This window comes from Pseudomonas sp. GNP014 (assembly GCF_054344005.1).
The window spans coordinates 705,515-762,062 of sequence record NZ_JBTGUS010000001.1 but is presented as its reverse complement, the minus strand read 5'-3'; the positions used below and the strand labels follow the sequence as shown (position 1 = coordinate 762,062).

Annotated in this window: 50 protein-coding genes and 1 riboswitch (2 of these 51 cut by a window edge); of the genes, 25 read left to right on the top strand and 25 right to left on the bottom strand. The window is 60.3% G+C overall.

Features of this window, described 5'->3' with window-relative positions:
* The 6 genes from ACXX9E_RS03550 to madM form a co-directional block, all read left to right on the top strand.
* Positions 1-521: the 3' portion of a biotin-independent malonate decarboxylase subunit beta gene (locus ACXX9E_RS03550; protein WP_458555038.1), read on the top strand. The gene continues 331 nt to the left of window position 1, outside the view; 521 of the gene's 852 nt are visible here — the last part of the coding sequence; its start codon lies off the left edge, out of view; the stop codon is at positions 519-521.
* Complete coding sequence (mdcE, locus tag ACXX9E_RS03545) at positions 518-1,303, top strand: biotin-independent malonate decarboxylase subunit gamma (RefSeq protein WP_267796750.1); 786 nt, start codon at positions 518-520, stop codon at positions 1,301-1,303. Before ACXX9E_RS03550 ends, mdcE begins: the two co-directional genes overlap by 4 nt.
* A complete protein-coding gene (locus tag ACXX9E_RS03540) occupies positions 1,297-1,917 on the top strand; it encodes a malonate decarboxylase holo-ACP synthase (protein ID WP_458555037.1) in 621 nt (206 codons plus the stop codon). Before mdcE ends, ACXX9E_RS03540 begins: the two co-directional genes overlap by 7 nt.
* Entirely contained in the window at positions 1,914-2,834 is a 921-nt protein-coding gene (gene mdcH / locus ACXX9E_RS03535) for a malonate decarboxylase subunit epsilon (RefSeq protein ID WP_128616108.1), read from the top strand. Before ACXX9E_RS03540 ends, mdcH begins: the two co-directional genes overlap by 4 nt.
* Before the next feature lie 65 nt (positions 2,835-2,899).
* Complete coding sequence (gene madL / locus ACXX9E_RS03530; protein WP_016984760.1) at positions 2,900-3,292, top strand: malonate transporter subunit MadL; 393 nt, start codon at positions 2,900-2,902, stop codon at positions 3,290-3,292.
* Positions 3,293-3,297: 5 nt separating this feature from the next.
* Positions 3,298-4,062, top strand: coding sequence for a malonate transporter subunit MadM (madM, locus tag ACXX9E_RS03525; RefSeq protein WP_038861195.1), 765 nt, complete (start codon positions 3,298-3,300; stop codon positions 4,060-4,062).
* 86 nt (positions 4,063-4,148) lie between these two features.
* On the opposite strand, the gene ACXX9E_RS03520 is transcribed toward madM, so the two are convergent.
* Both ACXX9E_RS03520 and ACXX9E_RS03515 read right to left on the bottom strand, forming a co-directional pair.
* Positions 4,149-5,291 (bottom strand): IS481 family transposase, encoded by a 1,143-nt coding sequence (locus ACXX9E_RS03520; RefSeq protein ID WP_409202038.1) that lies wholly within the window; start codon positions 5,289-5,291, stop codon positions 4,149-4,151.
* A 257-nt stretch (positions 5,292-5,548) separates the two neighbouring features.
* The gene (locus ACXX9E_RS03515; protein WP_186747163.1) at positions 5,549-6,469 is read right to left on the bottom strand and encodes a LysR family transcriptional regulator; all 921 of its coding nucleotides are present in this window, start codon (positions 6,467-6,469) and stop codon (positions 5,549-5,551) included.
* Positions 6,470-6,611: 142 nt separating this feature from the next.
* Between ACXX9E_RS03515 and trhA the strand changes: the two genes are divergently transcribed.
* Positions 6,612-7,229, top strand: a complete 618-nt coding sequence (gene trhA / locus ACXX9E_RS03510) for a PAQR family membrane homeostasis protein TrhA (protein ID WP_025109169.1) — start codon at positions 6,612-6,614, stop codon at positions 7,227-7,229.
* 111 nt (positions 7,230-7,340) lie between these two features.
* Here the strand turns inward: trhA and ACXX9E_RS03505 are convergent, their stop codons facing one another.
* Entirely contained in the window at positions 7,341-8,060 is a 720-nt protein-coding gene (locus ACXX9E_RS03505; RefSeq protein ID WP_458555036.1) for a 16S rRNA (uracil(1498)-N(3))-methyltransferase, read from the bottom strand.
* Positions 8,061-8,264: 204 nt separating this feature from the next.
* On the bottom strand, positions 8,265-9,671 hold the full coding sequence (locus ACXX9E_RS03500; protein ID WP_458555035.1) for an adenosylmethionine--8-amino-7-oxononanoate transaminase: 1,407 nt from the start codon (positions 9,669-9,671) through the stop codon (positions 8,265-8,267).
* A 223-nt stretch (positions 9,672-9,894) separates the two neighbouring features.
* On the opposite strand from ACXX9E_RS03500, the gene ACXX9E_RS03495 reads away from it, so the two are divergent.
* From ACXX9E_RS03495 to ACXX9E_RS03485, 3 genes are all read left to right on the top strand, one after another.
* A complete protein-coding gene (locus ACXX9E_RS03495) occupies positions 9,895-11,685 on the top strand; it encodes a flavin monoamine oxidase family protein (protein WP_458555034.1) in 1,791 nt (596 codons plus the stop codon).
* A 349-nt stretch (positions 11,686-12,034) separates the two neighbouring features.
* A complete protein-coding gene (locus ACXX9E_RS03490; RefSeq protein WP_123469503.1) occupies positions 12,035-12,586 on the top strand; it encodes a cytochrome b in 552 nt (183 codons plus the stop codon).
* A gap of 31 nt (positions 12,587-12,617) precedes the next feature.
* Positions 12,618-13,196 carry a YceI family protein gene (locus ACXX9E_RS03485; protein ID WP_083367682.1) on the top strand — a complete coding sequence of 193 codons (579 nt, stop codon included), beginning with the start codon at positions 12,618-12,620 and terminating at the stop codon, positions 13,194-13,196.
* A 274-nt stretch (positions 13,197-13,470) separates the two neighbouring features.
* Here ACXX9E_RS03485 and rhlE2 read toward each other — a convergent pair whose 3' ends face one another.
* The 4 genes from rhlE2 to ahcY all read right to left on the bottom strand — a co-directional run bounded on the left by rhlE2 (position 13,471) and on the right by ahcY (position 19,008).
* Complete coding sequence (rhlE2, locus tag ACXX9E_RS03480; protein WP_458555033.1) at positions 13,471-15,363, bottom strand: RNA helicase RhlE2; 1,893 nt, start codon at positions 15,361-15,363, stop codon at positions 13,471-13,473.
* A 222-nt stretch (positions 15,364-15,585) separates the two neighbouring features.
* Positions 15,586-16,398, bottom strand: coding sequence for a substrate-binding periplasmic protein (locus ACXX9E_RS03475; protein WP_458555032.1), 813 nt, complete (start codon positions 16,396-16,398; stop codon positions 15,586-15,588).
* 169 nt (positions 16,399-16,567) lie between these two features.
* Positions 16,568-17,413 (bottom strand): methylenetetrahydrofolate reductase [NAD(P)H], encoded by an 846-nt coding sequence (gene metF, locus ACXX9E_RS03470; RefSeq protein ID WP_123469496.1) that lies wholly within the window; start codon positions 17,411-17,413, stop codon positions 16,568-16,570.
* A 185-nt stretch (positions 17,414-17,598) separates the two neighbouring features.
* The gene (gene ahcY, locus ACXX9E_RS03465; protein WP_007959684.1) at positions 17,599-19,008 is read right to left on the bottom strand and encodes an adenosylhomocysteinase; all 1,410 of its coding nucleotides are present in this window, start codon (positions 19,006-19,008) and stop codon (positions 17,599-17,601) included.
* A gap of 23 nt (positions 19,009-19,031) precedes the next feature.
* A riboswitch (S-adenosyl-L-homocysteine riboswitch) is annotated at positions 19,032-19,130 on the bottom strand.
* A gap of 190 nt (positions 19,131-19,320) precedes the next feature.
* On the opposite strand from ahcY, the gene ACXX9E_RS03460 reads away from it, so the two are divergent.
* Entirely contained in the window at positions 19,321-19,728 is a 408-nt protein-coding gene (locus ACXX9E_RS03460; RefSeq protein WP_003229043.1) for an acyl-CoA thioesterase, read from the top strand.
* Positions 19,729-19,904: 176 nt separating this feature from the next.
* On the top strand, positions 19,905-20,810 hold the full coding sequence (locus ACXX9E_RS03455; protein WP_458555031.1) for a formate/nitrite transporter family protein: 906 nt from the start codon (positions 19,905-19,907) through the stop codon (positions 20,808-20,810).
* Here ACXX9E_RS03455 and ACXX9E_RS03450 read toward each other — a convergent pair whose 3' ends face one another.
* Both ACXX9E_RS03450 and ACXX9E_RS03445 read right to left on the bottom strand, forming a co-directional pair.
* Positions 20,811-22,076 carry a cation:proton antiporter gene (locus ACXX9E_RS03450; RefSeq protein ID WP_123469492.1) on the bottom strand — a complete coding sequence of 422 codons (1,266 nt, stop codon included), beginning with the start codon at positions 22,074-22,076 and terminating at the stop codon, positions 20,811-20,813.
* A 787-nt stretch (positions 22,077-22,863) separates the two neighbouring features.
* On the bottom strand, positions 22,864-24,033 hold the full coding sequence (locus tag ACXX9E_RS03445) for an MFS transporter (RefSeq protein ID WP_123469490.1): 1,170 nt from the start codon (positions 24,031-24,033) through the stop codon (positions 22,864-22,866).
* Positions 24,034-24,245: 212 nt separating this feature from the next.
* Here ACXX9E_RS03445 and ACXX9E_RS03440 point away from each other — a divergent pair, with 212 nt between their 5' ends.
* Both ACXX9E_RS03440 and ACXX9E_RS03435 read left to right on the top strand, forming a co-directional pair.
* Entirely contained in the window at positions 24,246-25,079 is an 834-nt protein-coding gene (locus ACXX9E_RS03440) for an EamA family transporter (protein ID WP_123469488.1), read from the top strand.
* 39 nt (positions 25,080-25,118) lie between these two features.
* Positions 25,119-25,502, top strand: a complete 384-nt coding sequence (locus ACXX9E_RS03435) for an MAPEG family protein (protein WP_123469486.1) — start codon at positions 25,119-25,121, stop codon at positions 25,500-25,502.
* A 139-nt stretch (positions 25,503-25,641) separates the two neighbouring features.
* On the opposite strand, the gene mltA is transcribed toward ACXX9E_RS03435, so the two are convergent.
* On the bottom strand, positions 25,642-26,826 hold the full coding sequence (mltA, locus tag ACXX9E_RS03430) for a murein transglycosylase A (protein ID WP_447806955.1): 1,185 nt from the start codon (positions 26,824-26,826) through the stop codon (positions 25,642-25,644).
* Positions 26,827-26,954: 128 nt separating this feature from the next.
* Between mltA and ACXX9E_RS03425 the strand changes: the two genes are divergently transcribed.
* A complete protein-coding gene (locus ACXX9E_RS03425; RefSeq protein WP_123469481.1) occupies positions 26,955-27,404 on the top strand; it encodes a c-type cytochrome in 450 nt (149 codons plus the stop codon).
* Between the two features lie 71 nt (positions 27,405-27,475).
* On the opposite strand, the gene ACXX9E_RS03420 is transcribed toward ACXX9E_RS03425, so the two are convergent.
* The 4 genes from ACXX9E_RS03420 to ACXX9E_RS03405 all read right to left on the bottom strand — a co-directional run bounded on the left by ACXX9E_RS03420 (position 27,476) and on the right by ACXX9E_RS03405 (position 32,061).
* Complete coding sequence (locus ACXX9E_RS03420; RefSeq protein WP_123469479.1) at positions 27,476-27,871, bottom strand: DUF1090 domain-containing protein; 396 nt, start codon at positions 27,869-27,871, stop codon at positions 27,476-27,478.
* 95 nt (positions 27,872-27,966) lie between these two features.
* Complete coding sequence (ligB, locus tag ACXX9E_RS03415) at positions 27,967-29,643, bottom strand: NAD-dependent DNA ligase LigB (RefSeq protein WP_458555030.1); 1,677 nt, start codon at positions 29,641-29,643, stop codon at positions 27,967-27,969.
* A 213-nt stretch (positions 29,644-29,856) separates the two neighbouring features.
* Complete coding sequence (gene metK / locus ACXX9E_RS03410) at positions 29,857-31,047, bottom strand: methionine adenosyltransferase (RefSeq protein WP_123469475.1); 1,191 nt, start codon at positions 31,045-31,047, stop codon at positions 29,857-29,859.
* 18 nt (positions 31,048-31,065) lie between these two features.
* Positions 31,066-32,061, bottom strand: coding sequence for an ArsR/SmtB family transcription factor (locus ACXX9E_RS03405; RefSeq protein ID WP_123469473.1), 996 nt, complete (start codon positions 32,059-32,061; stop codon positions 31,066-31,068).
* 258 nt (positions 32,062-32,319) lie between these two features.
* Here ACXX9E_RS03405 and tkt point away from each other — a divergent pair, with 258 nt between their 5' ends.
* From tkt to fba, 6 genes are all read left to right on the top strand, one after another.
* Positions 32,320-34,317, top strand: a complete 1,998-nt coding sequence (gene tkt / locus ACXX9E_RS03400) for a transketolase (protein WP_123469471.1) — start codon at positions 32,320-32,322, stop codon at positions 34,315-34,317.
* 180 nt (positions 34,318-34,497) lie between these two features.
* Entirely contained in the window at positions 34,498-35,550 is a 1,053-nt protein-coding gene (gene epd, locus ACXX9E_RS03395; RefSeq protein WP_123469467.1) for an erythrose-4-phosphate dehydrogenase, read from the top strand.
* Between the two features lie 12 nt (positions 35,551-35,562).
* Positions 35,563-36,726 (top strand): phosphoglycerate kinase, encoded by a 1,164-nt coding sequence (locus tag ACXX9E_RS03390; protein WP_123469465.1) that lies wholly within the window; start codon positions 35,563-35,565, stop codon positions 36,724-36,726.
* A 34-nt stretch (positions 36,727-36,760) separates the two neighbouring features.
* Positions 36,761-36,982 carry a hypothetical protein gene (locus ACXX9E_RS03385; protein ID WP_025109191.1) on the top strand — a complete coding sequence of 74 codons (222 nt, stop codon included), beginning with the start codon at positions 36,761-36,763 and terminating at the stop codon, positions 36,980-36,982.
* A gap of 57 nt (positions 36,983-37,039) precedes the next feature.
* On the top strand, positions 37,040-37,372 hold the full coding sequence (locus tag ACXX9E_RS03380; RefSeq protein WP_458555029.1) for an MliC family protein: 333 nt from the start codon (positions 37,040-37,042) through the stop codon (positions 37,370-37,372).
* A 272-nt stretch (positions 37,373-37,644) separates the two neighbouring features.
* Complete coding sequence (gene fba / locus ACXX9E_RS03375) at positions 37,645-38,709, top strand: class II fructose-bisphosphate aldolase (protein WP_007913760.1); 1,065 nt, start codon at positions 37,645-37,647, stop codon at positions 38,707-38,709.
* A 62-nt stretch (positions 38,710-38,771) separates the two neighbouring features.
* Here fba and ACXX9E_RS03370 read toward each other — a convergent pair whose 3' ends face one another.
* The 3 genes from ACXX9E_RS03370 to ACXX9E_RS03360 all read right to left on the bottom strand — a co-directional run bounded on the left by ACXX9E_RS03370 (position 38,772) and on the right by ACXX9E_RS03360 (position 41,745).
* Positions 38,772-39,122, bottom strand: a complete 351-nt coding sequence (locus ACXX9E_RS03370; protein ID WP_123469461.1) for a hypothetical protein — start codon at positions 39,120-39,122, stop codon at positions 38,772-38,774.
* Positions 39,123-40,189: 1,067 nt separating this feature from the next.
* Complete coding sequence (locus ACXX9E_RS03365) at positions 40,190-40,552, bottom strand: DUF6124 family protein (protein WP_128614837.1); 363 nt, start codon at positions 40,550-40,552, stop codon at positions 40,190-40,192.
* 524 nt (positions 40,553-41,076) lie between these two features.
* Complete coding sequence (locus ACXX9E_RS03360) at positions 41,077-41,745, bottom strand: polysaccharide lyase family 7 protein (RefSeq protein WP_123469457.1); 669 nt, start codon at positions 41,743-41,745, stop codon at positions 41,077-41,079.
* A gap of 319 nt (positions 41,746-42,064) precedes the next feature.
* Between ACXX9E_RS03360 and ACXX9E_RS03355 the strand changes: the two genes are divergently transcribed.
* The 3 genes from ACXX9E_RS03355 to ACXX9E_RS03345 are packed head-to-tail and all read left to right on the top strand — an operon-like array spanning position 42,065 to position 45,048.
* On the top strand, positions 42,065-44,188 hold the full coding sequence (locus ACXX9E_RS03355) for a putative bifunctional diguanylate cyclase/phosphodiesterase (protein WP_123469455.1): 2,124 nt from the start codon (positions 42,065-42,067) through the stop codon (positions 44,186-44,188).
* A 44-nt stretch (positions 44,189-44,232) separates the two neighbouring features.
* Positions 44,233-44,727 (top strand): M48 metallopeptidase family protein, encoded by a 495-nt coding sequence (locus ACXX9E_RS03350; RefSeq protein WP_267796804.1) that lies wholly within the window; start codon positions 44,233-44,235, stop codon positions 44,725-44,727.
* 24 nt (positions 44,728-44,751) lie between these two features.
* Positions 44,752-45,048 carry a winged helix-turn-helix domain-containing protein gene (locus ACXX9E_RS03345; RefSeq protein ID WP_008081019.1) on the top strand — a complete coding sequence of 99 codons (297 nt, stop codon included), beginning with the start codon at positions 44,752-44,754 and terminating at the stop codon, positions 45,046-45,048.
* Positions 45,049-45,235: 187 nt separating this feature from the next.
* On the opposite strand, the gene ACXX9E_RS03340 is transcribed toward ACXX9E_RS03345, so the two are convergent.
* Positions 45,236-45,688 carry a GNAT family N-acetyltransferase gene (locus tag ACXX9E_RS03340; RefSeq protein ID WP_340134823.1) on the bottom strand — a complete coding sequence of 151 codons (453 nt, stop codon included), beginning with the start codon at positions 45,686-45,688 and terminating at the stop codon, positions 45,236-45,238.
* Between the two features lie 256 nt (positions 45,689-45,944).
* On the opposite strand from ACXX9E_RS03340, the gene ACXX9E_RS03335 reads away from it, so the two are divergent.
* Complete coding sequence (locus ACXX9E_RS03335) at positions 45,945-46,682, top strand: substrate-binding periplasmic protein (protein WP_458555028.1); 738 nt, start codon at positions 45,945-45,947, stop codon at positions 46,680-46,682.
* 126 nt (positions 46,683-46,808) lie between these two features.
* Here the strand turns inward: ACXX9E_RS03335 and yccS are convergent, their stop codons facing one another.
* From yccS to ACXX9E_RS03305, 6 genes are all read right to left on the bottom strand, one after another.
* A complete protein-coding gene (gene yccS, locus ACXX9E_RS03330; RefSeq protein ID WP_267805903.1) occupies positions 46,809-48,992 on the bottom strand; it encodes a YccS family putative transporter in 2,184 nt (727 codons plus the stop codon).
* Positions 48,993-49,215: 223 nt separating this feature from the next.
* Complete coding sequence (locus ACXX9E_RS03325) at positions 49,216-50,394, bottom strand: BaiN/RdsA family NAD(P)/FAD-dependent oxidoreductase (protein ID WP_128616481.1); 1,179 nt, start codon at positions 50,392-50,394, stop codon at positions 49,216-49,218.
* A gap of 157 nt (positions 50,395-50,551) precedes the next feature.
* Positions 50,552-51,889, bottom strand: coding sequence for an ATP-dependent RNA helicase DbpA (gene dbpA / locus ACXX9E_RS03320; RefSeq protein WP_256591983.1), 1,338 nt, complete (start codon positions 51,887-51,889; stop codon positions 50,552-50,554).
* A gap of 316 nt (positions 51,890-52,205) precedes the next feature.
* Entirely contained in the window at positions 52,206-53,633 is a 1,428-nt protein-coding gene (gene mdtD, locus ACXX9E_RS03315; RefSeq protein ID WP_123469443.1) for a multidrug transporter subunit MdtD, read from the bottom strand.
* Between the two features lie 223 nt (positions 53,634-53,856).
* Positions 53,857-55,194: a TldD/PmbA family protein gene (locus ACXX9E_RS03310; protein WP_322375867.1), complete on the bottom strand. Its 1,338-nt coding sequence runs from the start codon at positions 55,192-55,194 to the stop codon at positions 53,857-53,859.
* Positions 55,194-56,548 carry the 3' portion of a TldD/PmbA family protein gene (locus ACXX9E_RS03305; RefSeq protein ID WP_267805905.1) on the bottom strand. 88 nt of this gene lie beyond the right edge of the window, so the window shows 1,355 of its 1,443 coding nt (coding positions 89-1,443); its start codon lies off the right edge, out of view; the stop codon is at positions 55,194-55,196. The genes ACXX9E_RS03310 and ACXX9E_RS03305 overlap by 1 nt, the downstream gene beginning before the upstream one ends.

The window sequence follows — 56,548 nt, the reverse complement described above, 5'->3', positions numbered from 1 at the left end:
GCGCCTTATTGCTGCTGGAAACCGGCGGCGTGCGGTTGCAGGAAGCCAACCTCGGGCTGGCGGCGATTGCTGATATTCATGCGGCGATTGTCGATTTGCAGCAGTACCAACCGGTGGTCGGTGTGGTGGCGGGCAGCGTCGGTTGTTTCGGCGGCATGTCGATTGCCGCTGCGCTGTGCAGCTATCTGTTGGTGACCCAGGAAGCGCGTCTCGGTTTGAACGGCCCGCAAGTGATCGAGCAGGAAGCCGGGATCGAAGAATACGACTCCCGCGACCGGCCCTTCATCTGGAGCCTGACCGGTGGCGAGCAGCGTTTCGCCAGCGGCTTGGTGGATCGTTATGTCGCCGATGACGTGACGCAGATTCGGCAGCAGGTTGGCCAATTGCTTCAGCAGGGTTTGCCGACTCAGCCGCGCAGCCGACGTGCCGAATGGTTTCTGCAACGTCTGACGAGCCTGAACACTGACAAGCAAATCGAACCGTCGGTGGTTCGCGATCTGTATCAAGGAGAGCGCTCATGAGCGGTTATTCACTGCGCGGTTTGAACTGGTTTAACGCCTTGAGCGCGGGTGCTGTGGTGGTTGAAGGGCTGCCGGCCTCGTTGAAGGTGGCGGATGGCGAACTCGGACGGTTTATCGCCGTGGTCGCTGACCCGGACAACCGTTATCCACGTGCTCGCAACGGCGAGGTTGGTTTGCTCGAAGGCTGGGGCCTGGCCAAGGCTGTGGATGACGCGATCACTGCCGACCGCGACAAAACACAGAAACGCCCGATCATCGCCATCGTCGATGTGCCGAGCCAGGCTTACGGTCGGCGCGAAGAAGCGCTTGGTATTCATCAAGCCCTGGCCGGTGCGGCGGACAGTTATGCACGCGCACGTCTGGCCGGGCATCCGGTGATTGCGCTGCTGGTAGGCAAGGCGATGTCCGGGGCGTTTCTGGCGCATGGTTATCAGGCCAACCGTTTGATTGCTCTGCGCGATCCCGGGGTGATGGTGCACGCGATGGGCAAGGCCTCGGCGGCGCGGGTGACCTTGCGCAGTGTCGAGGAACTGGAAGCGCTGGCCGCCAGCGTGCCGCCAATGGCGTATGACATCGACAGCTATGCGAGTCTCGGACTGCTCTGGGAAACCCTGTCGGTTGAGCAGATTGAACAGCCGACCGTTGAGGATCTGGCACGGGTGAACGAATGCCTGAAGCAAGCCATCGGCGATATCTCCAGCGCTGACTTGAGCAACCGTCTCGGCGCAAAAAATCGTGCTGCTTCCAGCCGTGTACGCGAACTGCTGAGGGCGCAGTGGTGAACACGCCTCTGGCCCACGACCTGCTGTGGGGCATGAGCCCGGCGCAGTTGCCGGCGGATGCGCCGTTGTGGGCGGTTGAGTCGCTGGCGGCCGGGCAACCAGTGGTGGTGCGACGCGCCTCGAGCGCTGAAGGTTACGTCGCGGTCGGCGTGCGCGGTGTGTTGCGCGAGCAGCGGTTGGCGGCGTTTATGGCGGTCGAGTCAATTGCTTGTCGGGTCAGCCCTGAGGCGCTTTGTCATGTTGAGTGCGAGCGCGATCTACCGGTGATGCAGGCACTCCAGCAACTGCGGCCAATGCTCGATGATTGCGGTTGGGTCTGGGGAATCAGCGGCAGCGTCGGGTTTGAATTGGCCAGCGGTTTTAAAGCGATGCACGCGGCCAGTGATCTCGATCTGATTTTGCGTACGCCGCAGTTGATCACGCGTAATCAGGCCCGCAAATTCGTGGAGGTTTTCGATCAGGCTGCGTGCCGGATCGACCTGCAATTGCAAACGCCGTTCGGTGCGGTCGCCTTGCGCGAATGGGCCAGCGGATTGGCCCGTGTGCTGCTGAAAAACCAGCATCAGGCGTGTCTGGTGACTGACCCGTGGAACCCGCAGGAGCAGGCAGCGTGAGCAGCTTGCTGGTGTTCCCCGGCCAGGGCGCGCAGCAAGCGGGCATGCTGCAGCGATTGCCACGGGAAACCTTGATCGAGGCCAGCGATGTGCTCGGTGAAGATGTTTTGCTGCTCGATTCCAGCGAAGCGTTACGCACCACGAGGGCGGTTCAGTTGTGCCTGCTGATCGCCGGCGTTGCAGCATCGCGGCAGTTGTTGCAGGACGGACTCACGGCGGATTACGTTGCTGGCCTGTCCATCGGCGCCTACCCGGCAGCGGTGGTCGCTGGAGCCTTGAGTTTCAGCGATGCGTTGCACTTGGTCAGCCTGCGCGGTGAGTTGATGCAGCAAGCTTATCCACAGGGCTATGGCATGACCGCGATCATCGGCCTGCAATTATCCACAGTCGAAACGCTGTTGGCGCAGGTGCACAGTGAGGATTCACCGGTGTACCTGGCCAACATCAATGCCGATAACCAGGTGGTGATTGCCGGCAGTGACGAAGCCATGCAAGCGGTGGCCGAACTGGCGCGCAGTCGTGGCGCTGGTCTGGCAAAACGTTTGGCAGTGAGCGTGCCGTCGCACTGTCCGCTGCTGGAGGCACCTGCACAAACCCTCGCCGAGGCCTTTGCCAAAGTTGAATTGAAGAACCCGAAAATCGCTTACCTGAGTGGCAGTCGCGCGCGTCCGGTGATCAAGCCTGATGCCCTGCGTGACGACCTCGCTTTCAACATGTGCCGCGTGGTGGATTGGCGCGGCACCGTACAAAGCGCCTACGAGCGCGGCGTGCGTTTACAAATCGAACTGCCGCCCGGTGCGGTGCTGACCGGGCTGGCGCGCCGGGTGTTCGAGCAGGGCACGGTCACTGCCTTCGACAGTGCTCGTCTCGACACCTTGCAGGCGCTGTTGCGAGAGGAGGGTGGCCGCCAACTCTAAAACCGCCGACTCAAGCTTCGAACAACAAAAACAACATTCGACGATGCACTTTGAGGACTACAACAATGATTATTTACGGTGTGGCGTTTCTCGCCTTTTGTACGCTGGTGGGTATTTGGGTCGGTGAACTGCTCGGCAAGCTGATCGGTGTGCCGGCCAACGTCGGCGGTGTCGGTATCGCAATGCTGCTGTTGATCGGTCTGGGCAGTTATCTCAATAAAAGCGGCTGGCTCAAGGGCAAGACCGAGCAGGGTGTCGAGTTCTGGAGCGCTATCTACATTCCAATCGTGGTCGCCATGGCCGCACAGCAAAACGTCTATGGTGCGTTGAAGGGCGGGCCGATGGCGATTCTCGCCGGCACACTCGCAGTGGTGATCGCTTTTGCCCTGGTGCCTGTGCTGACGCGCATGGGTAACAAGGAGCAGACCCCGATCGCTCCAGCCAAGACTGCGGGGTAATCGCCATGTACGAATCGATGATGAAAGTGATCACCGGCTACGGTTTGATCAGCGGGTTCCTGATTGTCGGGCTGACCATGTGGGTGTCCTACTGGATGTCCAACACCTTCACCAAGGGCCGTTTGCACGGCTCGGCCATCGCCATTCTGCTGGGGCTGGTGTTGTCATATGTCGGCGGTGCACTGACCGGTGGGCAGAAAGGCGTGGTGGATATTCCGTTGTTGTCGGGCATCGGTTTGCTCGGCGGTGCGATGCTGCGCGATTTCGCGATTGTCGCCACGGCCTTCGGCGTGAGTGTCGATGAGCTGAAGCGTGCAGGGTTCGTCGGGGTACTGGCGCTGTTTGTCGGTGTAGGTACATCGTTCGTGGCGGGTGTTGGCGTGGCGATGGCATTCGGTTACACCGATGCCGTGAGCCTGACCACTATTGGTGCCGGCGCGGTGACTTACATCGTCGGCCCGGTGACCGGCGCGGCAATTGGCGCGAGCTCCGAGGTGATGGCGCTGTCGATTGCGGCGGGGCTGATCAAGGCGATTCTGGTGATGGTGATGACGCCGTTCGTGGCGCCGATGATTGGCCTGAACAATCCGCGCAGTGCGGTGATTTTCGGCGGCTTGATGGGCACGTCCAGCGGTGTGGCCGGCGGGTTGGCGGCGACCGATCCGAAGCTGGTGCCTTACGGGTGTCTGACGGCGGCGTTTTATACCGCGCTTGGGTGTTTGCTTGGGCCTTCGCTGTTGTTTCTGGCGATGCGCGGGTTGATGGGTTAGTCGCTAAAAGCTGCCCTCACCCTAGCCCTCTCCCTGTATGTACCGGAGACATGGTGGACACATGTTCGGAGACATGGTGGACGGTTTTAGATCTTCTTACCTGCTGTAACGATCTGCAAGTTCAAGTCGATTCGGGCGATGCGATGTCTACTCCAGTAGACATCGTGGATGCCGTCCTCCGTCGTTTCCCGGATAGCTACTGACTTCCCGTAAAAAGCTTTCCCGACTGTGTATTCACGGTTCCTCCAGTAGATCTCGCCCTTTACCTGAACCTTCCTGACCACATCACCATCGTCGTACTCCGGCGCTGCGGGTTGCTCCTGATATTCCCTTGAGCTGCTGCTGTACCGAGTAGCAGGAACCTGCATGTCCAGCGCTTGATGCGGGCGCTTCTGGTTGTAAATATCACGCCAGATATCAAACGCCCGTTGCGCGCTGTTGAGATCGTTAAAGTGCTGACCCTGGAGGACTTCATTTTTCAGACTGCGGTGGAAGCGTTCCAGCTTTCCTTGGGTTTGCGGATGATAAGGTCGTGAGTGGCCGACCTTGATGCCTTGACTCATCAGCCAGACCTCCAGCGCGGTATAAACGCCTGTCTGATCACCCCATGGAGAGCCGTTGTCCATCGTCATGCGCAAAGGCAGGCCATAGCGCCGAAAGGCCCGGACCAGATGCTCCTGGACGGTGTCGCGCTGCTCATTGATACACGCCGCGATGCACAGTGAAAACCGCGAATGATCGTCCAGCATCGTCAACGGATGGCAACGCCCCTGACCCAGACTGATATGCCCCTTGAAGTCCATCTGCCAAAGATCGTTGGGCGCTTCATGCTCAAAACGGATAAACGGTTTGATCTCGGCGGCCTTTGGATCAACGCGTGAATGACGCTGTAAAACCGCATGCACGGTACTGACCGAAGGCATCACTAAGCCGTTGTCTTCCAACACACGTTTGAGCTTGCGAGCGCCCCAGGCCGCGTACTCCTGACTCACGGTCAGAATCTGCTGTTCAACCTCATCAGCACATCGCTTGGGTGATGTCTTCGGTCGTCGAGACTGATCGTTCAGTCCTTCTGCACCCAGGTTTTCAAACCTGTTAAGCCATTTATAGGCGGTGCTTGGGCTGATATTAAATCGACGGCAAAGCTGCCGGACATTGGCCCCTTCTTGCCGAGCCAAAAGCACGAATTCTGAACGAAGCTGCACAGTGGACACCTCTTCCCAAGACACAGGTCATCTCCTTAGTGATGAGCAATGTGCCTATTAAAAAGTGTCCACCATGTCTCCGAACACCTGTCCACCATGTGTCCGGTACATACACTCCCGGAGGGAGAGGGGACCGACCGAGTTGTTTTCGCGTTATCCACCGACCTGAAATGCCTGAGTCGAACTCAGGCCTTGAAAAGTCCCCGATCTGCTCCCTTTCCCCTCTACCCCTTGGGGGAGAGGGCTGGGGTGAGGGGGTAGCTCTTGATCTAGATTTTGCTCTAAATCCCAGCCTGTCGATTGGCATACATCCGACACTCCGCCAGCAACGCCAGCAAATTCGGATCCCGCTCCTTGGCCTTCAAAAACACCACGCCAATGTGCTGCTGCAACCGGTACTTCTCTTGCAACGGAATCAGCTTGACCCGATTCTCATATACCGCCGCAATCCGCCCCGGCAGCAATGCATAACCCACCCCCGAACTGACCATGCTCAGCAGCGTGAAGATGTCATTCACCTGCATCGCCACCTTCGGCTCGAACCCCGCCTGTTTGAACACCCGGTTGCCGTCCTGATGGGTGGCGAAGCCCTGGGTCAAGGTGATAAATGTTTCATCGCGGACCTCGGCCAGATCGACTTCACTGCGTTGTGCGAACTTCGAATCTGCTGGCGTGGCGAGGAATATATCGTCGGAGAACAGCGGGATCTGCTCGCAGTCCGGGTCGTTGATGCTGTCGTCCAGCGACACCAGGATCGCGTCGACTTCCATGTTTTTCAGCTTGTAGAGCAGGTCGATGTTCGAGCCGAGAATCAGGTCGATGTTGAGTTCGCTGCGGCGGATCTTCAGGCCCATGATCAGTTGCGGTACGGTCTTCACCGTCAGCGAATACAGCGAGCCGAGCTTGAAGCGTTCAGCGGAGAACCCGGCGGCTTCGCGGGTCAGGCGCACGCTTTCGACCACGTCATTGATCAACTTCTGCGCGCGCTCTTCGAGCACGTAGGCGCTTTCCAGTGGCGTCAGGTTGCGGCCTTCGTGCTTGAACAGCGGACAACGCAGGGCGCTTTCCAGCGAATGGATCGCCCGGTGCACGCTGACATTGCTGGTCTGCAACTCGGCAGCGGCGCGGGCGAGGTTGCCGGTGCGCATGAAGGCGAGGAACACCTCGAGTTTTTTCAGGGTCAATTCTTCGTCGATCAGCATGGCGCGGACTCTTTTTGGTATCGACCGATTGTGCCCAATTACCGTGGCGTGCGCAGGTCCGCGTTGAACAGAAACATTGCGCTTTTACGCTCAAGGCCCGAGCCTTGCGCGCTGCGGCAACGAATATTGAGGTGAGTGACACATGTATCACGGGGAAAGACTCAACGCCTGGACGCATCTGGTCGGGGCAGTGGCAGCGTTTATCGGCGGCGTGTGGATGCTGGTGATTGCCAGCCTCGACGGCAGTCCGTGGAAAATTGTCAGCGTGGCGATCTACGCGTTTACCTTGCTGGTGCTCTACAGCGCTTCGACCGTGTACCACAGCGTGCGCGGGCGCAAGAAAGCGATCATGAAGAAGGTCGATCACTTTTCGATCTACCTGCTGATCGCCGGCAGCTATACACCGTTCTGCCTGGTGACCCTGCGCGGACCTTGGGGCTGGACGTTGTTCGGGATTGTCTGGGGGCTGGCGCTGATCGGTATTCTGCAGGAGATCAAGCCACGCTCGGAGGCGCGGATCCTGTCGATCGTGATTTACGCGGTGATGGGCTGGATCGTGCTGGTGGCGGTGAAGCCGTTGATTGCGGCGCTGGGTACGACAGGGTTTGCCTGGCTGGCGTCGGGCGGGGTGTTGTACACCGTGGGGATCATCTTTTTTGCCCTCGATCACCGGTTGCGGCATGCGCACGGGATCTGGCATTTGTTCGTGATTGCCGGGAGTTTGCTGCACTTTGTGGCGATTCTGTTTTATGTCCTCTAGACCGAGTTGCTGCCAATCGCTGGCAAGCCAGCTCCCACAGGGCTCAGAGTTGTTCACAAATTGTGTGATTAACACAGCACCTGTGGGAGCTGGCTTGCCAGCGATGGCGCTTTAGAAGTCCCCCCACAGTTGCTGGGCCACCGCCAGTGCAACCACTGGCGCAGTTTCGGTACGCAATACTCGCGGGCCGAGGCGGGCGGCATGGAAGCCATTACCCTTGGCCTGCTCGACTTCAGCCTCCGACAAGCCACCCTCCGGCCCGATCAGGAATGCCAAAGTCGCCGGTTTCGCATGGCTCACCAGCGGCTCCGCCACCGGGTGCAGCACCAGCTTCAATTCGGCCTGGGTCTGCTTCAGCCAGTCGGCCAGCAGCAGCGGCGGATGAATCACCGGCACCCGCGAGCGCCCACACTGCTCACAGGCGCTGATTGCCACCTGACGCCAGTGCAGCAGGCGTTTGTCGGCGCGTTCGTCCTTGAGCCGGACTTCGCAGCGGTCGCTGAAGATCGGGGTGATTTCGCTCACGCCCAGCTCGGTGGCTTTCTGAATCGCCCAGTCCATCCGTTCGCCACGGGACAGGCCCTGGCCGAGGTGGATGTGCAGCGGCGATTCGACCTGGCCGGCGAATTGCTCGTCGATCTGCACGGTCACGCGCTTCTTGCCGACTTCCAGCAGTGTGCCGCGAAACTCATGGCCGGAGCCGTCGAACAACTGCACCGCATCGCCCTCGGCCATGCGCAGCACGCGGCTGATGTAATGCGCCTGGGCTTCCGGCAGTTCGTGTTCGCCGGTGCTCAGTGGGGCGTCGATAAAGAAGCGGGACAGTCTCATTTCGGGTCTCTAAAAAATGGGCGCGTACTTGCTGTAATGCAGAGCTTTTGTGGCGAGGGGATTTATCCCCGTTGGGTGGCGAAGCCGCCCCAAAATCTGCAATCGCGGTGAGTCAGGAGTAGTGCATGGGCTGATTTTACGGCTGCCGCGCAGCCGAACGGGGATAAATCCCCTCGCCACAGGGTTGGTCTGAATCCTCAGGAATCAGCCCGGATCGCGGAAGCCGGGGTGGAAGTCTTTCGGCACCGCCACGCTGACGCTGTCACGCGTAGCAATGTCGATGCCTTCGCTGGCGACGTCGGCGAGGAAGTCGATCTGCTCCGGGGTGATCACGTACGGCGGCAGGAAATACACCACGCTGCCCAGCGGACGCAGTAACGCGCCACGCTCCAGCGCATGCTGGAACACCTTCAGGCCACGGCGTTCCTGCCAAGGGTAGGCCTCTTTGGTGGCCTTATCCTTGACCATCTCGATCGCCAGGACCATGCCGGTCTGGCGCACTTCGCTGACATTCGGGTGATCGACCAGATGCGCAGTGGCCGAGGCCATGCGCTGGGCCAACGCCTGGTTGTTTTCGATGACGTTGTCCTGCTCGAAGATATCCAGCGTCGCCAGCGCCGCCGCACACGCCAGCGGGTTGCCGGTGTAGCTGTGCGAGTGGAGGAAGGCGCGCAGGGTCGGGTAGTCGTCGTAGAACGCGCTGTAGACCTCGTCGGTGGTCAGGCAGGCTGCCAGCGGCAGGTAACCGCCGGTCAGGGCTTTCGACAGGCAGAGGAAGTCCGGGCGGATGTCGGCCTGTTCACAGGCAAACATGGTTCCGGTGCGGCCGAAGCCGACGGCGATTTCGTCGTGAATCAGGTGCACGCCATAGCGGTCGCAGGCCTCGCGCAGCAGCTTGAGGTACACCGGGTGATACATGCGCATGCCGCCGGCGCCCTGAATCAGCGGCTCGACGATGACGGCTGCGACGCTGTCATGATGCTCTGCCAGGGTCTGTTCCATGGCGGCGAACATGTTGCGCGAGTGCTCTTCCCAGCTCATGCCTTCGGGACGCCCGTAGCAATCCGGGCTCGGCACCTTGATGGTGTCCATCAGCAGCGCTTTGTAGGTTTCGGTGAACAGCGGCACGTCGCCGACCGCCATCGCCGCCATGGTTTCGCCGTGGTAGCTGTTGGTCAGGGTGACGAAGCGCTTTTTGTTTGGCTGGCCGCGGTTGAGCCAGTAGTGAAAGCTCATTTTCAGCGCGACTTCGATGCAGGACGAACCGTTATCGGCGTAGAACACCCGGTTCAGGCCTTCCGGGGTCATCTTCACCAGACGCTCGGACAGCTCGATCACTGGCTGATGGCTGAAGCCGGCAAGGATCACGTGTTCCAACTGATCGACCTGATCCTTGATGCGCTGATTGATGCGCGGGTTGGCGTGGCCGAACACGTTGACCCACCACGAGCTGACGGCGTCGAGGTAGCGCTTGCCTTCGAAGTCTTCGAGCCAGACGCCTTCACCGCGCTTGATCGGGATCAGCGGCAGCTGTTCGTGGTCTTTCATCTGGGTGCAGGGATGCCACAACACCGCGAGGTCGCGTTGCATCCACTGGTTATTCAGGCCCATTTACAGTCTCCTCGAGGCGGCTCGCGTCAGGCGCGGGCAAACAATCGCGCAAGCCTATGCAATGCGTCGCGTGGGGACAACCCATTGTGTCGATTGAGCTACTTTGTATGAGCCGATAGACGTCGCTGGCGGCGTTTTGATGGCTAACGTATTCTTCGCGGTTCTTTGGGTCGTCTGACCCGCAAAACTGCTTTTTCCTACGTGTATTTCCGGAGTTCGCTGAATGTCTGTCGGTTGGCTGCGCGCCTGTGCGCTGGTGATGTTGGGGCTGTTCAGCGTTACGGCGCTGGCCAAGGATAAAACCGCGATCGTGATTGGCGGCGGCCTGTCGGGCCTGACTGCCGCTTATGAACTGCAAAACAAAGGCTGGCAGGTCACGCTGCTGGAAGCCAAACCGAGCCTGGGCGGTCGCTCCGGTATGGCCACCAGCGAGTGGATCGGCAACGACAAGACTCAGCCGGTGCTGAACAAGTACGTCTCGACCTTCAAGCTGAGCACCACGCCGGCCCCTGAGTTCGTACGTACCCCGGGTTATCTGATCGACGGCGAATATTTCTCCGCTGCCGATCTGGCGACCAAGCAGCCGGCCACCGCCGAGGCCTTGAAGCGCTACCAGAAAACCCTCGACGATCTGGCGCGCTCGATCGACGATCCGCAGAACCCGGCCGCGACCAGCACCCTGCATGCGCTGGACCAGATCAACGTGTCGAGCTGGCTCGACAAGCAGAACCTGCCGGCCACGGCGCGTCAGTTGATCAACCAGGACATCCGCACCCACTACGACGAGCCGTCGCGTCTGTCGCTGCTGTACTTCGCCCAGCAAAACCGCGTGTATCGCGGCGTCTCCGACCGCGACCTGCGCGCCTCGCGTCTGGTCGGCGGCAGTCAGGTGCTGGCCCAGGCCTTCGTCAAGCAGATCAAGACCATCAAGACCAACTCGCCGGTGTCCGCGATCACTCAGGACAAGGACGGCGTGACCGTCAAGGTCGGCAGTGTTGGTTATCAGGCAGACTACGTGGTGTTGGCCGTGCCACTGCGCGCGCTGAACAAGATTGCCCTGACCCCGGCGCTGGACGCCCAGCACCTGGCGGCGATCAAGGGCACCAACTACGGCTGGCGCGACCAGATCATGTTGAAGTTCAAGACGCCGGTGTGGGAAAGCAAGGCGCGTATGTCCGGCGAAATCTACAGCAACGCCGGCCTCGGCATGCTCTGGATCGAGCCAGCCCTGAAGGGCGGCGCCAACGTGGTGATCAACCTGTCCGGCGACAACGCCCGCGTGATGCAGGCGTTCGGCGACAAGCAGATGGTCGATCAGGTGCTGATCCGTCTGCACGCGTTTTATCCACAGGCCCGTGGCTCGTTCACCGGTTATGAAATCCGTCGCTACAGCACCGACCCGTCGATGGGCGGCGCTTACCTGGCCTTCGGTCCAGGCCAGATCAGCAAGTTCTGGCGTCTGTGGGAACGTCCGCTGCAACGCGTAGCGTTTGCCGGCGAACATACCGACACCTTGTACCCGGGCACCCTGGAAGGCGCACTGCGCACTGGTCAGCGTGCGGCCAGTCAGGTTGAAGATCTGGCGGCTGGCAAGTCGTTCGAGCCGGTCAAAGTCGGCCCGGCGGCTGCAACCGCAGCAGCGGCAGGCGCGGCAGGTGCCGTGGCAGCGAAGAAGGGCAACTTCTTCAGCAACCTGTTCGGCGGTTCGGATGACGAGAAGAAGCCAGAACCGGTGAAGGCTCCAGAGCCAGCTCCGGCGCCTGTGGCACCAGCGCCTGCGCCGACTCCGGCACCTGCGCCAGCACCGGTGGAAACACCGAAGCCTGCGGCTCCGGTGAAAGCCGAGCCGGCGAAGAAAGCGGCGGCCAAGCCAGCGGCGAAGAAGCCGGCGGCGAAGACCGAAGCGAAAAAAGCCCCGGCAAAACCGGCGGCGAAAAAGGCTGAACCGGCGAAGAAGCCAGCGGCCAAGCCTGCGGCGGCTCCAGCGGCAAGCAGTGATACCAAGGCGCAGTAAGCGTTGCGGTGAATGAAAAAGCGCGGCGCTTATGCCGCGCTTTTTTTTGCCTGTGAGGGCCTCATCGCGGGCAAGCCCGCTCCCACAGGTTTTTGCGGTGAACGCAGAATTTGTGAACACCGCCGACCATTGTGGGAGCGAGCTTGCTCGCGAAGAGGCCGGTTCAGGCAGCACTAACTTTGGATCTGTACCCAGTATCCTGCCCCACACTTTCCCCCTTTAATCTTTCCTTAACCACCATGCTCAAGACTCTTGATCGTATTTCTCGATATTTCAAAGCAAAATTTTCCGCTTTAATTCGATAGATAACTCGCTAGTCTTGGTTCGCAGTTCTCACAGGATTTGGGCAATGCAGCTACGTAACTCTTCTTCGCGCTATGGTTGGGTCAGCATCTTCATGCACTGGGGCGTGGCGCTGGTGGTCTTCGGACTGTTCGCGCTGGGTCTGTGGATGGTCGGGCTGGATTACTACAGCAGCTGGCGCAAAGAGGCGCCGGATCTGCACAAGAGCATCGGACTGGTGCTGCTGGGTGTGATGGTGTTGCGGGTGCTGTGGCGCTTTATCAGCCCACCGCCGCCGACGCTGCAAAGCTACAGCCGCATGACCCGTATCGGTGCAAAGTTCGGCCACGGGTTTCTGTATCTGGCGCTGTTCGCTGTGATGCTTGCCGGTTACCTGATTTCCACCGCAGACGGTGTCGGGATCCCGGTGTTTGGCCTGTTTGAAGTTCCTGCACTGGTTTCCGGGCTACCGGATCAGGCAGATACCGCTGGGGTGATTCATCTCTGGCTGGCGTGGACGCTGGTAATTTTTTCCGGCCTCCATGCGTTGGCAGCATTGAAGCACCACTTTATTGATCGTGATGCGACCCTGACGCGAATGCTCGGTCGCAAAGCCTGAAATTCAACCTCGACTCAAAGGAAAAGAAAGCATGTTGAAAAAGACTCTGGCCGCTCTGGCAATCGGTTCTGCACTGCTCTCGGCTGGTCAGGCCATGGCTGCGGACTACAAAATCGACAAGGAAGGCCAGCACGCCTTCGTTGACTGGAAAATCAGCCACCTGGGTTACAGCTTCATCCACGGTACTTTCAAAGACTTCGACGGCACGTTCTCGTGGGATTCGGCCAAGCCTGAAGCCAGCAAAATCTCCGTCGACGTGAAAACCGCCAGCCTGTGGTCGAACCACGCCGAGCGTGACAAGCACATCGCCAGCAAAGACTTCCTGGACGTGGGCAAATTCGCTGACGCCAAGTTCGTCTCCACCGCCGTTAAATCGACCGGCGACAAGACTGCTGACGTGACCGGTGACCTGACTCTGCACGGCGTGACCAAGCCTGTGACCTTCAAGGCCACGTTCAACGGCGAAGGCAAGGATCCATGGGGCGGCGAGCGTGCAGGCTTCAATGCCAAGACCACCCTCAACCTGAACGATTTCGGGATCAAGGGCCCAGGTCCTACCTCGCAAACCGCAGATCTGGACATCTCGCTGGAAGGCGTGAAAGTTAAGTAACTTTCGTCCTGCCACATAAAAACGCCCCCGGTCGCAAGGCCGGGGGCGTTTTTTATGGCCTGCCACAACACAAATCCCTGTAAGGCGGGCAGCGCCCCAAACCCTTCACCTGAGGGGGATCAGACATACCGCGTTGAATGGTTTTGCGACTGCTTCGCAGCCGATCGGGGATAAATCCCCTCGCCACAGGTTCAATTCCACCGTGAAGTTTGCCGGGTGCATAAAAAATGCCCCGGCTCTTGCGAGTCGGGGCATTTTTCATTGCAGCGTGAAATCAGCGATTGCGGGTCAGCAGGGCTGGTTTCTCGCCACGTGGGCGGCTTGGCAGTTGATCGAGCTGCTCAGGCGTCGGGAAGCGGTCGGCTTTCGATTCCTTGTGCATGATCTTCGGACCGTTGCTGCGCGGGTTCTGCACGGCTGGTTCGGTACGTGGCTGATCGTCACGGGCTGGACGACGGTTGCGCGACGAGGACTCGTCACGACGACCCGACTGACCATCACGTGGTGCGCCATTGCGCGGGCCGTTGCGTTTGGCCGGCGGGGTGCCGGTGCTCGAACCGTTGCTGTTGCGCGGACCGTTCTGGCGACCCTGCGGCTGACCGCCACGAGGGGCGCCAGCGCCAGCACCTTGTGCCGGAGCGCCTGGACGGCGACCACGGCCACCGGCCGGGGCGGCTTTGGGCACGTAATCAACGCGGTTACCGAAGTTATCAATATCGTCGTCGAGGAACTCGTCCGGTGCACGATCAGCGGCGGCGCGTGGCGGCTGCGACGGTTGACGCTGTTCGCGGGCTGGAGTGCCTTCACGTGGCTTCTGCTGACGGGCAGGGCGCTCGCCGCGTTCACCGGCGGGTTTTTCCTTACCCTTGTCCTTACCCTTGTCCTTGCCTTTGTCCTTGCGACCGCCGCCGCCGCCACCGCCGCCGCCATTCGGACCGTCGCCACGCGGGCCACGGGAATTGCGCGGGTTGCGCATGTCCGGACGCTCGCGCACTTCAGGCTTCTCGGCCTCGATGGTGCTGGCATCGAAGCCCATCAGGTCGCCATCGGCGATTTTCTGCTTGGTCATGCGTTCGATGCTTTTCAGCAGTTTTTCTTCGTCCGGGGCCACCAGCGAGATCGCCTCGCCCGAACGACCGGCGCGGCCAGTACGGCCGATACGGTGCACGTAGTCTTCATCGACGTTCGGCAGTTCGAAGTTGACCACGTGTGGCAACTGGTCGATGTCCAGGCCGCGAGCGGCGATGTCGGTGGCCACCAGGATACGCACTTCACCGGCCTTGAAATCGGCCAGGGCTTTGGTGCGGGCATTCTGGCTCTTGTTGCCGTGGATCGCGACGGCTGGCAGGCCGTGCTTGTCCAGGTACTCGGCCAGACGGTTGGCGCCGTGCTTGGTGCGGGTGAACACCAGCACCTGTTCCCAGGCGCCGGCAGTGATCAGGTGCGCGAGCAGCGCACGCTTGTGGCTGGCCGGCAGACGGAAGACCCGTTGTTCGATGCGCTCGACCGTGGTGTTCGGCGGCGTCACTTCGATGCGTTCCGGGTTGTGCAGCAGCTTGCCGGCAAGATCGGTAATGTCTTTGGAGAAAGTCGCCGAGAACAGCAGGTTCTGACGCTTGGCCGGCAGACGTGCGAGGACCTTCTTCACGTCGTGCACGAAACCCATGTCGAGCATGCGGTCGGCTTCGTCGAGGACGAGGATTTCGACGTGGGACAGATCGACGCTGCCCTGGCCGGCGAGGTCGAGCAGGCGACCCGGGCAGGCGACGAGCACGTCGACACCACGGGACATGGCCTGAACCTGCGGGTTCATGCCGACGCCGCCGAAGATGCAGGCGCTGACGAATTTCAGGTCACGGGCGTAGATCTTGAAGCTCTCGTGAACCTGGGCCGCGAGTTCGCGGGTCGGCGTCAGGACCAGAACGCGCGGCTGGCGCGGGCCATGACGCTGGGATTTGTCCGGGTGACCGTTAGGGAACAACCGCTCCAGGATCGGAAGGGCGAAACCGCCGGTTTTACCGGTACCTGTCTGTGCCGCAACCATCAGGTCGCGACCTTGCAACACGGCGGGAATGGCCCGCTGTTGCACCGGAGTAGGCTCGGTATAGCCCGCATCTTCGATGGCGCGGACTAAAGCCTCGGAGAGACCGAGGGAAGCAAAGGACATGAGTAATCCTGTTTTAGTTAGGGCTTGGCCCAATGGGAGTCTTGCCTGGCGCGAATCACGTTTAAGAGGACGCAATCCCGTCCGGTCCTGCTGCGGTTCCGAAGGCACGTCTGGAGCGCTCGCGCGGGCTGGAGAGCTGCGCTGTAGCGGGTCGAGAGGCCTGTTACGGTTCCGGGCGTCCGGGCGTGAGCCTGGCGGGAACGCCGGAGTATAACAGAGCAATCACCGCGCGCTGCTTTCCTGCTGCTCAACGGTTTTGCTGCTGGCCGAGGCATTGCCCAGCGGCGCCCCGATAACGGGAGCCGCGCCATAACGGGCGCTCAGCTCGGCATAGGCGGGTTCGCGCTTGAATCGTTTGAGCTCAGCGCCAAAACGCTGCACCAGCAAATCCATGCCAGCATTGCGCCGAACCGCGAGAAATTGGCTCTGGCGGCTAATGACGGTGGGGTTTTCAGTGATCTGATCGCGAATATTCAATGCATCGAGCAAATGCTGGCCGACGCGGCGATCGGTGATCAACAGGTCGATGCGCCCGCGCACCAGTTTGCCGAAGTTGGCTTCATGGGTCGGTGCCGGTTCGCGGGTAAACAGCGTTGATTCGCTGAAATCCGGGCTGTACAGATAGCCGGGCGAGGTGCCGACGGTCAGGCCTTTGAGTTCTTCGAGTCTGCTGAACGGGTGCGGCCGGTCGTTGGCGTAGAACATCACGAATTCGACGTCGGACAGGGGTTCGCTCGGATAGAGCAGGGTGGCTTCGCGTTCGACACTGTGAAAAATGTCGAGTGCACCGTCGGCCTGACCGGTTTCCAGCATCGACAGGCAGCGCTTCCACGGCAGGAACTGCCACTCGACCTCGATGCCCAGGCGCTTGAATACGATGGCGGTGGTTTCGTAGTCCAGCCCGAGTTTCTTGCCGCCGTCTTCGTAGACATAAGGCGCCCACGGTTCGGTGACGATACGCAGCTTCTCGCCCCGAGCGGCAAAGCTCAGGCAAGCAAAAACCAGCACGGCGAATAATTGCGCGATCAAAGGCATGGCTTGAGATTACGACGAGAAACGCGAAAGAGCCAGAAAGTGGCAGCAGAAGCTCTGTTTCGGGGCTTTAAAAGCAAAAGATCGCAGCTGCGACACCCCTGTAGGAGCTGCCGAAGGCTGCGATCTCTTGATCTTGCTTGTCGCTTTCAGCTTGAAGCTTGCAACTGCTTCAACGCGGCAGTTTCAGGTTGTTCCAGATCGCCAGGCTTGGTTCCGCCTGGTTCATGGAATAGAAGTGCAGACCCGGTGCGCCGCCCTGCAGCAGGCGTTCGCACATCTCGCTGACGACCTGTTCGCCAAAGCGTTGAATGCTTTGTGCGTCATCGCCGTAGGCTTCCAGTTGCTTGCGGATCCAGCGCGGGATTTCCGCACCGCAGGCATCGGAGAAACGCGCCAGCTTGCTGTAGTTGGTGATCGGCATGATCCCCGGCACCACCGGAATATCCACGCCCAGCGCCTGCAAACGGTCGACGAAGTAGAAGTAGCTGTCGGCGTTGAAGAAGTACTGGGTAATCGCGCTGTCGGCGCCGGCGCGGGCCTTGCGCACGAAGTTGGCGAGATCGTCTTCGTAGTTGCGCGCTTGCGGATGCATCTCCGGGTAAGCGGCGACTTCGATGTGGAAATGATCACCGGTTTCTTCACGAATGAATTCAACCAGCTCATTGGCGTGACGCAGCTCACCGCTGGTCATGCCCATGCCGGATGGCAGGTCGCCGCGCAGGGCGACAATGCGCTTGATGCCGGCTGCCTTGTACTCGTTCAGCAGGCCGCGCAGGTCGTCCTTGCTGTCGCCGACGCACGACAGGTGCGGTGCGGCCGGTACTTTGACTTCGTTTTCCAGTTGCAGAACGGTGTTGAGGGTGCGATCACGGGTCGAACCGCCAGCGCCATAGGTGCAGGAAAAGAAGTCAGGGTTGTACGTGGCCAGCTGACGAGCAGTGGCGAGCAGTTTTTCTTGCCCGGCATCGGTTTTGGTCGGGAAGAACTCGAAGCTGTAGCGACGGTCTTGGGACATGGAGGGGACCTCCAGCTACGAGCTGCAAGCTTCAAGCTGCAAGAGGGCGGAGCGCCGGGATCCTGTGCCTGAAGCTTGCAGCCAGCGGCTGCGTAATAACGATGAAGAAGCCAGCAACAGCTACAAGCCTCAAGTAAACCAACCGCTTTTACTTGCCGCTTGCAGCTTGAAGCTCGCAGCTGCTCTTAATAGCGATAGGCGTGCGGCTTGAACGGGCCTTCGACGGTCACGCCGATGTAGTCAGCCTGTTGCTTGGTCAGTTGAGTGACCACGCCGCCGAAACCGCGAACCATTTCCAGGGCCACTTCTTCGTCGAGTTTCTTCGGCAGTACTTCAACGGTCAGGCGCTCGGCTTTCTGGGCAGGCGACAGGTCGGCGTACTTCTGGCCGAACAGGAAGATCTGGGCCAGTACCTGGTTGGCGAACGAACCGTCCATGATGCGGCTTGGGTGACCGGTGGCGTTGCCCAGGTTCACCAGACGGCCTTCGGCCAGCAGGATCAGGTAGTCGTCGTTCTGCGCGTCGAAAGCGCCCGGGCCGGTACGGTGGATCTTGTGTACCTGTGGCTTCACTTCTTCCCATGCCCAGTTCTTGCGCATGAAAGCGGTGTCGATTTCGTTGTCGAAGTGACCGATGTTGCAGACAACAGCGCGCTTCTTCAGGGCTTTGAGCATGTTGGCGTCGCAAACGTTGACGTTACCGGTGGTGGTCACGATCAGGTCGATCTTGCCCAGCAGCGCTTTGTCGATGCTCGCTTCGGTGCCGTCGTTGATGCCGTCGATGAACGGCGAAACCAGCTCGAAACCGTCCATGCACGCTTGCATGGCGCAGATCGGGTCAACTTCGGAAACCTTGACGATCATGCCTTCCTGACGCAGGGACTGAGCGGAACCCTTGCCCACGTCACCGTAGCCGATGACCAGCGCTTGCTTGCCGGACAGCAGGTGGTCGGTGCCGCGCTTGATCGCATCGTTCAGGCTGTGACGGCAGCCGTACTTGTTGTCGTTCTTGGACTTGGTCACCGAGTCGTTGACGTTGATGGCCGGGATCTTCAGCTCGCCTTTGGCCAGCATGTCCAGCAGGCGGTGAACGCCGGTGGTGGTTTCTTCGGTCACGCCGTGAACGCGGTCCAGCACCTGTGGGTACTTGTCGTGCAGCAGTTGAGTCAGGTCGCCGCCGTCGTCGAGGATCATGTTGGCGTCCCATGGCTGGCCATCTTTCAGGATGGTTTGCTCCAGGCACCACTCGTACTCTTCTTCAGTTTCGCCTTTCCAGGCGAACACCGGGATGCCAGCAGCGGCGATGGACGCGGCAGCCTGATCCTGAGTCGAGAAGATGTTGCAGGACGACCAGCGTACTTCGGCACCCAGGGCAACTAGGGTTTCGATCAGCACGGCAGTCTGAATGGTCATGTGGATGCAGCCGAGGATTTTTGCGCCCTTGAGCGGCTGCTCGGACGCGTACTTGCGGCGCAGACCCATCAGGGCCGGCATTTCCGACTCGGCGATGATGGTTTCGCGACGGCCCCAGGCAGCCAGGGACATGTCGGCAACTTTGTAATCGTTAAAATCTGCAGGCGTGATAACAGCGCTCATGAAGAGCCTCCATTCGTAATGTATGCGAATGGGCGCCGTTGTGCGTTTAGTGTCCGGCCGTGGCCAGTCAACGCCCCATCCGAGCCTGACAGGTTGAACCTGCTGCAGCGCCCCTCGGACAGGTGGCGGGAAAACGGCAGTAGCCGTTCTGAATCGGCGGCGATTATAGCTTTCTTTGTCCGGCTAGTGGCAAGCGGCAAGCTACAAGCGGCAAGTAACAGCGAATCTGCTTTTACTTGCAGCTTGTAGCTTAAAACTTGAAGCTGGGGGGCAAAACCCTGTTGCCCCAACGCCTCAAATCCGGAGCCCCCCATGAATTTCCACACCCGCAAATGGGTAAAACCCGAAGACCTGAACCCCAACGGCACTCTGTTCGGCGGCAGCCTGCTGCGCTGGATCGACGAAGAAGCGGCGATCTACGCCATCGTCCAGTTGGGCAATCAGCGCGTGGTGACCAAGTACATTTCCGAGATCAACTTCGTCAGCGCCTCGCGCCAGGGCGACATCATCGAACTGGGCATTACCGCCACCGAGTTCGGTCGGACCTCAATCACCCTGACCTGCGAAGTGCGTAACAAGATCACCCGCAAGAGCATTCTCACGGTCGAGAAGATGGTTTTCGTGAATCTGGGCGAAGACGGCTTGCCGGCACCGCACGGGCGGACCGAGATCAAGTACGTCAAAGACCAGTTCAAGGAAGATGAATTGGTCACTAAGTAACCTCTAGTTGGCTTCATCGCGAACAGGCTCACTCCTTTGTCAGTGACTGAGTCGTACCTGTAGGCGTGAGCCTGCTCGCGATAGTGGTTTCAGCATCACCGAAGATTTATCTGACTACTGAACAGCTGTGAACGGCGGGGGTCGTAGCTAAAAGCCCCCCCACTGGTTACCACGCCATGAGCACCCCGACAGACGGCAAGACCCCCGACCTCTCGACCGATGAAAAACATGAAGTCGAGAAAAGCCAGCCGCCCCGCGCGGCGGTTCTGCATGAAATCATCCGCACCCAAGGCGACCAGGAACTGGAGCGCAGCATTGCCGCGCTGTGGTGGTCGGCGCTCGCCGCCGGGTTGACCATGGGCCTGTCGCTGATGGGCATGGGCCTGCTCAATTCGCGCCTGCCCGAGGGCGAGGAATTCAAGGTCATCGCCAGTTTCGGCTACTGCGCGGGTTTCCTCGCGGTGATCCTCGCCCGCCAGCAACTGTTCACTGAAAATACCCTGACTGCCGTCCTGCCGGTGATGTCCAAACCGACCCTGGCGAATTTCGGCCGGTTGATCCGCTTGTGGGGGGTGGTGCTGTTCGGCAATTTGTGCGGCACGATTCTGGTGGCGTACGTGATGCTCGAGCTGCCGATCTTCGATGGCAAAACCGATCACGCCTTTCTCGAAATCGGCCGCAAGGTCATGGAAAACCACGCCAGCCAGATGTTCGCCAAGGGCATTGTCTCCGGCTGGATGATCGCCACGATGGTCTGGATGATCCCGTCCATGGAGAGCGCCAAGATGTGGATCATCATCCTCATCACCTACCTGATGGCGCTGGGCGACTTCACCCACATCGTGGTCGGCTCGGCGGAAGTCTCGTATCTGGTATTTGCCGGTGAATTGCCATGGAGTGATTTCTGGATGGTGTTCGCCGGGCCGACGCTGGCGGGGAACATCATTGGCGGCAGTTTCATCTTCGCGCTGATCAGCCATGCGCAGATCCGCAGCGAGACCGGTACTCCCAAGGAAACGCACAAAGCGCAACAGCCTGCGGATCAGGCCGAAAAGCCTGACCCGCAGCGGATCAGGAAATGATCAATGGTGGGCGGGCTCGGCCGCTGTGGCCGGCTCGTCACGGGTGGCGTGTTTGACCAGTTTGCCGATGGTCAGCCCCTGCAACAGGATCGACGACAGCACCACGATGTAGGTGATGCTCAGCAGCAGATCGCGCTCCGGGCCCAGCGGCAGGGCCAGCGCCAGCGCCACCGAAACGCCGCCGCGCAAACCGCCCCAGGTCAGGATGCGGATGGTGCCGCGCGGCACCGTGCGCCAGCGGCGCAGCAGGACGATCGCCGGGGCCACGGTGAGCAGGCGCGACAGCAGAATCGCCAGCGCCAGCAAACTCGCCGCCGCTATGTGCGCCCAATTGAATGGCAGCAGCAACAGTTCCATGCCGATCAGCGCGAACAGCAGTGCGTTGAGCATGTCATCGAGCAGCTCCCAGAAGCCGTCGAGGTACTTGCGGGTCATGTCGTTCATCGCCAGGTTGCGTCCCAGGTTACCGATGATCAGACCGGCCACCACCATCGCAATCGGCGCCGAAACGTGCAGTTCGGTAGCCATCGCCGAACCGCCGATCACCAGCGCGAGGGTCAGCATCACTGTGATCTGATGCTGCTGGACGCTCTTGATCATCCGGTACACCCCATAACCGATCAGCCCGCCGAACAGCACGCCGCCAATGGCTTCGTGAACGAACAGCATCGCGGTGGCGCTGATGGTCGGCGTCTCGCCCAGTTGGGCGATGCCCAGCAACACGGTAAACACCACCACCGCCGTACCGTCGTTGAACAGCGATTCACCGACGATCGTGGTTTTCAGCGGCTTGGAGGCATTGGCCGTACGCAGTACGCCGAGCACCGCGATTGGGTCGGTCGGCGAAATCAGCGCGCCGAACAGCAGGCAGTACAGGAAGCTCACGTGCCAGCCAAACAGGGCAAAAATGTAATAGGCGAGGCTGCCGATCACGCCGGTGGCGATCAACACACCGAAGGTCGCCAGCAGGCCGATGGGCCAGCGGTAGCTGCGCAGGTCATTCAGGTTGACGTGCAGGGCGCCGGCGAACAGCAGGAACGAGAGCATCCAGTTCATCAGCAGATCGCCGAAGTCGATCTGGCCGATCAGTTGCTGCACGCGCTCTTCAAGACCGGGGTAGCCGAGCACGCTCAGGCCTTGCAGCAGCAGGGAGAACATCAGCGCGGTGACCATCACACCGATGGTGGGGGGCAGGCCGATGAAGCGGTAATTGACGAAGGTGAGCAGGGTGGTGAGGCAGATAAAAGCGGCGACAAGTTCAAGCATCCGGGGTCCTTTGGATGAAGGGTGAGTGGAACGCGCCCGGTGCTTGGGCGCTGGAGTTTGATGGGCTGAGAGCGACTGAGGGCACAAGCTTCCCTCACCCCAGCCCTCTCCCGGAGGGAGAGGGAGCCGACCTTATTGTCTTGCGGGATGTATCGACCTGAATAACCGGGTCGATTATGGATTCGGCAATGCGCGTTCAGGTCGGCTTACTTCTGAAGCATCCCCGTTCAGTCCCCTCTCCCGGAGGAAGAGGGAGCCGACCTTATTGTCCTGCGGGATGTATCGACCTGAATAACCGGGTCGATTGTAGATTCGGCAATGCGCGTTCAGGTCGGCGTACTTCTGAAACATCCCCGTTCAGTCCCCTCTCCCGGAGGGAGAGGGAGCCGACCTTATTGTCTTGCGGGATGTATCGACCTGAATAACCGGGTCGATTATGGATTCGGCAATGCGCGTTCAGGTCGGCGTACTTCTGAAGCATCCCCGTTCAGTCCCCTCTCCCGGAGGAAGAGGGAGCCGACCTTATTGTCTTGCGGGATGTATCGACCTGAATAACCGGCTCGATTGTAGATTCGGCAATGCGCGTTCAGGTCGGCGTACTTCTGAAGCATCCCCGTTCCGTCCCCTCTCCCTGAGGGAAAGGGAGCCGACCTTATTGTCTTGCGGGATGTATCGAGCGGAATAACCGGCTCGATTGTAGATTCGGCAATGCGTGTTCAGGTCGGCGTACTTCTGAAGCATCCCCCTTTCAGTCCCCTCTCCCTCTGGGAGAGGGTTAGGGTGAGGGCTAGCCGGACACATTGACCGCAGCCGTGCCACGACGTTGCAGATAGATGAAAAACAGCGCCGTCAGCACCGTCAGCACGCCGACCAGCGCACCGGTCCACGGCAAGTCCGCCAGATCTGCGCCACTGGCAACCACCAGCCCGCCGATCCACGCGCCCGTCGCGTTACCAAGATTGAACGCGCTCTGGTTCAAGGTCGAGCCGAGGTTCGGCGCCTCATGGGCCTGGTCGATGATCAGCAGTTGCAGGATCGGGCACAGCGCAAAGGCGAAAATGCCCCACAGCACCAGCGTGATCGCCGCCGGAATCACCGAACGGCTGGTCTGGCTGAACGCCGCCAGAATCACCACCACCGCCAGCGCCACACCCACCAGCGACGGCAACAGACGGCTGTCGGCCAGGCGGCCACCGAGCATGCTGCCACCGGTCAGGCCGACGCCGAACAACAGCAGCATCACCGTCACGCCGTGGGGGCTGACGCCGGTGATGTCCTGCAGGATCGGTGCAATGTACGTGAACACACTGAACAGGCTGGTCGATGCCAGCACGCTCATACCCAGTGCCAGCAACACGTTGACCTTGCCCAGCACCTTGAACTCGCTGGCGAGGTTGGCCTTGTCCATCGCGATGTGTTTCGGCAGCCACAGCCATTGCGCGAGAGCGGCGATCACGCCGATCACCGACACCGCCCAGAAGGTCGAGCGCCAACCGGCGTATTGGCCGAGCGCGGTGCCCAAGGGCACGCCGAGCACATTGGCCAGGGTCAGACCGGTGAACATCATCGCAATGGCCTGCGCGCGTTTGTTCGGTGCGACCAGTCCGGCGGCCACCACCGAGCCAATGCCGAAAAACGCACCGTGACACAACGCGGTGACCACCCGCGCCGCCATCAGCGTCGCGTAGTTCGGCGCGAGTGCGCAGAGCACGTTGCCGAGGATGAACATCAGCGTCATGCCCAGCAACGTCGCCTTGCGCGGCATGTTGGCGGTACCGATGGCGAGGATCGGTGCGCCGAACACCACACCCAGGGCGTACCCGGTAATCAACAGTCCGGCGTGAGGGATGCTTACGGCAAGGTCGCGGGCGACATCGGGCAACAGACCCATGATCACGAATTCAGTCGTGCCGATGCCGAATGCGGCAACAGCGAGTGCAAGCAAAGCGAGTGGCATGCGCAAGGTCTCTGTCAGTAGTCTTGACGCTTTGATCAGGCATACGCAGGCCGACGACCGATCTCGAAGGAGTGCGGTGCCGGCGGGAATTATTGGTATTTTTCTGTGCGCAACTGAGTGCGGCGTGGTCGCTTGCAGTATAAACAGCTGCTGACACATCGCGAATCAATAATCTGACTAATTGGCTGGATAACAACAATAAGGAGTGGGACGTGCTGGCGACAGCTCTGGTGTTGGTGGCGGCGCTGTTGCATGCGGCGTGGAATACCCTGATCAAATTCAGCGCCGAGCGGCTGCTGGTGGTGGCGTGCATGGACACCGTGGCGCTGCTGGTCGTCGCCATTGCGTTGCCGTTCGTGAGCTTGCCGCCGGTTGAAATCTGGCCGTGGATTCTTGCGTCGGCGGCGTTTGAACTGCTCTATCGCTATTTGTTGATTCAGGCCTACCGGGTCGGCGATCTCGGCTTGGTCTATCCGCTGATGCGCGGACTGTCGCCATTGGTGGTGTTGGCGCTGACCCTGATCTTCGCCGGTGAGGTGCTCACCACGCAGCAGATCTTCGGGATCATGTTGATTCCGTTTGGCATGGTTTGCCTGCTCTGGCAGGGCGGCGGCGGGAAACACTTGCCGTGGTCGATGCTGCCGGTGGTGGCGCTGATCGGCTTGTGCATCGGTTGCTACACCTACATAGATGGCCAGGCGTTGCGGCGCTGGTCGCACCCGCTCGATTACCTGGTCTGGGTCACGCTGCTCAGCGCCTGGCCATTTCCACTGCTGGCGTGGGTCGCCAAGCGCCCGGCGTTCATGCAGTTCTGGCGTGAGCAATGGAAGCTGGGGCTGGCCGTCGGGTTCTGCGTGTTGTTCAGCTACGCTCTGGTGCTGTGGGCGATGCAGTTGGGCTCGATTGCGGAAGCGGCGGCATTGCGCGAGATCAGCGTGATTCTGGTGGTGCTGTTCGGCATGCGCTACTTGAAAGAACCTTTCGGCCGGCCACGGCTCTTAGCCTGTGGGCTGGTGCTGATCGGCATGCTGGTCATGAAGTTCTGACCGCTCGCGAATTCTATAACTCGAAAAAAGGACGGCGTTATGACGGTGGCTCTGTGGTGTGTGTTGATCGCGATTTTTCTGCCCTATGTGTGCACGATTGTGGCCAAGGCCGCGGGCGGTTTCCGGCTGAGTGACAACCATGATCCTCGGGATTTTCTCGAAAGCGTGGGCGGCGTGGCACGACGGGCGCATGCAGCGCAACTCAACAGTTTTGAAGTGATGCCGGCGTTTGCCGCCGCGGTGATCGTCGCGCATCTGGTGGGCACGGCGCAGTTGGTGACGGTAAATGTGCTGGCGGTGATGTTTATCACCAGTCGCCTGCTCTACATCATCTGCTACCTGGCGGACTGGGCAATTCTGCGGTCGCTGGTGTGGTTTGTCGGGATGGGGCTGATTGCCGCGTTCTTCTTTGTGTCTGTTTGATTATTGTTGTTGCTGCTGGCCGCATCGCGGGCAAGCCCGCTTCCACAAGGTTTTTTGGTGTACACAAAATATGTGGTCACCATCAATTACTGTGGGAGCGGGCTTGCCCGCGATGGCGATTGATCAGGCAACAAACATCTCAGGATTTGTCCTTGGGGGCATCCGCCACCTGCGGCACTTGCGGCAGCGCCGCTCCCTTGGGCCAGAGCATCCAGATCTGCCCCTGCTGTTTCATGTCTCCGGCCAGTTGCCCGGCTGCATCGCCCGTGCCCCAGAACAGATCCGCACGCACCTCGCCGGCGATCGCGCCGCCAGTGTCCTGCGCCGCAACCGGGCGAACCAGTGCGGTGCCATCCGGTTTCGTGGTCGACAGCCACAACAGGCTACCCAGCGGAATCACCTTGCGATCGACGGCGGCGCTGTAACCGGCGGTCAGCGGCACATTCAGCGAGCCACGCGGGCCTTCGTTGCTGTCCGGGTTGCGGGTGAAGAACACGTAGCTCGGGTTGCTGCCCAGCAGTTCCGGAATGCGCGACGGGTTGGCCTTGGCCCAGTTGCTGATCGCGCCCATGGTCACGTCTTCTTTCTTCAACTCGCCCTGTTCCACCAGCCAGCGGCCGATGGGCCGGTACGGGTGGCCGTTCTGGTCGGCGTAGGCGATGCGCAGTTGCTTGCCATCCGGTGTCTGAATCCGCCCTGAACCCTGGATCTGCAAAAACTGCAGGTTCATCGGATCGGTCAGGTAGGCCACCACCGGCGCTTTGACGCCTTTGGATTCGATGGTCGCCGCGTCGTCGTAAGGCTTGAGCACTCGACCTTCGAGACGGCCACGCAGGCGTTTGCCCTTGAGTTCCGGATAAATGCTCTCCAGCGAGACGATGATCATGTCTTCCGGCACGCCATACACCGGCACGTTGGCCACGTCGGTGGGCGTCAGGCTGCCAGGGTAGACCGGTTCGTAGTAACCGGTGATCAGACCGTTGGGGTTGTCATGCTCGGCGCGCAGACCGAACACATCGAGGTTCTGCTTGAGGAACGCGCGAATCTCGTTGGCGCTCTGCGGCACGTTGGTTGCCGCGGCGCACGTGCCACCCCAGACCGGATCAGCTTTGAGTCGGGTGCAGGCGCTGCGCCATGAGCCGAAACCGGCGACCAGATCGCTGTCGGACACCGCCGGCAGGGCTTCCCAGGTGGCGCTGGAATAGGTGGCCAAGGCGTGGGTTTTCGGTTTGGCGTTGTCGCCGCCCGTACAGCCGGCAAGGATTGCCAGCAGCGGCAGGGTTGCGATCAGTGGGTGACGCCAGGCCTTGAAACGGCTGTTCATGGAGTGATTCCTGTGCCGGTCGCCCGAGTGCTCCATGCGCTCGAACAACCCGTATTTTTAATAGGGCTATTGGTGTTTGTCGGGGAGGCGAGGATACTGGCCGCCGAATTCCGTGACCTGAAGCCGCCATGACTCTTAAACGAATTGCTGTTGTATTGCTGGCCTGCCTGACCCTGTCCGCCTGTGGCGGTGTCGATCCGAATTCCCCGTTGGGCCAGCGCAAGGCGATCTTCAAGCAGATGCTCAAGACCGGCGAAGAGCTCGGTGGCATGTTGCGTGGGCGCATTGCGTTCGACGGGCCGAAGTTCGCCGACGGTGCGGTGAAACTCGATGCGCTGTCCCATGAGCCGTGGAAGCATTTCCCGCAGGTGCGCGAAGCCGATCACAGCAGCGCCAAGGACGAAGTCTGGTCGCGTCAGGCCCGCTTTCAGGAACTGGCTCGCACCCTTGAGGCGGCCACCGGTGAATTGGTGATCGCCAGCCAGGTTCAGCCTTACAAGGCCAGCAACCTCGGGCCTGCGGTGCAGAAAGTTGAAGATGCCTGCAGCGCTTGCCATAAGGAATTTCGCGATCATTGATTGCATGAGGGGGCTGAGACAATTGAGCCCCTGTGGCGAGGGCGCTTGCTCCCTCGCCACAGGGGCATCGGTTACTTGTCGATTTGGTCCAGCGCATCCTGCAGTTCCTTGCGCGACTCGGCGAGCTTGTCCTTGCGCTTGTTGATCTTCTCCGGATCGCCTTTCTTCATGGCTTTGTCGAGGTCAGCCTGACGCTGGCTCACTTCGTGTTTGGCTTCGAGTACCTTGTTTTCGCGTTCTTTCTTCAAGCCAGCGTCGGTGCAGTGTTCAGTCACTTCGCGCAGGGCTGTTTCCAGGCCGGCCTGTTGATCGGCATTGCCGCGGGATTTGGCCTGCTCGATCTGGTTCATGATGCCCTGCTTCTTGGCAGCGCAACCGGTCAGGCCCGGGGCGTCTTCGTCGGCCATCACGGGGGCGGCCATGATGCCGCAAAGGGTCAGCATGGCGAGCGGTGCGAGAAATTTCATAAAAGCTCCATGTGCAAAGGCAATCGGTCGGTTGGGCACTGCGCTGTTGGAGCGCCTCGGGGCCGTTGGGTTCCCGGCGTGCCGGGTTCGCGTAGTCAGAAACCGTCGATGCCGGCGGCCTGTAGGGTTTCGCTCAAGGCCAGTACCTGCGGGTCGCGAAAGAATGCGCTCAGTTGCGCTGCGCGTCCCGGGCCGATACCGGCTTCAGCCTGCCATTGTTCGGTGTCGCGTCGGGCCAGCGCCTGCCATGAGTCAGGCAGTTGTGCCTGGCCGGTCGGCGGTAACCCCAGCGCTTTCAGCCACTGGCCGAATGGCCGTTGGCGGGCACTGTGAAAACTGTGAATCAGGCGTTCGCTGCTGCGCTCGCCGAAGCCGGCAATGTTAGCAAGCTCTGGTGCGTCGAGGGTCAACCAATCCAGCAGGTTGTTCAGGTGGCCTGTTTCGAGAAGTTTCTCCCAGGTGCCACGGCCGACATGTTGCATCGCCAGACCTTGCTTGCCACTGAGCCAGGTCAGGCGAGCGAGAAACTGGCTTTCGCAACCGGGTGTCGGTTGCCAGCAACTCAAGGCGTGGAAATCACGGGCGTCGGGGACGTCAATGTCGGCCCGCTCGGTCGTGCGCAGTACTACGCTGTCGAGCCGTGGAATCGTCAGCCCGGCCAGGCTGATTGCCACTTGGTCACCGGGACGGATATCCAGCGTCTGCCAGCGCTTGAGCGAACTGGCGCTCACGCGTTTGATCTCCCGGTCATCGAGCATGATCGGCGTCAGCTCCAGCACGGGTGTGATGCGGCCGGTGCGACCGATTTTGAAATTCACTTTGCGCACCTCAGCCAGCGCCTGGGCAAACGGGTATTTCCAGGCCACCGCCCAGTAGGGCGCGCTCGCCTGCCAACGCTCGGCCGGTGGGCGCTGGCTTTGACGCAGCACAATGCCGTCGCTGGCGAATGGCAGTGGTGACCGATACCAGTGCTCACGCCACTTTTGTGCGTCTTCAAGGTTGGCGATGGCCTGACTGAATGGCGCTGTCGTGGCGAAACCCAGTGTCGCCAGCGTCGCTATTCTTTCGGGCAGACTCGCCGGTCCCTGTGGCCAATCCCAGACGAACAGACCGATCCCGGCCGCCTGCTCGGCGCTCAGGGTTTTCCGGCTCATCAGTCCGGCAACCGTGGCGCGGGCGTTGACGCTGCCGGCGCGGGCCTGCACATGTTGAGTCAGACGCCAGTAGAGTTCGCCCTGGACCAGCAGATCGAGGGGCTGCGTCAGTTGTTGAGGAATGGCGTGGATCTTTTGCGCTGACGCCGTCCAGTCCTGGCCGCTGCTACCGTCACCGCGACTGATCGCCTGCTGCAACAGACCGCGACGGTAGATCAGTGTCACTGCGACGCCATCGACCTTGGGTTGTACCCAGACATCCCGGCGGTCCTGCAGCCAGGCTTGAACCGCCGCCGCCTCATGAAGTTTATCCAGGCCTGTGTGTGCAACCGGATGCGCGATGGGCCCCGTTGCGCTGCGCAAAGGTTGCGGCGCCGCTGGCCGCTGGAAACACTGTCGCCATTCGTTGAGCCGCACGCGGGCTTGATCATAGAGGTCGTCGGCAAGCAGCGAACGGCCTTCGCGATGATAGGCTTCGTCCCATTGGTCGATCTGTTTTTGCAGGGCGGTGATTTCGTTTTGCGCGGTGGCGGCAGGCCATTCGGGGCAGGCGGCGTAAGCGATCAGGTGGATGAAACTCAGCAGAACAACTGAAAACAGGCGCAGCGTCGCAAGCATGGTGAGCGTCCTTGCTCAGGGGGAATGCTTGAAGGCTAGGCGAGGATTTTGAAGTGGGTTGGCGGGGTGTTTTGCCGGGTGTTTCGGTTGGAAAGTCATGTTGTCTGTTCGGGCATCTAGCGAGCAGGCTCGCTCCCACAGGGTATTGCGCACGCATGAAAAAGCCCCGCACGGCGCGAACCGTGCGGGGCTTTTTTGTACCGCCAGGGCGTCTTACAGACCAGCAGCGGAACGCAAAGCGTCGGCGCGGTCGGTTTTTTCCCAGGTGAAGGTGGTGAAGGTGTCTTCGCCAACTGTCTTGGTCTGCGATGCACGACCGAAGTGGCCGTAGGCTGCAGTTTCCTGGTACATCGGGTGCAGCAGGTCGAGCATGGTGGTGATTGCGTATGGACGCAGGTCGAACACTTCACGCACCAGTTTGATGATCTTGTCATCGCTGATCTTGCCGGTGCCGAATGTGTTCAGCGAGATCGACGTCGGCTGGGCGACGCCGATTGCGTAGGACACCTGGATCTCGCAACGCTCGGCCAGGCCGGCAGCGACGATGTTCTTGGCAACATAACGGCCAGCGTAGGCCGCCGAACGGTCAACCTTCGATGGATCTTTACCGGAGAACGCGCCGCCGCCGTGACGGGCCATGCCGCCGTAGCTGTCGACGATGATCTTGCGACCGGTCAGACCGCAGTCACCTACCGGGCCGCCAATGATGAACTGGCCGGTCGGGTTGATGTGGAACTGGGTGTCCTTGCTCAGCAGTTCGGCAGGCAGCACGTGCTTGACGATCAGCTCCATCACGCCTTCGCGCAGGTCTTTGTACGAGACTTCCGGGTTGTGCTGGGTCGACAGTACAACAGCGTCGATACCCACCACCTTGCCGCCTTCGTAACGGCAAGTCACTTGCGACTTGGCGTCCGGACGCAGCCAAGGCAGCAGACCCGACTTACGGGCTTCGGCCTGGCGCTGCACCAACTGGTGCGAGAAGGTGATCGGCGCAGGCATCAGTACGTCGGTTTCGTTGCTGGCGTAGCCGAACATCAGGCCCTGGTCGCCGGCGCCCTGATCTTCAGGCTTGGCACGGTCAACACCCTGGTTGATGTCAGGGGACTGCTTGCCGATGATGTTCATCACGCCGCAGGTCGCGCCGTCGAAGCCGACGTCGGAGCTGGTGTAGCCGATGTCGCAGATCACGTCGCGAACGATCTGCTCCAGGTCGACCCAGGCGCTGGTGGTCACTTCACCGGCAACGATGGCAACGCCGGTCTTGACCAGCGTTTCCACAGCCACGCGTGCGTGTTTGTCCTGGGCAATAATGGCGTCCAGCACCGCATCGGAAATCTGGTCGGCGATTTTGTCCGGATGTCCTTCAGACACGGACTCGGAGGTGAAGAGGGAGTATTCGCTCATCTCGATGTTTTCCTGAATTTACCGATGGTGAGTGTCGCCAGCCGGTCGCAGAAAGTGGCGAACCTGGATCTGGAAACCATTACGTAAGCCTACATAGAGGCTGTCCCCGGGAACGAGCCCCGCAGCGGTGGCCCAACGGGCCAAATCGTCCTGTTCAAACCCCAACCACAGATCACCGCAGGCCTCCCTGGCCCAACTCTGGTTGTGGCTACATAACTCTGTCACGAGCAGGCTACCGCCCGGTTGCAGCAGGCCGGCCATGTGCTTGAGCGCTTCGGCCGGCGCGGCGAAATGGTGCAACACCATATTCAATACGACGCAATCGGCCTGAAGGCTGATGCCATTCAATGCATCGGCCAATTGCAGGCTGACGTTAGCCAGTTGTTCACGTTCACATACCTGACGCGCCAGTTCGAGCATCGCCGGGCTGTTGTCCAGCGCGGTGACGGTGCCGAAGCGGCGGGCCAGTTCCGGCAGGAAAGCACCGTCGCCGGGGCCGACTTCAATGGCCGTGGCAGCACCATTGAAGTTCAGTTTGTCGAGCAGGGCCAGCACGCTGTCACGGTATTGCGGCAGGCCTGCGATCAGGTCTTGCTGGGCGCGAAACTTCTCCGCCACACGTGCGAAAAAATCCTGGCTGGCGGCCTCACGTTGTCCGTGTACCTGAGCGATGCGCGCCTGCACGTCATCCGGCAGTGCCAGATTGTCGACTTCTTCTAACAATGCCGCGTGCAGCTTGCCGCCGAGCAATTCGGGGTGGGGCAGGGCGCGGCGATAGAAAATCGCGTTGCCTTCGCGGCGTGTCGCCACCAGATCGGCCTGGGCCAGCACCTTGAGGTGGTGGCTCATGCCGGACTGACCGATGCCGAAAATCTGCGCCAGCTCCAGGACCCCGAACGAGTCGTTGGCCAGCGCGCGCAATACATTCAGGCGCAGCGGGTCGCCACCGGCCTTGCACAAGGCCGCCAGCTCGTCGCAATCGTCATGTCGAATGGAAGGCGCGCGTAAGTTCATGGGGCAGCAGTCTAGTGACGGGGCTAAATCCTCGCAAGAGCAATATCAAAAAGTTTTGATATTGCTCGATAGATGGCACTTCTCACCGGCTGGTTAACTCTACAAACGAACAGCGGAAAGGTTTCACCAGCGGAAACCGCCGTTAACCATGGGAAAAACGCCTCCGGATGACTATCTGTCATTGCCCCGAGGCGCTCCGGTGAGGGAAAATGCCCTCCTTTTTTCCGTTTCAATCTATTCACACCCAGGAGATCAGCGATGCCTAGCCGTCGTGAGCGTGCCAACGCCATTCGTGCCCTCAGCATGGATGCCGTGCAAAAAGCCAACAGCGGCCATCCCGGTGCCCCTATGGGTATGGCAGATATCGCCGAAGTGCTTTGGCGCGACTACCTCAAGCACAACCCGAGCAATCCATCGTTCGCCGACCGTGACCGCTTCGTGCTGTCCAACGGCCACGGCTCGATGTTGATCTACTCGCTGCTGCACCTGACCGGTTACGACCTGTCGATCGACGACCTCAAGCAGTTCCGTCAACTGCACAGCCGCACCCCGGGTCACCCGGAATTCGGCTACACCCCGGGCGTTGAAACCACCACCGGCCCGCTGGGTCAGGGTCTGGCCAACGCTGTCGGTTTCGCCCTGGCAGAAAAAGTCCTCGGCGCGCAGTTCAACCGTCCTGGCCACAACATCGTCGACCACCACACCTACGTGTTCCTGGGTGATGGCTGCATGATGGAAGGCATTTCCCACGAAGTCGCTTCCCTGGCCGGTACGCTGGGTCTGGGCAAGCTGATCGCCTTCTACGATGACAACGGTATCTCCATCGACGGCGAAGTCGAAGGCTGGTTCACCGATGACACCCCGAAGCGTTTTGAGTCCTACAACTGGCAAGTGATCCGCAATGTTGACGGTCACGACCCGGAAGAGATCAAGACCGCCATCGAAACCGCGCGCAAGAGCCCGCTGCCGACCCTGATCTGCTGCAAGACCACCATCGGTTTCGGTTCGCCGAACAAGCAGGGTAAAGAAGACTGCCACGGCGCCCCGCTGGGTGACGCGGAAATCGCCCTGACCCGTCAGGCGCTGAACTGGAACTACGGCCCGTTCGAAATCCCGGCCGACATTTATGCCGAGTGGGATGCCAAGGAAAAAGGTCGCGCCGCCGAAGCCGAGTGGGATCAGCGTTTCGCGGCCTACTCCGCTGCGTTCCCGACCGAAGCCAACGAGCTGATCCGTCGTCTGAGCGGTGAGCTGCCGGCTGACTTCGCTGAAAAAGCCTCGGCGTACATCGCTGAAGTCGCGGCCAAGGGCGAAACCATCGCCAGTCGTAAAGCCAGCCAGAACACCCTGAACGCGTTCGGCCCGCTGCTGCCGGAAATGCTTGGCGGTTCGGCTGACCTGGCCGGTTCCAACCTGACCCTGTGGAAAGGTTGCAAAGGCGTCAGCGCTGAAGATGCCAGCGGCAACTACATGTACTACGGCGTGCGCGAGTTCGGCATGACCGCGATCATGAACGGCGTGTCCCTGCACGGCGGCCTGGTGCCTTACGGCGCGACCTTCCTGATGTTCATGGAATACGCCCGCAACGCGGTGCGCATGTCGGCGCTGATGAAGAAGCGCGTGATCCATGTCTACACCCACGACTCCATCGGTCTGGGCGAAGACGGCCCGACGCACCAGCCGATCGAGCAACTGACCAGCCTGCGCACCACGCCGAACCTCGACACCTGGCGTCCAGCCGATGCCGTGGAATCGGCCGTGGCCTGGAAAAACGCTCTGGAGCGCAAGGACGGCCCATCGGCGCTGATCTTCTCGCGTCAGAACCTGCAACATCAGGAACGCGATGCCGGCCAGATTGCCGACATCAGCCGCGGTGGCTACGTGCTGAAGGACTGCGCAGGCGAGCCTGAGCTGATCCTGATCGCCACGGGTTCGGAAGTCGGTCTGGCCGTTCAGGCCTTCGACAAACTGACCGAGCAAGGCCGCAAGGTGCGTGTGGTGTCCATGCCGTGCACCAGCGTGTTCGATGCTCAGGACGCTGGCTACAAGCAATCGGTGCTGCCGTTGCAGGTCAGCGCACGTATCGCGATCGAAGCGGCACACGCCGACTTCTGGTTCAAGTACGTGGGCCTGGAAGGTCGCGTGATCGGCATGACCACCTACGGTGAGTCGGCGCCGGCTTCGGCACTGTTCGAAGAGTTCGGTTTTACCCTGGAAAACATCCTGGGTCAGGCTGAAGAGCTGCTGGAAGACTAAGTCACAGCGCGGTGATCTAACGGTCACCGCAACTCCCTGTGGGAGCTGGCTTGCCAGCGATGGCGTCCGTTCAGTCAGCATTTATGTTGAAGCGAATGGCCCTATCGCTGGCAAGCCAGCTCCCACAAGGGATGTGTCGCAACTAAGCATTGTGTCTGCCCGCGTACTATCGAGAACCCCATGCCTCAACCGCGTCCCTACAAAGTTGCACTCAACGGCTACGGCCGGATTGGTCGTTGCGTCTTGCGTGCGTTGTTTGAGCGAGGCGAAAAAGCCGGGTTTGAAATTGTCGCAATCAACGATCTGGCGGACATGGCCAGCATCGAATACCTGACACGCTTCGACTCCACTCACGGCCGCTTTCCCGGCGAAGTGCGAGTAGATGGCGACTGTCTGCATATTAATGGCGACTGCGTGAAGGTTCTGCGCAGTGCCACCCCCGAAGGCATTGATTGGGCGTCGCTGGGCGTCGATCTGGTGCTCGAATGCTCCGGCGCTTACCACACCCGTGAAGACGGCCAGCGGTTCCTCGACGCTGGTGCGCCACGGGTATTGTTCTCGCAGCCGATGGCCAGCGAGGCGGATGTCGACGCCACCATCGTCTACGGCGTCAATCAGGACTGCCTGACCGGCGACGAACTGCTGGTGTCCAACGCCTCCTGCACCACCAACTGCGGCGTGCCGCTGTTGCGCTTGCTGGACAAGGCGATCGGCCTCGATTACGTGTCGATCACCACGATTCACTCGGCGATGAACGATCAGCCAGTGATCGACGCCTATCACCACGAAGACCTGCGCCGCACCCGTTCGGCGTTCCAGTCGGTGATTCCGGTGTCCACCGGTCTGGCGCGTGGTATCGAGCGCCTGCTGCCGGAACTTGCCGGGCGAATTCAGGCCAAAGCCGTACGCGTGCCGACGGTCAACGTGTCCTGCCTCGACATCACGATGCAGACCGCCACGGCGACCGATGCCAATGAGGTCAACCGGATCCTGCGCGAAGCCGCCTCCAGCGGCCCGCTCAAAGGTCTGCTGGCTTACACCGAGCTTCCCCACGCAAGCTGTGATTTTAATCATGACCCACATTCGGCCATCGTCGATGCCAGTCAGACCCGTGTTTCCGGCCCCAGGCTGGTGAACATCCTGGCCTGGTTCGACAACGAGTGGGGGTTTGCCAACCGAATGCTGGACGTTGCAGAACACTATCTGCAAACAGCAACTTCAAAAAAACCGTAGGAAGTGCGACCCATGACCGTGTTGAAGATGTCCGACCTCGATCTGCAAGGTAAGCGCGTATTGATCCGCGAAGACCTCAACGTCCCAGTCAAGGACGGTGTTGTCACCAGCGATGCGCGTATCCTGGCTTCGCTGCCGACCATCAAGCTGGCCCTGGAAAAAGGTGCGGCCGTGATGGTCTGCTCGCACCTGGGCCGTCCGACCGAAGGCGAGTTCTCCGCCGAGAACAGCCTCAAGCCAGTCGCCGACTACCTGAGCAAGGCCTTGGGCCGTGAAGTGCCGCTGGTGGCCGATTACCTGGGCGGCGTTGACGTCAAGGCCGGCGACATCGTGCTGTTCGAAAACGTGCGCTTCAACAAAGGCGAGAAAAAGAACGCCGACGACCTGGCCCAGCAATACGCCGCCCTGTGCGACGTGTTCGTGATGGACGCCTTCGGCACCGCACACCGCGCCGAGGGTTCGACCCACGGCGTGGCCAAGTTCGCCAAGGTGGCCGCTGCCGGCCCGCTGCTGGCCGCTGAACTGGACGCACTGGGCAAGGCGCTGGGCGCACCGGCCAAGCCGATGGCGGCCATCGTTGCCGGCTCCAAGGTCTCGACCAAACTCGACGTACTCAACAGCCTGAGCCAGATCTGCGATCAACTGATCGTTGGCGGCGGCATCGCCAACACTTTCCTCGCAGCGGCCGGTCACCCGGTCGGCAAGTCGCTGTACGAACCGGATCTGCTCGACACCGCGCGCGCCATCGCTGCCAAGGTCAGCGTGCCACTGCCGGTTGACGTAGTCGTCGCCAAAGAATTCGCGGAAAGCGCCGAAGCGACCGTGAAGCTGATCGCTGACGTCGCGGCTGACGACATGATCCTGGACATCGGCCCGCAAACCGCAGCCAATTTCGCCGAACTGCTGAAGTCGTCGAAAACCATCCTGTGGAACGGCCCGGTCGGCGTGTTCGAATTCGACCAGTTCGGCAACGGCACCAAAGTGCTGGCCCAGGCCATCGCTGAAAGCTCGGCATTCTCCATCGCGGGCGGTGGCGACACTCTGGCGGCGATTGATAAATATGGCGTGGCTGAGCAAATCTCCTACATTTCCACCGGGGGTGGCGCGTTCCTCGAATTCGTCGAAGGCAAGGTGCTGCCGGCCGTTGAAGTCCTGGAAAGCCGGGCCAAGGCCTGAGGCCGCCCGTTTGGCCAGGCAAAGGAGTGTTTTCATGGTCAAGTCGTTAGCGCTGTTGTTGCTGACCGGTACGCTGGCGGCCTGCGGGAGTAACCCGAAGGCCGAGGCGACGCCTGCGCCGGGTGCGGCGCAGAAAGGCTGCTATCAGGCCGACTGGCAGGCCGAAACCAACCCGGTGCTGAACAAGCGCTCGGGGCCGGACGGTCTGGACAAATACGAGACGCAAACCCCGGCCAAGGAACATGGTTGTCCTTGACCGGTCTGACTCTATAACTCAGGGCTGGCGGCGTGCGCCTTCAGTCGAGGAACACGGATGAAAGGCTTGATCGCCATTGCGGCGTTGGCATTGTTGGGCGGTTGCGCGCAGATGAACCTGTTCCAGCCCTCCGCCCCGGCGGATAACTGGACCACCTGGACCTGCGACAGCCAGGCCAAAGTGCTGTGGCGCTACGCCGATGCCGGCCAGAAGGAAGTCGACGTTCGACTCGGCGGCGGTGATCAGGTCTATCGCCTGAAAGAAGAGCCGGGCGCCTCGGGTTCGCTGTACAGCGACGGCATGCTGGCGTTTCACCTCAAGGGTGACGAAGGCCTGGTGTACTGGGTCGCCACCAATGACCTGATCGGCCGCGGCTGCAAGGCGCAGTAATTGACACAACACAGATCCAATGTGGAAACCGATCCAACTGTGGGAGCGAGCTTGCTCGCGAAAGCGGTGGATCAGCTTGCATCAATGTTGAATGCCAAGCCGCATTCGCGAGCAAGCTCGCTCCCACAGGTGTTCTGTGTCGTTCAGAAGATTTAGGTAACACCGAATCACCAGACCGGGCCTCGACCCCCGATCTGCAATCACTTGAATAGCCGCCGCCGCTCCGGCAGGCTGGCACGATTAACGACCCTCAACCGGGAGAGAGACACACAATGGCACTTATCAGCATGCGCCAGATGTTGGACCACGCAGCCGAGTTCGGCTACGGCGTTCCAGCCTTCAACGTCAACAACCTTGAGCAGATGCGCGCCATCATGGAAGCCGCTGACAAGACTGACTCCCCGGTGATCGTCCAGGCTTCGGCCGGCGCCCGCAAATACGCTGGTGCACCGTTCCTGCGTCACCTGATCCTGGCCGCGATCGAAGAATTCCCGCACATCCCGGTGTGCATGCACCAGGACCACGGCACCAGCCCTGACGTCTGCCAGCGCTCCATTCAACTGGGCTTCAGCTCGGTGATGATGGACGGCTCGCTGGGCGAAGACGGCAAGACCCCGACCGACTACGACTACAACGTCCGCGTTACCCAACAAACCGTGGCCATGGCTCACGCTTGCGGCGTCTCGGTAGAAGGCGAGCTGGGCTGCCTGGGTTCGCTGGAAACCGGCATGGCCGGTGAAGAAGACGGCATCGGCGCTGAAGGTGTTCTGGATCACAGCCAAATGCTGACCGATCCGGAAGAAGCCGCTGATTTCGTAAAACGCACTCAGGTCGATGCCCTGGCCATCGCCATCGGCACCAGCCACGGCGCCTACAAGTTCACCAAGCCACCTACCGGTGACGTGCTGGCGATCGACCGCATCAAGGAAATCCACAAGCGCATCCCGAACACCCACCTGGTGATGCACGGTTCCTCGTCCGTGCCACAAGAGTGGCTGGCGATCATCAACCAGTACGGCGGCGACATCAAAGAAACCTACGGCGTACCGGTTGAAGAAATCGTCGAAGGCATCAAGTACGGCGTGCGCAAGGTCAACATCGACACCGACCTGCGCCTGGCGTCCACCGGTGCGATGCGTCGCCTGATGGCCACCAACCCGAGCGAATTCGACCCACGTAAGTTCTTCGGCGCCACCGTGACCGCAATGCGTGACGTGTGTATCGCTCGTTATGAAGCGTTCGGCACTGCCGGTAATGCTTCGAAGATCAAACCGATCTCGCTGGAAGCGATGTACCAGCGTTATCTGAAGGGTGAGTTGAACGCCAAGGTTAACTAAGCCTTTGGTTTCTCCTGTGTTATAAAAAACCCGCCGTGAGGCGGGTTTTTTGTGCGCTGTTGTTACCCTTTTGTGAAGTTCATATTGTAGGTTTTACCCACATTCGGCCCGCCTGATACAACCTTGACAGTACCGCTCAACTTATTGTCGTTGGCGTCGGCCGATTTCAAGCTGATGGTGAGTGAGCTGTCGCCATGTCCATATTCATCTCCATCTGAGGCCTTTGCTTTGGCTTGAAGATTAAAGGACCTTGAGTTCTTCGCGGTATAGCTTCCAGTGACGGTAAAGTTAAGCCCGTAATATTGCATTTTGCCGTTATTTAACTGTCCATTTTGTTGGCTTGGTTCGTCAAATGTAAGCGTGGCGCAATTGCTTTCACCTGTATCAGAGACTGTACCTTGGTAAGTAGGCATTATATTCACCATTCGTTCGCGATATTTAAGGCTCGGGCTACACGTCAGTCCGAAGTTGATTTTTTTCGTATCACGTTGATGAGGTTAAGTTGATGGTGTTTTTTTGTAACCTGATAGAAGTGACAGTTTCTTATATCAATTCGCAATGCTTTGATCGGGGGATGAATAAAGTCGGTATAAGGTGTGGGCCAAAAAAGGCACAGATTTATTATTGTCATCTTCGATTATGCGTAAGCGTGCGCACTATTTCGCAGGTCGCCTTCTAGAGTGCTGAGAAATCCGCATCCCGCGATGTTCTCAATGTCTTCTGTGAAACGCGAACTGCCCGTCAAATGCCCGCGTTGAGGCGTCCCTCTCATCAACTGCAATTCGGAAGGTGGCGTGTGACTTTCCCACAGGATGCCCAAGCGTCCTTCGCGCTTATTGCGATAACGCGTCATGCGGCCTGCCAAGCCTTTCATCAGCGATCCAAACGCGGAAGTTGAACTCTATATTCCACAGGTTGGATCGTGCGGTGGCTAATTCGAATTCGATATTGATACCTGTCAGGTTTGACAGTGGTCGTTTTTATTTTTTTGCGCACAGGCTTGGGTTCAACTTGGTAATGGAGGACTGACTCATGAGCGAAAATTTAAGTTTTTTAATATGTACTAAGGCTGAGCCGGGTTATTCGTATTTGATTTGTTAAACCTGTTACTTCTGACAGTGGTCAATGCTGAAAAGCTACGTGATTATATGAACTCATTCACGAGAGGGTTTCGAAATGACAAATAATGACGATGTCGGTGTGGGTAAATGGCAGTTTGACGCTTCAATGGATCTCTCCTCCTCCCAGCTTGAGAGTAAGGACTCAGGAAAAATCGCAATGACAGCGCCGGTGTTGGACACGAAATTCAACAAATGGAACCACCCACCTGCAAATAGTTGCACCTGTGGGTGTGGGGGTGGCTGGAGCACCTCGCCAGACAGTCTTATTGAGTAAATTGAACAGCGCTTATGGGCGTCCCACTTTTTTGTTGGATTTTCCCTGAAGAAACCCGCCTTGTGGCGGGTTTCTTCGTGGAGGGCTAGTGCTCCAACTCCACATGATCGAGTGCCTGATTCACCGCCAGTTCCCCCAGCATGACCACTTGTGCAATGCCCAGTGCAGTCTTGCGGTGCGAGGTATCGAGCGTTGCGGCGAAGTTGTTGAGCATTTCGCTGGCGGAGCCCAGGGTTTCGCTGGCGTTGGCCAGCAGGGATTCGGTGTTGTACTTCGGGTTGGCGAGGTACATGGGGTCGGGTTTATGCGTGCTCGCCATGATGAGGGCGGCGGGGTTGAGGTAATGGTCAAGGGCGCGTTCGGCGGCGTCGCTGAGTTTTTTTGAGTCGACGGATTCGTAAGGGGAGGCCGGGTCGGTGACCGGCGGGTGAGGCGTTGATTTAGTCATTTGCTCGAAACCTGATTGGAGTGCTCCCGCTCTGGCTACTAATCAAAGTGGAGGCAACTGTACGCAGGTTAGTAGACCGGGGTTTCGAGCAAGCCGGCGCACCCGGAGGTGCCCTGCGCACAGCTGCCATCGAGCGCAGGAATCGAAATCCCTGACTGACAGATGCTTGTGCACAACGCTTGAAACCTCGGGCTACTAAACCCGATCACTGGAAATCAGTGACGCGAATCAAGTTACCGACGGCCCGCCAGGCGCACAAGCCGGCGGATTCTGGCGTACCCGTAGGCATCGACGCAAGCTGTTGTAGGCATCCGGAAGTAACCGCATGAGCCTTTAAACAAAGGTGTTTAAGTGGCGTAGACGAGGGCCTTGTGGCGAGGGGATTTATCCCCGATGGACTGCGCAGCAGGTCCCAGCTTTCAGTGCAGAGCGGGGGCCAGTGCGCGACCCAACGGGGATAAATCCCCTCACCACAGGTTTTTTACCAGACCCCGAGCATCGGGGGGGCAGTGCTAGTCATGCTGTTATTTGTCGTGGTCGATATCCAGTTTGCTGAAGGTCACCTGGCCACCTTCGCTGGTGTAGCCCGTGTTGTCCTGCACATACACGCCGGCCTTGAAGTACAGCGGCTTGTTGCGCCACGTGGCGCTGATTTGCGAATCCCACTGGTAACCCGCCGCACTCACACCCAGTGCGCCGCCGGGGCTCAAGTGGATGAGGTAGTTGAATTCGTTGTTCAGTTTGATCCCGGTGGCCAGGGTGATAACGCGGCTTTCGTCGTCATCGGGGTGCATGCGCACCTTGATCACCAGGTTGCCGGTCGCGGTTTTGGTCTTGTACTGGTATTCGAGTTTGACCATCGGCTTCTGGCTTTCGTAGGCGTGGATCTGGCCAATGACGATCTTGCCGGAACTGGGGACCTTGTTCACCGCGAGGGTGGCGCGCAGCAGGTTGTCGGCGTCGGGGTAGTACCAGTTGCGCAAGGTGCCGTTGCTGAAGGTTTCGCGCAGTTCGGTGCGCGGGTAGATGGCGTTTTCGGTTTTTGACCCGGTGACCGGTGACCAGAAAAACAAGGTGCCGGTGTCGGAATGGAAGTATTGATCTTTGAAGCCGTTCACCAGTTTGGAGGTTTCGACGGTGTATGGCGGGCTGCCAACGGGAACGCTGAGGTTCCAGGTTGCGAGATCGATCATGTCGGTTCTTCCACTCGGTTCATCCTGTACGCGGGTGCCAGAAGCTCTAGCTCGCGCCTTTTGGGGCGGCCTTTATAAGCGTAGAGAGATTTTTTGTTAATGCCCGCTTGGCGGATGATTGACGTCAACATCCTGTCGAAATGCCATCTCTGCCGGTTTCCGGGGGCTTCAGCGGTGACCGTTAGTCGGCAAACTCACGCTTTGGTTAAATGATGGCTTGATGACAGCTTCTGCTTTTTCGGATCCACGACTAGAGTGAAGGCTCGATGTGTGTACGGTTTTACCGGAATCGCCCTGAAGTCCCGACAAGAGAAGCAGCATGGAATGCGCGCAACCCCCGCCAGGTGAAGGCAGCTCTGTCCTTTTGATCGTTGATGATTACCCTGAAAACCTGATCAGCATGCGCGCGTTGCTGCAACGTCAGGATTGGCACGTCATCACCGCAGCCTCCGGTTTCGAAGCGCTCAATCTGTTGCTCACTCACGATGTCGATCTGGTGCTGCTGGACGTGCAGATGCCGGGCATGGACGGCTTTGAAGTGGCGCGATTGATGCGCGGCAGCCAGCGCACGCGCCTCACGCCGATTATTTTCCTGACCGCCAATGAACAATCCCAGGACGCCGTGATCAAGGGCTATGCCAGTGGTGCGGTGGATTACCTGTTCAAACCCTTCGACCCGCAGATCCTCAAGCCGAAAGTGCAGGCGTTGCTGGAACACCAGCGCAATCGCCGGGCCTTGCAGCGTTTGTCCCATGATCTGGAGGTGGCCCGGGCCTTCAATGCGTCGGTGCTGGACAACGCGGCCGAAGGCATTCTGGTGCTCGGCGAGGATGGCTTGATCCGCTTCGCCAACCCGGCGATTTCACGGTTGCTCAATGCGCCGGTGAAGGAGCTGGAGGGTAAGGAATTTCTCGATTACCTGCAGAAACCGCACATTCCGTTGTGGGCCGATTCTGAATTCAAGGGCAGCTACAAACGCGGCGAAACCCTGCGCCTGCATGACGCTTTGCTGCGTACCGCTCCGGGCCAGCAGGTGCCGGTGGCGCTGTCCTGTGCGCCGTTACCCGCCGAGCAACAGGCGATGGTGGTCACGGTGCTGGATATGTCGGTGGTGCGTCATCTGCATCAGCAGCTGGAATTTCAGGCCGTCACCGATCCATTGACCGGGTTGCTCAATCGTCGCGGCTTTTATCAGACGGTGGAAAACCTGTTGTTGCGTGGCGAACGCAACGACAGCAGTTGGGTGTTGCTGTACCTGGACCTCGACGGTTTCAAACGCGTCAATGACTCGCTCGGGCATGATGCCGGTGACCGTGTACTGCGCTGGGTGTCCGAGCAATTGAAGGCGTGTTTGCGCCCGTTCGATATTCTTGCGCGCATGGGCGGCGACGAGTTCACGGCGCTGCTGGATCTGGAGTTTCCCGAGCAGGCGGCGAAGATTGCCGAGAAACTCATCGAGCGTGTGTCGATCTGTCAGCAAATCGAAGGGCTGGACATCGCCCTCGGCGCCAGCATCGGCATCGCCACTTATCCCGATTGCGGATCGAATCTGGACGGTTTGCTGCGTGCCTCCGACATAGCCATGTACGAAGCCAAGCGCGCCGGGCGTCAGCAATATCGTTTTTACGATCACGAAATGAACGGCCGGGCCCGCTCACGACTGATGCTCGAAGAAAGCGTGCGCAGCGCCATCGAGAACCGCGACTTCAATCTGGTCTATCAGCCGCAAGTGGCGATCGACACCGGGCAAATTCGTGGCTTCGAGGCGCTATTGCGCTGGCAGCACCCGAGCGTCGGCGATGTGCCACCGGGCCTGTTCCTGCCGTTGCTGGAGGAGGCGCGGCTGATCAGCCGCCTCGGCAGCTGGATTTATCATCGTGGCGCCGGCCAGCGCAAAGCCTGGGAAACCCTGTTCGCCGAAGATCTGGTCCTGGGGGTGAGTTTGAGCAACACCCAGTTCAGCCTGCCGAATCTGGTCACCGAATTGCGTCAGGTCATGGAGCGACATGCCTTGCAGCCGCGGCAGCTGGAGGTCGAGGTGACCGAAGAAGCCTTGATGCAAAACCCCGATGAAACCCGCAAGCAACTGCGCCTGCTGCGTAATCTCGGGGTGCGTGTGGCACTCGATGACTTCGGCTCCGGACCCTGTTCGCTGGCGCATCTGCGTGATCTGGAACTCGATACGCTCAAGCTCGACCGCCATCTGATTGCGCGCTTGCCGGACTCCCAGCGCGATGCGTCGCTGGTCAGTACGGTGATCAATCTGTGCAAACAGTACGGTTTGCTGGTGATCGCCGAGGGGGTCGAAACCATTGAGCAGTACCAATGGCTGCAAGCTCATGGCTGCGAATACGTGCAGGGTTTTCTTGTGGCACGGCCATTGATCGCCGAAGACGCCGCCAGTTTCGCCGAGCCCTTCGACTGGAGCGCGCTGCCCGGTTGAATTCGCTACACTGGCGCACCTTTTTGCGAACCGTGTCGCCCGTCATGACTGTGTTGAAGTACCTCCAGGCCTATCCCGCGCAATTGCAGGACCAGGTGCGCCAACTGATTGCCGAAGGGCGTCTGGGCGATTACCTGAGCCAACGCTATCCGGGGCGCCACGATGTGCAGAGCGACAAAGCGTTGTACAGCTACGCGCTGGACCTGAAGCAGGAATACCTGCGCAACGCGCCCGCTATCGACAAGGTGCTGTTCGATAACCGCCTCGACCTGACTCACCGCGCCCTCGGCCTGCACACCACGGTGTCGCGGGTGCAGGGCGGCAAGCTCAAGGCGAAGAAAGAGATCCGTATCGCCTCGTTGTTCAAGGACGCCGCGCCGGACTTCCTGAAAATGATCGTGGTGCACGAACTGGCGCACTTCAAGGAATCGGATCACAACAAGGCGTTCTATAAATTGTGCGAGCACATGCTGCCGGGGTATCACCAGGTCGAGTTCGATCTGCGGGTGTATCTGACGTGGCGGGATATGCAGGCTTAACAGTACGCAACCAGGAAGGTGTGGATGGACGTCAGCAAGACCAAAAGCAGTTTCTACCGCCGCTTGTACGTGGCGTACCTGATCGACAGCGGTCTGGCGCCGAGTGTGCCGACACTGACCGATGTGACTGGCATGCCCCGGCGCACGGCGCAGGACACGATTGCCGCGCTGGCGGATCTGGATATCGTCTGTGAATTCGAGCAGGAAGAGGGCGCGCGTAATCACGCCGGGCGCTATCGGATTCGTGAGTGGGGGGCGATTGATCGCGGGTGGATCGAGCGTAATTTGCGGCAGATCAAGGCTGTTCTGGAGTATCCCTGAAAAAAGCCCCTCACCCTAGCCCTCTCCCGGAGGGAGAGGGGACCGATTGGGGGATATTGGAGAGGTACGCCGACCTGAAATTGTCGCTGTGAATCCATAATCGACGCGGTTTTTCAGGTCGATGTCTGACGCAAGACAATAAGGTCAGTCCCCTCTCCCTCTGGGAGAGGGCTAGGGTGAGGGCTGTTCAGGAACGACGCATCCCGATATGCGGAATGTCATCCTCCAGATACTCCTCACCCGCCACCACAAAGCCGTACTTGCCGTAATACCCCTGCAAATGCGCCTGTGCCGACAGGTAGATCGGCACCTGTGGCCAATGCTTCTCGGCCTGTTTCAGCGCCTGTTCCATCATTTCGTGGCCGAGCCCTTTGCCGCGCCCCTGCGGCGCCGTGACCACGCGGCCGATCACCACGTCACCGCCCTGGGATTCCGGGTCCAGCAGGCGCAGGTACGCCATCAACTGATCATTGTCCCAACCCATCAAATGGTAGGTGTCGCCCTCCAGATCCTGACCATCGAGATCCGGATACGCACATTTCTGTTCGACCACGAACACTTCCGAGCGCAATTTCAGAAGCGCGTACAGCTGCTCTTTACCCAGGTCGCTGTGATGTTTGCAGATCCACTCGATAGTCATTTGCCGATTCCTTGAACGTGTCGCCCGATACTAAGCGCACGCGCCAAAGATGTCTGTATGGCGTAAGAGTCTGTGACAAAGGTCAAAATGCCATCATTCCTTTCTCGCAGCCTTGTCTTCTTTGTGTAATCTGCTGGTGAGCGCTGTGCACTGGCTTCAATGAGCTAATGTTAGGGCCTGGGTTTCGCCGGTACGGGGCCTTGGGGTTTTGACTGAAAAACACGTCGGGCAGCCCGCCCGCTAAGGATTTTCAAGCATGCCGCGACTGCATCGAGCCGTTGCTCTGGTCGGATTGCTCTTGCTGGGCCAGAGCGCTGCAGCGGAAAAGCTGCGGCTGGTGTTTGATATCTGGCCACCCTTTACGGATGACACGCTGGTCAACGGCGGTCTGGCCACCGACATTGTCAGCACCGCGCTGGCCCGGGCCGGTTATGCCAGCGACTATGAACAAGTGCCGTGGGCACGGGCGCTGCTGGGAGTGGGCGAAGGGCGTTATGACGTGCTGGTCAACGCCTGGTACAACGACGAGCGCACCAAACTCGGCCAGTTCTCCGGTGAGTATCTGCTCAACCGTATCCGCTTTCTCAAACGCAAAGACACGCCGCTCGACTACAACAATCTGCAGCAACTGCACACGTATCCGATTGCGGTGGTGCGTGGTTACACCTATTCGGCGCCGTTCGACGCCGACACGGCGCTGCAGAAAGTCCCTGTGCATAACTTCGCCATGGCCGTGCGCATGCTCGCGGCGGATCGGGTCAAACTGACGCTGGAAGACGAGTACGTCGCGCGCTATTACCTGGCCCGCGAATCACCGAAAGTGCGCAACGCCTTGGAGTTTCTGCCCAAGCCGTTGAGCGAGAACAGCCTGCATATTCTGGTGAGCCTGAAGAATCCGCAGCATGAGCAGATTGTGGCCGGGTTTGATAAGGCGATTGCGGCGATGAAGGCGGATGGCAGTTATGACAAGTTGTTGAGGCAGCATGGGATGTGAGTTCTGATCCAGAATCTTCTTTGTGGCTGATGTCCTCATCGCTGGCAAGCCAGCTCCCACAGGTTTTGCGGTGTACATAAATCCTGTGGGAGCTGGCTTGCCAGCGATGGGGCCAGTCCGGCCACCTCAAACGTCGGCCGTGTCCTTGATCAGGTGCGCCGCCAACGTCCGTAACGGCCCCAGCTGCCGGCAGATCAGCGCCAGTTGCGTCTGCACCAGTCGCTGTCCTTCATCAATCTCGTCCGGCATCTGCTCCAGCTCATTGGCCAGCGCTTCTTCTTCATCGCTTTGAATCGCCACTGGTTGCTTGTTCGCCAATCCCTGGGCGATTTCATCAATGCTGGCGGCCAGCTTCACCCCGGCGCCGTCGATCAGGTGTTCACGCACTTCCGCCGGTAGCTGAGTCTCGCGATGCGCACCCAGCCCTGACAAATAACTGAGCAAGGTGTGCGACAGCACCAGAAAACGGAAGCCAACGTCTGCTTCCTTACGGAAATGCCCCGGCTCCATCAGCATGTTTGCCAGCGTGGTCGACAGTGCCGCGTCGGCGTTGTGCGCGTTGCGTCGGGCCAGGCGATAGGCGAGGTCGTCGCTTTTGCCGGCGGCGTATTGCTGCATGATCTGGCGCAGATAGATGCTGTTGCAGGTCAGGGTGTTGGCCAGCACCTTGTTCAGGCGTCGACCCTGCCAGTCCGGGAGGAACAGGAACACCGTCAGGCCGGCGATCAGGCTGCCGAGCAAGGTATCGAACAGCCTCGGCAGGAACAGCCCGTAGCCGTCGCCAACCTGGTTGAAGCAGAACAGCACCATGATGGTGATTGCGGCGGTCGCCAGGGTGTAGCGGGTGGTGCGGTTGATAAAGAACACCACCCCGGCGGCGATCGCGAAGCACGACTGCACCAGCGGGCTGGGGAACAGATCGAACAGTGCCCACGCCACGGTCAGGCCGATGGCGGTGCCGAGAATCCGCTGCCCGAGTTTGCGTCGCGTCGCGCCGTAGTTTGGCTGGCAGACGAACAGCGTGGTGAGGATGATCCAGTAGCCTTGCGACGGGTGAATCAGGTGCACCATGCCGTAGCCGATGCTCAATGCCAGTGGCAGGCGCAGGGCGTGGCGGAACAGCAAAGAGGTCGGCGTCAGTTGCGTGCGCAGGCGCACCCATACGTCCTTGAGGTTGCGCGGCGAACGGTCGAGCAGGCTGCTGTCGGTCGCATCGGCCAGGGCATCCGGGTTGCTCGCATCGCTGAGCAAGCGGTCGAGGGTGCCGAGGTTGGCCGCCAGTGCGCGCAGCGAACGCAGCAGGCCGCGCCACGCCGGGTTGCTCTGGATACGCAGGTGTTCAAGGGAGGCGTCGAGGTCGCTCAGGGCTTCGGCGAAGCTGGCGTCATAGATGAACGGCTGGCGCATCTGGATCGACTCGGCCAGGGCCCGGCAGGCTTTGCCCTGCTGGCGCAGCAGGCGCTGGCAGCGGAACAGCACGTCGCTGTGGAAGAACGCTTCGGCCAGCGCGTTGTACGGATAGTGCGAAGAACTGGCGCGTTCGTGGATGTCCTGGGCGAGGAAGTACAGCTTGAGGTAGCGGCTGACTTTCGAACCCGGACGACCGTTGCCGACCCGGTGCAGGATGATTTCCTTGGCGCTGTTCAGTGCTGCCACGACGCGACCGTTTTGCTGTGCCAGTTCCAGGCGCCGGGCTTCGACGTCCATCTGCCGGATTGGCTCGAACAGCGATGATTTCAGCTTCAGGTAAAAGCCCAGTTCGCGGAACAACCGCGCCAGACTTTGCTGCACCGGCTGGTTGGAAAACATCGCCTGCCACAACACCGAGAGCAAGCCGTACCACGCGGCACCGGCCACCAGCAGCATCGGTTCGTGCCAGAAATCGGTGACCGCGCCGCCGCGCTGATCGACGCCGATCATCGTGTATACGGACAGAATCAACGTCGCCGAAGCAATCGCGCCATAGCGCTCGCCGAGGGCGCCGAGCATGGTCAGGCCGAAGCTGGCCAAGGCCAGGGCGATGGCAAATACGACGGGGTAGGGGAAGAGCAATTCCACCGACAGCGCGGCGATGCTGAAACACACCAGCGTCACCGCCAGGGCGTTGAGGCGGCCCTGCCAACTGTCGTCGGTCTCGGCCAGGGCGCTGGCGATGATCCCCAGGAACAACGGGATCAGCAGGCCCATTTCATCCTGATACCAACACAGCGCCATGCTGCCCGTGAGGGCGATGAACACCCGCACGCTGTAGCTGAATTTATCCAGCGCCCACAGGCGCCGCAAAGACTGACGAAACGAGGTCGAGGACATGAAGTGCGAAGGCCTTCCGAGGCGATGCCGCTAAATTGAGCCAGTAATGACGCCGACGCAATGGCGCCGAGCACATCTGACAGCAAAAAGTGTTCCTTTTACATACACCACAAACCACTGTGGGAGCGAGCTTGCTCGCGAATGCGATGTGTCAGTCACCACAAAGTTGACTGAAAGACCGCATTCGCGAGCAAGCTCGCTCCCACAGGGTTTTGTATTTGGATCAGGCGTACTGCGCGGCCGCGTAACCCGAGGCCCAGGCCCACTGGAAGTTGAAGCCGCCCAGGTGGCCGGTGACGTCGAGCACTTCGCCGATGAAATACAGGCCAGGGCTTTTCAGTGATTCCATGGTCTTGGACGACACTTCGCGGGTGTCGACGCCGCCTAGCGTGACCTCGGCCGTGCGATAGCCTTCGGTGCCGGCCGGCACGACTTTCCAGCTGCCCAGCTTGTCGGCGATCTGCGCCAGTTCGGCGTGGGTGTACTGCTTCATCGGTTTGGAGACGAACCAGTTGTCCGCCAGCAGGTTGGCCATCTTCTTGGTGAAGATCTCGCCGAGCAGGGTTTTCAGTTCGCTGTTCGGGCGTTCGGCCACTTGCTGTTGCAGCCACGCGGCCGTGTCGTGGTCCGGCAGCAGATTGATCTCCACGGTGTCACCCGGCTCCCAGAACGACGAGATCTGCAGAATCGCCGGGCCGCTGAGGCCACGGTGGGTGAACAGGATGTTCTCGCGAAAGCTCTGGTCGTTGCAGCTGACCAGGCAATCCACCGATGTGCCGGACAGCTCGGTGCACAGTTCCTTGAGCTGATCGGTGATGGTGAACGGCACCAGCCCGGCACGGGTCGGCAGCAGTTCATGGCCGAACTGTTTGGCCACCTGATAACCGAAACCGGTGGCGCCCAGTGTCGGGATGGACAGTCCGCCGGTGGCGATCACCAGCGACTGGCACTGCAACTGGCCGAGGGTGGTGTCGAGCAGGTAACCGTTTTCGACCTTCTCGATGGTCTGGATCGAGGTGTCCAGGTGCAACTCGACGCCGACCTGATCGCACTCGTCGAGCAGCATGCCGAGGATGTCGCTGGATTTGTTATCGCAGAACAGCTGGCCGAGCTTCTTCTCGTGGTACGGCACACCGTGCTTGCCGACCATGCCGATGAAATCCCACTGGGTGTAACGCGCCAGTGCGGATTTGCAGAAATGCGGGTTGTGCGAGAGGAAATTGCCCGGTTCGGTGTACATGTTGGTGAAATTGCAGCGGCCACCGCCGGACATCAGGATTTTCTTGCCGGCCTTGTTCGCATGATCGAGCAGCAACACTTCACGCCCACGCCCGGCGGCGGTCAGTGCACACATCAACCCTGCGGCGCCAGCGCCAATGATCACGACTTCGGTAGAGCGCAAAACGGTGTCCTCACACAAATTTCAAAATCACCGGCGGCCCATGTGGGAGCGGGCTTGCCCGCGATGAGGCCTGCACATTCAACATGGATGTTGTCTGTCAGTCCGTCATCGCGGGCAAGCCCGCTCCCACAGGGACCTTCCTCGGATGGAAGATCGTTTACAAAACACGCACGCGCAGCGAACGGCCCTTGATCTTGCCGTTGTTCAAACGCTGCAGCGCCTGCATGACCACGGTGCGCTCAACCGCCACATACGACTGGAAGTCGAAGATCGCGATCTTGCCGACCTGGGCGCCCGGGATGCCGGCGTCGCCGGTCAGCGCGCCAAGGATGTCGCCCGGACGCACTTTGTCTTTACGGCCGCCGGCGATGCACAGGGTGCTCATCGGTGGCTGCAATGGCGCGCCGCCCTGGGATTTGAGGTTGTCCACCTGATCCCAGTTCAGCGGGGCTTTCTGCAGCTGTTCGATGGCTTGCGCGCGATGGGCTTCGGACGGTGCAACGAGGCTGACCGCGATGCCTTTCTCGCCAGCGCGACCGGTACGGCCAACGCGGTGAATGTGGATTTCCGAGTCGCGGGCCAGCTCGACGTTGATCACCATGTCCAGCGCGTCGATGTCCAGGCCACGGGCGGCGACGTCGGTGGCGACCAGAACCGAGGTGCTGCGGTTGGCGAACATCGCCAGCACCTGATCGCGGTCACGCTGTTCCAGGTCGCCATGCAGGCCGACGGCGGAAATGCCTTTGGCGGTCAGGTGATCGACGGTTTCCTGCACCTGCTGCTTGGTGAAGCAGAACGCCACGCAGGAGGCCGGGCGGAAGTGGTGCAGGACTTTGGTCACCGCGCTCATGCGTTCTTCCGGAGAAATCTCGTAGAAGCGCTGTTCGATCTGCGTGTCGTCGTGGAACGCTTCGGCTTTCACCGTTTGCGGATCACGCATGAATTTCGACGCCAGTTGCTTGATGCCCACCGGGTACGTGGCGGAGAACAGCAGGGTCTGCCGGCGCGACGGGGTCTGTTCGATGATGTCTTCGATGGCGTCGTAGAAACCCATGTCGAGCATGCGGTCGGCTTCGTCGAGGATCAGCGTGTTCAGGCCGTCGAGCACCAGCGAACCCTTGCGCAGGTGTTGCTGGATACGCCCCGGGGTACCGACGATGATGTGCGCGCCGTGTTCCAGCGAAGCAATCTGCGGGCCGAACGACACGCCGCCGCACAGGGTCAGGACCTTGATGTTGTCTTCGGCACGGGCCAGACGACGGATTTCCTTGGCGACCTGGTCGGCCAGCTCACGTGTCGGGCAGATCACCAGTGCCTGGCAACCGAAGTAGCGCGGGTTGATCGGGTTGAGCAGGCCAATGCCGAACGCGGCGGTCTTGCCGCTGCCGGTCTTGGCCTGGGCGATCAGGTCCATCCCCTTGAGGATCACCGGCAAGCTCTGCGCCTGGATCGGCGTCATCTGGGCATAACCGAGGGATTCGAGGTTAGCCAGCATGGCGGCGGACAGCGGCAGAGTATTAAAAGCGGTGGCGATGGTGGTCACGGGACTGGCCTGCAAAACAAAATGTCGCGCAGTGTAGCAGCCCCGTGCCACTTTCTTCGAAAGTTCTGGACGAACAGTGTGCAATGCACATCAAACCCAGTGGCAAACAGCATTCCTTGTGGCGAGGGGATTTATCCCCGTTGGGGTGCGCAGCGCCCCCTATACCCGCCACCTCGGAACATCAGGCTGATCGCATCCAACCTTCTTGGGGCTGCTGCGCACCCCAACGGGGATAAATCCCCTCGCCACAAAAGCCCTGCATCACACATTAGTGTTCGATGTGTTCTTCCGGACGCTTGGCCCGCCGCCCGTCTTCTTTCGACAGTTGCGAGAAAATCGTCGCGGCGAGCATCGCCATGATCCCGACGGTGACGAAGGTCAGCTGGAACGCGCCGAGCACGGTTTCCACGCCATCGTTGCCGATCTCTGCCGTAAAGCCACCGAGCAACGCACCGGCGCACGCCACCCCCAGACTCAACGACAATTGCGCCACCACCGACAGCAAACTGTTGCCGCTGCTGGCGCTGGCGTCGTCGAGGTCGATCAGGGTCACGGTGTTCATTGCAGTGAATTGCAGCGAGTTGATCGCGCCAAGCACGGCCAGCAGGCACAGCAGCAGCCAGTACGGCGTCTGCTCGCTGACCAGGCCCATGCTCGCCAGCATGATCCCCAGTGCCAGGGTGTTGCCGGTGAGCACGATGCGGTAGCCGAGGCGTTCGATCAGCGGGCGTGCCATCCACTTGGCAAACATCGCCGCAGCGGCCAGCGGCAACATGCTCATCCCGGCCTGGGACGGCGAATAACCCAGCGCCACTTGCAGCAGCAACGGCACCAGAAACGGCAGGGCACCGCTGCCCAGTCGGGCGAACAGGTTGCCGAGAATGCCGACGGCAAAGGTGCGGGTCTTGAACAGCGACGGGGCGAACAGCGGATTTTCCACGTGCCCGGCGCGCAGCCAGTACGCCGCCAGACAGGCCAGACCGGCAAACAGCAGCAACATCACCCGCAAGTGCGGCAGGTGCAATTCGCCAAGGCCTTCCATGGCGATGGTGATGAGGATCATCGCCGCGCCGAACAGCAGGAAACCGAGACTATCAAACCGTGTGCGCTCGCTGCCGCGCAGGTCGGGGATGAACTTCCACACCGCGTAACAACCGATGACGCCGACCGGGAGGTTGATCAGGAAGATCCAGTGCCACGTCAGGTACTGCACCATCCAGCCGCCCATGGTCGGTCCGATCAACGGGCCGAGCAGGCCGGGAATGGTGATGAAGCCCATGATCCGCACCAGTTCCGAGCGTGGATAGGCGCGCAGCACCACCAAGCGTCCGACCGGCAGCATCAGCGCACCGCCCAGGCCCTGAATGACCCGCGCGCCAATCAGCATGCTCAGGCTGCTCGACAGCGCGCAGAGCAGTGAGCCGAAGCTGAATAGCAGAATCGCGCCGAAGAAGATCTTCTTGGTGCCGAAGCGGTCGGCGATCCAGCCTGAGGCCGGTATCAGCAGGGCCACGGTGAGCATGTAGGCGATGATCACGCCTTGCATGCGCAAGGGGTCTTCGGCCAGATCCCGAGCCATGGCCGGCAGGGCGGTGTTGAGGATGGTCCCGTCGAGGGACTGCATGAAGAATGCAATGGCGACGACCCACGGCAACCAGCGTGCGGTGATGGCGTCGAGAGGCGGGCGGTTGGGCATGGAACCTCTTGTTGGTGTTATCCGAAATTTCTGTTCTGACTGAAACCCTGTGGCGAGGGGATTTATCCCCGTTGGGGTGCGCAGCGCCCCTTATATCCCCCACCTCGGTGAATCAGGTGGATCGCAACCCACCTTCTCAGGGCCGCTGCGCGACCCAACGGGGATAAATCCCCTCGCCACAGGGCCTTGTACTCAAGCCCCTGTGTATTGGGGAATAGCGTGTTTACAGGGTTAGGGTCAGGCGGCTGACCAGCGCCCCCGGCAGCAACGCCGACGAAGTATTGCGCTGGCTGTACGTACTCGCCGACAGCAACAACTCACGCTCGGCGGTCAACGCTTCCAGCTGCGAACCCAGCAGGCTGTAGGCGCTGTCGTCGAAACGCATGGTGCTGACCGGCGCCTGGATCTCGCCGTTCTCGACCCAGAAGGTGGCAAACCGGGTCATGCCGGTCAAGCGCGCCGCTGGTTGATCGGAGAAGTTCAGGTACCACAGGTTGCTGATGTACAGCCCGGTGCCCAACTGCTTGAGGATCTCTGCCTGCGACAGGTTCCCCGCCGCCATGTTCAGCGCACTCGGTGATTCGCCGCCGCTGGCGCCATTGGCGGTCAGGCCGTATTCCGCCGCACTGCGCGAGCCGACCAGCTGATCGCCCGCCTTGCCGTCGACGATCAGCCGCAAATCACTGCGCGGATAACCCTCGCCGGAAAACGCCGGGCTCAACGATTCGCTGACTTTCTCGTCCAGCGACACCAGCGGACTGAACGTCTGATCGCCGACATACAGTTTTTGCAGCGGACTGCTTTTGCTGGCAATCGACTGCGCCGAGAAACCGCCCCAGCTCAACATGCCCATGATTTCTTCCAGTGCCGCCGGTGCCAGATAGGCGCGGTACTGCCCCGGCGCCAGCGTGCGCAACGGGCGGCCGAGAAATGCCAGTTGCTCGCGGGCCTGCTGGAAGCGTCTGGCGAACCCTTCGCTGCTCCAGTCATGCCCGGCGTAGCTGGCCTTCACCGCTTCGCCATTGTCGTGAAACAGGCTGAAATCGAAGTTGAAGCTGTTGGCCTGGTGCCAGCCGAACGCCCCCGACGAACTGGCGAAACCGCGGCTGATGGGACCGGCGGCGTAGAAGCCGACCAGATCCAGACCCTCAGCGGCGGCGCAGATTTCATCGACCACCTGCTCGGTGTCCGGCAGCGGATGTTCCTGCACGTTCTCGCTCTGCCAACCGTTGTGATTGAGCAACAAGTACGGATCCTGCGGCAGCAACGGCAACGTTTCGCGCAATTGATGCAGGCCCTCGGCGAGGCGTTGCAGGTCGGCTTCCTGATCGCCGGACAGGGTGATTTGCAGATCGGCGTGGCGGCCATCGTTGATCAGCTTCAGGACGATATTGGCCTGCTGCACTTGCCCGGCCTGCCGCACCTTGGCGTGATTGAAACGCACGAATGCCGAGGACTCGGCGGCGAAGCTGAGGGTGAATTGTTCCGGCTCGCGCACGCTGTCGCGCAGCCAATTGACCATGACCTTGAAGGCGTCGGACTGACTCTTCGAAATGCTCATCAGGCGTCTCCCCCAAACACATCAACGTTGCTGAATACGCAGGCCGGCGAAGCGTGGCCGACGCGAATCACCTGGTTCGGTTCACCCTTGCCGCAGTTCGGTGTGCCCAGCACTTTGACGGTGTTGGCATCGCCGACGGCGCGCAGGCTCTTCCAGAAGTGCGCGGAAATCGCCCGATAGTTCGGGTTTTTCACCACGCCTTTGAGTTCGCCGTTTTCGATCAACTGACCCCACTCGCAGCCGAACTGGAATTTGTTGCGCGCATCGTCGATCGACCAGGAGCGGTTGGTGCTCATCAGGATGCCGTGCTCGATGCCTTCGATCAGTTTGTTCAGTGGCTGATCGCCCGGCTCGATATTGAGGTTGGCCATGCGGTCGATCGGCGGGCGGTTCCAGCCGCAGGCGCGGCTGTTGGCGACGCCGTCGAGACCGGCGCGAAATTGCGACAGTGCACCGCCCAGAGGACGCAGCAGCAAACCATCGCGAATCAGGAACTGTTTGCTTGCCGCCGTGCCGTCGTCGTCATGGCCGTAGCTGGCGAGCTCTTCGGGAATGCCCGGATCGAAGGTCACGTTAAGTAATTTCGAACCGTATTGCAGGCTACCGAAGTCGCTGGTTTTGACGAAACTGGTGCCGGCGTAGTTGCGCTCGTCACCGAGGATGCGGTCCAGCTCCAGCGGGTGACCGATGGACTCGTGGATCTGCAGCATCATCTGATCCGGCATCAGCAACAGGTCGCGCGGGCCTTGCGGAGTGTTCGGCGCGAGCAGCAGTTGCAGGGCCTGATCCGCCACTTGCGGGCCGGCACCGACCAGACCGCAACGGCTGATCACATCGGCGCCACCCTGCTGGCCGAAGTTCTCGCGGCCGAGGCTGCGGGTCTGGCTGTCGTTGCCGTCGTAGGCAGTGACATCGAGGCTCGGGTAGACGAAACGCTGGGCCTGGCGCAATTCGGCACCGGCGCTGCTCAGGTAGATCTGCTCGACATGGGTAATGCCGATGCTCACTTGCCAGTTCACCAGGCGCTCATCCTTGGGCACCGAGGCGGATTCCGCGCCGAGCAGCTCGAAGCATTCGCTCAGGGACGGGAAGGGTTGTTCGAGATTGGGCGAGAAGTAGTCGGCGCGGTCGCTCGACACCGGCTGCTCGCGCAGGTCGAGCAAGGCGTGGGGCTTGAGCCGCCGGGCCTGTTGCTCGGCGCGTTCAAGGGCGGCTTGCAGGCCTTGCTGCGACAGGTCGTTGGTGGCGGCATAGGCCTCGACCCCGTTGACGCGCACGGTGAGCATCGCGCCCTCGTCGCGGCTCAGGCTCGGCGGCTCGGCGACGTTCTTGCGCACCGACAGGTATTGGCCGG

Excerpts from the sequence above, each read along its gene's own strand:
- fba (WP_007913760.1), top strand. The coding sequence starts at position 37,645 with ATGGCACTTATCAGCATGCGCCAGATGTTGGACCACGCAGCCGAGTTC.
- ACXX9E_RS03495 (WP_458555034.1), top strand. The coding sequence starts at position 9,895 with ATGTCTGTCGGTTGGCTGCGCGCCTGTGCGCTGGTGATGTTGGGGCTG.
- ACXX9E_RS03490 (WP_123469503.1), top strand. The coding sequence starts at position 12,035 with ATGCAGCTACGTAACTCTTCTTCGCGCTATGGTTGGGTCAGCATCTTC.
- ACXX9E_RS03350 (WP_267796804.1), top strand. The coding sequence starts at position 44,233 with ATGACTGTGTTGAAGTACCTCCAGGCCTATCCCGCGCAATTGCAGGAC.
- ACXX9E_RS03460 (WP_003229043.1), top strand. The coding sequence starts at position 19,321 with ATGAATTTCCACACCCGCAAATGGGTAAAACCCGAAGACCTGAACCCC.
- metF (WP_123469496.1), bottom strand. The coding sequence starts at position 17,413 with ATGTCCCAAGACCGTCGCTACAGCTTCGAGTTCTTCCCGACCAAAACC.
- yccS (WP_267805903.1), bottom strand. The coding sequence starts at position 48,992 with ATGTCCTCGACCTCGTTTCGTCAGTCTTTGCGGCGCCTGTGGGCGCTG.
- ACXX9E_RS03500 (WP_458555035.1), bottom strand. The coding sequence starts at position 9,671 with ATGGGCCTGAATAACCAGTGGATGCAACGCGACCTCGCGGTGTTGTGG.
- madL (WP_016984760.1), top strand. The coding sequence starts at position 2,900 with ATGATTATTTACGGTGTGGCGTTTCTCGCCTTTTGTACGCTGGTGGGT.
- rhlE2 (WP_458555033.1), bottom strand. The coding sequence starts at position 15,363 with ATGTCCTTTGCTTCCCTCGGTCTCTCCGAGGCTTTAGTCCGCGCCATC.
- epd (WP_123469467.1), top strand. The coding sequence starts at position 34,498 with ATGCCTCAACCGCGTCCCTACAAAGTTGCACTCAACGGCTACGGCCGG.
- ACXX9E_RS03425 (WP_123469481.1), top strand. The coding sequence starts at position 26,955 with ATGACTCTTAAACGAATTGCTGTTGTATTGCTGGCCTGCCTGACCCTG.
- ACXX9E_RS03365 (WP_128614837.1), bottom strand. The coding sequence starts at position 40,552 with ATGACTAAATCAACGCCTCACCCGCCGGTCACCGACCCGGCCTCCCCT.
- ACXX9E_RS03515 (WP_186747163.1), bottom strand. The coding sequence starts at position 6,469 with ATGCTGATCGACGAAGAATTGACCCTGAAAAAACTCGAGGTGTTCCTC.
- ACXX9E_RS03445 (WP_123469490.1), bottom strand. The coding sequence starts at position 24,033 with ATGCCACTCGCTTTGCTTGCACTCGCTGTTGCCGCATTCGGCATCGGC.
- ACXX9E_RS03370 (WP_123469461.1), bottom strand. The coding sequence starts at position 39,122 with ATGCCTACTTACCAAGGTACAGTCTCTGATACAGGTGAAAGCAATTGC.
- ACXX9E_RS03335 (WP_458555028.1), top strand. The coding sequence starts at position 45,945 with ATGCCGCGACTGCATCGAGCCGTTGCTCTGGTCGGATTGCTCTTGCTG.
- trhA (WP_025109169.1), top strand. The coding sequence starts at position 6,612 with ATGTATCACGGGGAAAGACTCAACGCCTGGACGCATCTGGTCGGGGCA.
- ACXX9E_RS03455 (WP_458555031.1), top strand. The coding sequence starts at position 19,905 with ATGAGCACCCCGACAGACGGCAAGACCCCCGACCTCTCGACCGATGAA.
- ACXX9E_RS03340 (WP_340134823.1), bottom strand. The coding sequence starts at position 45,688 with ATGACTATCGAGTGGATCTGCAAACATCACAGCGACCTGGGTAAAGAG.
- ACXX9E_RS03355 (WP_123469455.1), top strand. The coding sequence starts at position 42,065 with ATGGAATGCGCGCAACCCCCGCCAGGTGAAGGCAGCTCTGTCCTTTTG.
- ahcY (WP_007959684.1), bottom strand. The coding sequence starts at position 19,008 with ATGAGCGCTGTTATCACGCCTGCAGATTTTAACGATTACAAAGTTGCC.
- ACXX9E_RS03435 (WP_123469486.1), top strand. The coding sequence starts at position 25,119 with ATGACGGTGGCTCTGTGGTGTGTGTTGATCGCGATTTTTCTGCCCTAT.
- dbpA (WP_256591983.1), bottom strand. The coding sequence starts at position 51,889 with ATGCTGGCTAACCTCGAATCCCTCGGTTATGCCCAGATGACGCCGATC.
- ACXX9E_RS03390 (WP_123469465.1), top strand. The coding sequence starts at position 35,563 with ATGACCGTGTTGAAGATGTCCGACCTCGATCTGCAAGGTAAGCGCGTA.
- ACXX9E_RS03345 (WP_008081019.1), top strand. The coding sequence starts at position 44,752 with ATGGACGTCAGCAAGACCAAAAGCAGTTTCTACCGCCGCTTGTACGTG.
- tkt (WP_123469471.1), top strand. The coding sequence starts at position 32,320 with ATGCCTAGCCGTCGTGAGCGTGCCAACGCCATTCGTGCCCTCAGCATG.
- ACXX9E_RS03485 (WP_083367682.1), top strand. The coding sequence starts at position 12,618 with ATGTTGAAAAAGACTCTGGCCGCTCTGGCAATCGGTTCTGCACTGCTC.
- ACXX9E_RS03310 (WP_322375867.1), bottom strand. The coding sequence starts at position 55,194 with ATGAGCATTTCGAAGAGTCAGTCCGACGCCTTCAAGGTCATGGTCAAT.
- ACXX9E_RS03475 (WP_458555032.1), bottom strand. The coding sequence starts at position 16,398 with ATGCCTTTGATCGCGCAATTATTCGCCGTGCTGGTTTTTGCTTGCCTG.
- metK (WP_123469475.1), bottom strand. The coding sequence starts at position 31,047 with ATGAGCGAATACTCCCTCTTCACCTCCGAGTCCGTGTCTGAAGGACAT.
- ACXX9E_RS03360 (WP_123469457.1), bottom strand. The coding sequence starts at position 41,745 with ATGATCGATCTCGCAACCTGGAACCTCAGCGTTCCCGTTGGCAGCCCG.
- ACXX9E_RS03380 (WP_458555029.1), top strand. The coding sequence starts at position 37,040 with ATGAAAGGCTTGATCGCCATTGCGGCGTTGGCATTGTTGGGCGGTTGC.
- mdtD (WP_123469443.1), bottom strand. The coding sequence starts at position 53,633 with ATGCCCAACCGCCCGCCTCTCGACGCCATCACCGCACGCTGGTTGCCG.
- ACXX9E_RS03450 (WP_123469492.1), bottom strand. The coding sequence starts at position 22,076 with ATGCTTGAACTTGTCGCCGCTTTTATCTGCCTCACCACCCTGCTCACC.
- ACXX9E_RS03385 (WP_025109191.1), top strand. The coding sequence starts at position 36,761 with ATGGTCAAGTCGTTAGCGCTGTTGTTGCTGACCGGTACGCTGGCGGCC.
- madM (WP_038861195.1), top strand. The coding sequence starts at position 3,298 with ATGTACGAATCGATGATGAAAGTGATCACCGGCTACGGTTTGATCAGC.
- ACXX9E_RS03405 (WP_123469473.1), bottom strand. The coding sequence starts at position 32,061 with ATGAACTTACGCGCGCCTTCCATTCGACATGACGATTGCGACGAGCTG.
- ligB (WP_458555030.1), bottom strand. The coding sequence starts at position 29,643 with ATGCTTGCGACGCTGCGCCTGTTTTCAGTTGTTCTGCTGAGTTTCATC.
- ACXX9E_RS03420 (WP_123469479.1), bottom strand. The coding sequence starts at position 27,871 with ATGAAATTTCTCGCACCGCTCGCCATGCTGACCCTTTGCGGCATCATG.
- mdcE (WP_267796750.1), top strand. The coding sequence starts at position 518 with ATGAGCGGTTATTCACTGCGCGGTTTGAACTGGTTTAACGCCTTGAGC.
- ACXX9E_RS03505 (WP_458555036.1), bottom strand. The coding sequence starts at position 8,060 with ATGAGACTGTCCCGCTTCTTTATCGACGCCCCACTGAGCACCGGCGAA.
- mltA (WP_447806955.1), bottom strand. The coding sequence starts at position 26,826 with ATGAACAGCCGTTTCAAGGCCTGGCGTCACCCACTGATCGCAACCCTG.